This is a genomic window from Bacillus lumedeiriae (assembly GCF_044891285.1).
GTDB classification, from domain to species: domain Bacteria; phylum Bacillota; class Bacilli; order Bacillales; family Domibacillaceae; genus Pseudobacillus; species Pseudobacillus lumedeiriae.
Genome location: NZ_JAUIYO010000002.1, coordinates 114,678 through 172,348, shown reverse-complemented (window position 1 = coordinate 172,348; position 57,671 = coordinate 114,678). Strand labels below are relative to the sequence as shown.

Here is a 57,671-nt window from a genome sequence, read left to right as displayed (position 1 = left end):
AAAGAGCCAACTGATCGGATCACCAAACCCTTGTAACCCCGCCATGAAAAAGGCAGATTCTAATTGCATATCAAATTGAATAAAGTAATGAGCCCCTAATAGCATCCCGCCAGTTAAAAACGTAGAAAAATAAAAAGTCATTAAGTTAACAAAAAAGTATTTCCATCGTTTATAACCAAATGCGGCGAAGACCATGACAGTGGATATGATGATTTTAGTCAATGGATGACCTGCTGCTTGAGCAAGAGGGGTAATGATCAGCAATATACTCATAGAACCGATCAATCCTCCAATAGCAAGACGGTGCCATTTCACCGATCTTTTCAAAAAGATGGCAGTCATCCACAACAACAAGCTGTCTGCAAACAAATTCAACAGCCACAATGCATCCAAGTATAAAACCACATGGACCCTCCTTTTTCAATTTCATTAATCTAGAATAAGAGCATGTATTAAAAGTATATCGGTCAATAAAAAAGAAGTGTGTCACAATATAGAAGGGAAATGAAAGATTTTTCAAAGGAAAGTTTCGGTTTTTGTCAGATTAAGAGGAGAGTAAAATGACGTGGGGATATTCACAAACCAAGAACTTATGTTCTATAATAAAATAAGAGGCTGACTCAAAATTCGAGTCAACCTCTTATCAATGGCAAAACCAGCACCTTATCGGCGTCTATTCCTATTTCTAAGGAACGTTGGAATATCCAAGGTTTCTTCTACTGGCTGAGACGGTTGTCTTGATGGCATTTCCTGCTGCACCGGCTCTTCAGGTCGCATTTCACGCTTTGGCGGAGCAGCCTGAGGTTGATTTGGCTGTTTAATTTGCCCAAATCCAGCACGCTGCTGTTTTGGCTGCTGCAAAACAGACTCTTTAAAGCCAGTTGCAATTACCGTCACGACGATTTCATCTTTTAAGTTTTCATTGATAACAGAACCAAAGATCATGTTTACTTCCTGATCTGAAGCAGAAGCAACAATATCCGCCGCTTCTTGTACTTCATAAAGGCTTAGATTTGTTCCGCCTGTAATATTCATTAATACACCTTGTGCCCCATCAATAGAAGTTTCAAGCAATGGGCTGGAAATCGCTTTTTTTGCTGCTTCCGCCGCACGATTTTCCCCAGATGCTACACCAATTCCCATTAATGCAGAACCTTTATTGGACATAATTGTTTTTACATCAGCGAAATCCAGGTTAATCAGACCAGGTACAGCAATAAGGTCTGAAATACCTTGAACCCCTTGTCGAAGTACATTGTCTGCCTCACGGAATGCTTCAAGCATTGGTGTACTTTTGTCTACGATTTCTAACAAGCGGTCATTCGGAATGACAATCAATGTATCAACAGATGCTTTCATTGCTTCGATTCCGCCTGCTGCTTGAGTCGCCCGCTTGCGTCCTTCAAATGTAAATGGACGAGTCACAACACCTACAGTTAACGCTCCAAGGTCTTTTGCAATTTGCGCAATAACAGGAGCCGCTCCCGTTCCTGTTCCGCCGCCCATTCCAGCTGTAACGAATACCATGTCCGCCCCGCGCAGTGCTTCTTCAATTTGCTCCTTACTTTCTTCCGCTGCTTTCTTGCCTACTTCTGGGTTTGCTCCTGCCCCCAGTCCGCGGGTAAGTTTGGAACCGATTTGCATTTTCACTTCGGCTTTTGACAGATTAAGTGCTTGGGCATCTGTATTAACCGCAATAAATTCCACACCTTGTACACCATGTTCAATCATGCGGTTCACAGCATTGTTTCCGCCGCCGCCTACGCCAATAACTTTTATCGTGGCTAATGAATCTAAATTAGTATCAAACTCCAACATGACAAATCCTCCTAATTCGTCGTTATTTCTCTACGGTGACTTATTCTTCGAAAAAGTATCCGAAAAATCTCTTTACCTTCGAGGTCAATTTTTGTTCCGGATGCTTCTCAGGTTTTACCTTCTTTGGCGGCAGTACTTCCTGCTGCCGCGGCTCGGGCACCATAATTGGTTCTGGTACAGAGCTTACTTTTCTGCCTTGCAATTTAGCGTTCTTATACGCATATTTGATTAAACCAACCGAGGCTGTATATTGCGGTTCTCTTACTCCGATATAATCCGGAATAGCTACGCGAACGCGATTTTGAAATACGTCCTGAGCTAAATCAAGTATGCCGGGCAGAGCTGACGTCCCCCCTGTTAAAACAAAGCCTCCAGGTACATCCTGAATCCCCTGGTGTCTCAGTTCGTCAATAATCATCTCAAATACTTCTTCTAATCTAGCTTCAATAATATCAGAAACTTCCAATTGGTTAAATTGCTGATGTTGATCGCTTCCGATAATAGGCACGCTAAAAACTTCTTCTTCAGAGGCCATGTCATAAAAGGCATGACCATGTTTCAGCTTGATCTGTTCTGCATCTTCTGTAGCCGTCCGCAAACCAATAGATAAATCCTTTGTAATATGGTCACCGCCGATAGGAAAGACGAAAGTGGCTCTTATGTTCCCTTGGCTGAAGGCAGCCACCGTTGTGGACCCTCCTCCAATATCAATAAGAACTGTACCCAAATTCTGTTCATCTTTGGATAAAGCGATTTCTCCCGCTGCCAGCGGTTGAAATACGATATCCATTATTTCAAGCCCAGCCCGCTCTACACAACGTAATGTATTATGTAAAAATGTCTTAGAGCCCGTAACGATAATTCCTTCCATTTCTAAACGGACACCGATCATACCGCGTGGATCGGTAATTTCATCCAAACCATCAACAATAAATTGTTTTGGAATCACATTGATTATTTCTCGGTCGGGGGGAATGGACATCACTTGTGAAGCATCAATTACTCTCGCTACGTCTACATCAGTGATTTCTCGATTCTCGCTGGAAACAGCTACCACTCCGCTGCATGGCTGTAACATAGCTTGAGTACCGGCAATACCAACAACTACCTGTTTAATTTCTATGCCCACCATTCTCTCTGCCTGCTCAATTGCCTTTTTTATTGAATGAACGGTTTCATCAATATCCACAACGGAACCTTTTCGAATCCCTTTTGACTTTACATTCCCAACACCGATAATATTTAACGTTTCATTTACCATCTCACCAATTATTACCTTTATAGCGGACGTACCGATGTCAAGACTCACTAATACTTCATTGCTGTTCATTCTTTGGCACCTCCCTTAACTTCAAAAAAACTCATTGCTCGAACAACAATTTTCTTCTTATTCGAATTATTTATACAGAAAACATTCGTCATTTTCAGCATAATTCCCTTTTAAATTTTCATATTTTTTCTTATTTTGCTTTTTTAATAGATTACACAAATAAAATCCAAAGGTTGAAAGCACCGAAAAAAAACCGAGGAACAGCTATTTACAAGTCTACACCAAGTTGTCACCCTAGAAAAGCCAATTTTATCTGAAAGAATATCCCGTTGTATTTCAATCTCGGGAACCACAAGTAATACGATTGTTTTTTTGTAAAACATTGACGTATAAAGCAGGAATTGATACTTACGGCTCGATGATCGGCTCCTCGCTCATTTCTTTTTTTTCAGGGTGATAAGCTTTAAAGTAGGAACCTACCTCTAAGTCAATAATCCCTTTGACATTCGGGTCAAGCTGACTCACAATAGCGGGGTAATACACCATTTTCTCAGAAAATGTTTTAAGCGTAGCAGAAACTTCAAATCCGTCGTTCATAAACAACTGAATATGGAGGGAATCTGTTTTTTTAGGAGCATAGTAAATCTCTGAAATAGAATTCATGATTTCACCCGGAAGACTTTCCAGCGCTTCCATCATGTGATCGAGCTGATCGCCTGCTTTAAAGTGATACAATATCGGCAATTGTTCAGGTGTTTCATCGATTGCTTCTTTCAGTACAGTTCCGTTGTTTAATACCGGATAAAATTTCTTTCCTTTCGCCAGGTAGGCAAGCTTCTGTCGTTCTTCAATTGAAATTTTCAGTTTGTTGGGAAAGACGAGCGACACATGAGCTCTATGAATTTTCGGATCACGTTCCAGTTTTTTTTCTGCTTGTTTTGCACTTATCTTCCAAAAGCTGTCTCCTTTTCCAATGCCGCTTTGTGCAATAATTCCGGCTTTTGAAGTTAACTTATTTCCTTCAACTTCAATAGATTTAACTTTGCTTAATGGAGATTGAAAATAAACAACAGCTAATACAATTAGGAAAAACAAGGAAATGATGAAAATAAGCCGCTGGTTCGTTTTTCTTTTCCTTAACTTTTTCAGCTTTGGAATTCTCTCTTCAATCGAGACAATTTTTCCTTTTTCCATATCCTTATCCTCCAGGTTCAACGATCTTTCCAAGAAAATAAACGGAAGAACGGCACGAACATTCATGCCGTACACTCTTTTACCCATTATATCTATTGTAATGCAGAGAGTAAGAGGATAAAAGAAAAAAACACTTTTATTTACTTCCTATTTATTCCCACCGTTATGAACCTCTCCACACTTGTATCTGACAAATAAGCCTGCCTGCTCATTTGCCGTCACTTATTCGCTAGTTCGAGCATGACCGCAAACAAACGCTCCGATGCATCTTTCACACCCAAATTTGCGGATGACGCTTTCATGCGCTGCCATTCTTTTTCATTTAATAATACATGGTCAAGGTTTTTCAGCAGGGATGCGGCTGTAAGATCTTTTTCAGCAAGCATGACCGCCGCTCCATGATCAGTCAGCGAACGCGCGTTTTTCTCCTGATGATTATTCGTTACATATGGACTCGGTATAAGTATGCTGGGAACACCGAGGGCTGTTAATTCAGCTAAAGTAGTTGCCCCCGCCCTCGAAACAACGAGATGGCATTCAACAAGAACTTCCGGCATATTATGAATGAAAGGTGCAACAGCTACATTTTCGGGCTTTCCTGCAGCTGCTATTTCTTTTTGCACTTGATCAAAATGTACATCTCCCGTTACATAAAGTACTTGATATGGCCGGCCGGCAAGCTCTGAAAGCGATTGTACAACCGCTTCATTAATTGGACGGGCTCCTCTGCTTCCTCCGAAAACTAACACCGTTTTCTTTTCATCAGACAGGCCAAAGTGTTTCAAAGCATTTGCCGGCTTGGCACTCACTACTTCTGATGCCCGCGGATTTCCAGTGAAGACCACTTTGTTTTCAGGGAAAAAACCGCCTGCTTCTTCAAAGCAAATGGCTACTTTATCGACATATTTGCTTAAGAATTTATTCGTTAATCCTGGTACACTGTTTTGCTCATGAATAATCGTTGGTATGCCAAGCTTTGCAGCAGCATAGACGACGGGGCCGCATACATATCCTCCTGTGCCGATCACTGCATCCGGCTGGAACTTCCTTAATATTTTTTTACATTCCTTTACACCTTTTAGAAAACGCATAACGGTTTTCACGTTTTCCATAGAAAGGCTCCGCTTAAAGCCCGTTATTTCAATCGAATGAAACGGGATGTCTTCTCTTGTAACTAACTTAGATTCTAGTCCCCGTTCAGTCCCTATATATAAAAATGAAGTTTCTGGGTATTTTTCTTTTATTGTTCGTATAAGAGCTAAAGCTGGGTAAATATGACCACCCGTTCCTCCGCCGCTGACAACTATTTTCATTTATTTTTCACCTCAAAATTAATCATTGCACGTCTTCTTTGTTATAAGTGTATGTACGGTTAGATAAAAGGTTTCTCTCCCTCACATCTTCCAAAACAGGAATGTGTTGTTGCCTTTTTATCATACTATAATTGCCTATTATATGAATATAGCTTTGTCCATTTGAAAAGAAAACAAAAAAAATGTAGCAATTTTCACCTAATTGTTACATTCCTCTCTTAAAGAGCTGCTATCTTCATGATAACTATTTAATGCAATCCCATATTAAATCAATAAGTGCCGGGAATCAAACAATATATCCATAAACAAGAATTTTTTTGATGAAAGGACAAAAAATGTAAGGAGCTCATTCAAGTATAAAAATGCAAAACCAGTCAGCTGCTAAACATCTCTTTATGAAACGAAGAAAAGGCTGACTCAAAATGAAATTGTCAAACCTGCAATCATAATACATTGTACATCTAAATATACAATACATTAGGAATGAGGCCAGACCTTTTCGAGTCAACCTTCTTATTGTTTGGAGTAGCGGCTGATATTCAGTAAAATACCAAATGCAGCCAACATCAGCGTTAATGACGAGCCCCCGTAGCTTAAAAAAGGAAGTGTAATCCCAGTCACAGGCATTAAACCAGTCACCACACCAATGTTAATGACGACTTGTATCGCCAGCATCGATATGATTCCGACTGCAAGAAAGCTGCCAAATAAATCAGGGGCTTTCAGAGCAATTCGAATGCCACGCCAAAGCATTAATGAAAAGAGAATGAGAATAAATACACCGCCGATAAATCCAAGCTCTTCTGCTAATATCGCAAAAATAAAATCGGTCTGCGGTTCAGGCAAATAATAATACTTCTGCCGGCTCTCTCCAATTCCAAGACCAAACAATCCGCCTGGTCCAACCGCATAAAGTGATTGAATAATTTGAAATCCGCTTCCTAACGGATCAGACCACGGATCCAAAAAAGAAGTGATTCGCTTAATTCGATACGGCGCCGAAAGAACCAATCCAGCAAAGCCTGCAACACCGACTAAACCCATGAGAACAAAGTGAAAAATACGAGCGCCAGATATAAAAATCATCACAAGGCACGTACCTATCATAACTGTTCCTGTTCCAAGATCGGGCTGTAGCATAATTAAACCAAAAGCAGCAAATGCCAGCCCCAGCGCCGGCAGCAGCCCTCTCTTAAAGTAAATCATATGTTTCTGATTTTCTGATAAGTAGCCTGCTAGAAAAATAATCATAGCCAGTTTCATAAATTCTGAAGGCTGAATAGAAAAGGCTCCTGCGCCGATCCAGCTTTGAGATCCATTTCTCACCATACCAACACCAGGAATCAATACGAGAACGAGCAAAATAAAGCAGCCGATCAATGCCGCTTTAGAAAAGCGGCGCCATGTCCAATATTCCACATTCATGAGCATGATCATTGCGATAAATCCAACAACAGCAAACAATAGCTGTCTTTTCGCAAAAAATAATGCATCGTTAAATTTGTATTCTGCCCATACTTCACTTGCACTGTACACCATCGTCACGCCGACAGTGAGCAAAATGACGATTAAAATCAGCAGGAAATAATCAGGAGCGAACTTTTTTACCGGCAATGGCATACACCTCTAATTCAAAGAATCCAGAGCGTGTCCCAATTGTTTGTGCTTCAGAAGACAAGCCCTTACTTCAATGTATGCACGGCTTCAATAAATATATCTCCACGCTGCTCAAAAGTTTTATACTGATCCCAGCTTGCACATGCCGGTGATAATAAGATAATGTCACCTTCTGACGAGGAGTCGTAAGCTGACTGAACAGCCTGCTGCATATTCTCTGTTTTTACAACGATCCCCACGCCGGCTCTGCCGGCTGTCTCGGCAAGCTTTTCTGCTGTTTCGCCGAATGTGACTAATGCCTTTACGTTTTTCATATATGGAATTAAATCATCAAATCCGTTCCCTCTGTCCAATCCGCCAGCCAGCAGGATCGTAGGCCCATTAAATGCGGCAAGTGCGCTTTTTGTTGCTAACGTATTCGTTGCTTTTGAATCGTTATAAAATTTTCTTCCGTTGTATTCACGCACAAACTGTGTACGGTGCTTTACTCCTGAAAAAGCAGTTAACACTTCTTTAATCGCTTGATTCGTAATGCCTGCCAGCTTCACTGCACATACCGCCGCCAATATATTTTCTAAATTATGTGCACCAGGCAGCGCGACTTCAGCAAGAGACATAATTTTTTCGCCACGGAAAACGATGTCGCCATTTTGTACACATGCACCCGTTTCTTTCGTCTCTTTTGTGGAAAAAGGAACGATCACTGCCTTTGTTGTTTCTGTCATCTTCATCAAGTGATCTTGATCTGCATTAACGATGAGAAAATCCTCTTCCGTTTGGTTTTTCGTAATATTTAATTTTGCTTTCGCATATTCCTCTTTCGTTCCATGATAATCGAGGTGGGCATCATACAAGTTCGTAATAATCGCAATATGAGGGCGAAATTTATCAATACCAAGCAATTGAAAAGAAGACAGCTCAATGACTACATGGTCTTCTGCCCCAGCCGTCTGAACAACATCTGAAGCCACCTCACCGATATTTCCAGCCAGTACGGCCTTTTTCTCATCCGCTTTAAACATTTCATGAATTAACGTAGTTGTTGTTGTTTTTCCATTCGTTCCAGTAATGCCGATAAAAGGAGCTTCCGAAATTAAATAAGCAAGCTCTACTTCCGTTATGACAGGGAGCCCGTTAGTGATCGCCCCAGCAATAAGCGGATTATGATAAGGAATGCCGGGGTTTTTGACGATAACTTCAAATCCCTCGTCAAGCAATTCAATTGGATGACTTCCGCAAATCACTTTGATCCCCTGTTCCAGTAAATGCTGAGCCTCAGGATTTTCACTTAAAGGCTTACGGTCATTGACTGTGACAAAAGCGCCCAGTTTATGCAAAAGCAGCGCTGCACTGACTCCGCTTTTTGCAAGCCCTAGGACAAGAATTTTTTTATGCTGAAAATCTGTTATTGTTTTCAATTAAATCCACGCTCCGATATAAATTCCGATCATAGCGCAAAGCACACCGACCGTCCAAAATGTAACAACAACCCGCCATTCCGACCATCCGCCTAATTCAAAGTGATGATGAAGCGGACTCATGCGGAATACGCGCTTGCCTGTTGTTTTAAAAGACACGACTTGAATCATAACCGAAAGTGTTTCTGCGACAAACACGGCACCAATGATAAGTAAAAGAAATTCAAATTTCGTTAAAATAGAAATGGCTGCGATAGCTCCGCCAAGAGCTAAAGAACCCGTATCTCCCATAAATACTTTTGCCGGATTAGCATTAAACACCAAAAAGCCAAGCACAGCCCCCACGACAGCAAAGGAAAAAATAGCTGTTTCGTTTAATCCCTGATTCCATGCCAGCACCGCAAAAGCACCGAAAGCGATGGCAGATGTACCTGAAACGAGACCGTCAAGCCCATCTGTTAAATTCACTGCATTTGAAAAGCCGACAAGCCAGAAAATCACAAATAATACATATAAAACCCCGGCATCGAAAGACCAGCCTACTAAAGGAATAGTCAGTTCCGTAGACAAGCTGCTTTTTGTATAAATAATATAAAAAAGAATAGAAATAATGATTTGCCCAACGAGCTTCTGCTTTGATGTTAATCCAAGATTACGTTTCATGACTACTTTAATAAAATCATCTAGAAAACCGAGCAAGCCGAACCCAATCGTTACAATAAGCAGCAGCGCCGTTTCGGATCCAATATCATCATAAATCTGTGTCATAAATAATGTAGTAATGATAATGGCAAGCAAAAAAACGAGACCGCCCATCGTCGGTGTCCCTGACTTTTTCTGATGTGATTCCGGCCCTTCCTCACGAATACTTTGCCCAAATTTTAATCTCCGCAAAAACGGAATAAACATAGGCGCTATAAGCACTGTGATGAAAAAAGCCATAAACATCGTTAAAAACACATCTCTCTCAAGCATATCATTTCTCCTCTTTCTTCCGGCTGCTAAGTGCCTCTCTGGCAACCGTACGATCATCAAAGTCCAGTACCTCATTACCGACGATCTGATACGTTTCATGACCTTTTCCAGCTATCACAACCGCATCTCCATTTTGCGCACATTGAATAGCATAAAAAATCGCTTCTCTTCTATCAGGAATCACTTTGTATGATTCACCCGCCACTCCTGCTTCCATGTCACATAAAATAGCATGAGGGTCTTCACTGCGCGGGTTATCCGATGTAAAAATGGCATTCGTTGCGTATTCACATGCTGCTTTAGCCATGAGCGGCCGTTTCGTGCGATCACGGTCGCCTCCGCAGCCGACAACTGTAAACACTTTCCCCTCGGTTAGCGGCTGAACCGTTTTTAATACATTCACAAGGCTGTCAGGTGTATGTGCATAATCAACGATAACAGCAAGCCCCTGATCGTTTGGCACAAGTTCAAACCGCCCTGCCACGCCTTTCACCTGTTCGATGGCATGAATGGCTGTTTCAACAGCTGTCCCCGCAGTATAAGCCGCCGCAAGAGCTGCCAGCACATTATAAATGTTAAATTTCCCTGCAAGTTGTGTTTTTACCTTTTTACTGCCTTCTGGATAGGTAAGCGTAAATTCTGTGCCTTCTGATGTCAGCCTTACATCCGTTGCACGAAACATAGCTTCTTTATCAATCCCATACGTGACAACATGAGCAGCTGTCTCTTTTTTATAAAGCGCGGATGTTTCTTCATCTTCATTTAGTACAGCAAATTTCGGCTGACCGGCAGCGTATGAGTTGCCTAATTGAGCAAATAACAAGCCTTTAGCCCGGCTATATTCTTCCATCGTATGATGATAATCAAGGTGATCCTGTGTTAAGTTTGTAAACACAGCGATGTCGTAATCGCATCCCCATACTCTGCCTTCTACTAATGCATGAGAGGATACTTCCATTACAGCTGTGGACACACCCTTATCCTTCATATCTTTAAATGTTTTTTGCAGCGTTAAGCTTTCTGGAGTCGTGTTTTTTGTTTCAATAATCTCTTCACCAATCTTCATATACATCGTTCCGATCAGTCCGGTTTTTTCACCGGTTTCCTTATAAATGGCATCTAAAAGATGGCTCGTCGTTGTTTTTCCATTCGTACCCGTAATGCCGATGAGCCGCATATGAGCCGTTGGTGATCCATAATAACAATCGGCTAAAACAGCCATCGCTTTTTTTGTATCCGCTACTGTAATGACTGGTGCTCCTTCTACTTCAACAGGCTGCTCTGCCAATACAGCTCTTGCCCCTCTATTCACAGCTTCCTGTGCAACCGTATGACCATCAAATGTATATCCTTTAATACAAATAAATAATGCGCCCTCTTTTACTTGACGATGGTCATTTTCCAAAGATAAGATTTCTGGATTTGATGAATACGATAATTTATAAAATGGGAGGGACTTTAATAAGTCTGATAGATTCACTTTGTTCAATCCTTTCTGTGCGCGACTCGTTATGTATAGTTTATTTAAGCAAAGTTCTTTACTATTTTAACTAAAAAAAAGGATAGATGCGACTTCTTTTCAGAAAAAACCACAACGACCATCTTATCATAGTTTCTGTTTTTTGCATGATTTTTTAGTCGTGATTTTTTTATTTCCTGCACGCTGAACAAAAGAAATGAAAGACCCGCCGACAAAAGCGGCGGGAGACAGCTGGTTACCTTTTAAATGAGATTTGCTGAACTTGCCTGTTGATTTCCGCTGTGGGCGCTCACTTTCTTCTTTAATCAACAAAGGAACAGCATCAACAATGGTCTTTAAATAAACTATACTGCAGATGATGATGGGTGTTCATTCCATTTTTCACTTCTCCTCACAGACTCAAGAGCAAAATTAAGACAAAATAACCATGTTGCATTTTATTAATATAATTTTTATCCTTTACGTACCATCGATCAATGCCCATTAATTCAAATATAAACGAACGGCCGATCCTGCTTCCACTTTTGCACCGGCCATCGGCGATTGCTGAACGACTTTACTGCCGCTCCCTTCAATCTCAAGCTGAAAGTTATATAGCTGCGTGGAAAGCTCTTTTTTCGTCATTCCTTTAAAGTCAGGTACTTCCACAATTTGCGGGTCATTCCATTGTAATTCTTTTTCCAGTTGTTTTTTGCGCGGCTTCACATCGAGTACTTGCAGACTGTCCTCCATAATTTTCCCAACAATTGGAGCTGCTACCGTTCCGCCAAACTGAACCGTCCCTTTCGGATTGTCGATCGCTGTATAAACAACGATTTGCGGATCATCCGCTGGTGCTACACCAATAAAGGAAACAATATGGTTATTTTCGAGATAACGGCCATCTTTGGCTTTTTGGGCTGTTCCTGTTTTCCCCCCTACGCGATAGCCGTCCACAAACGCATTTCTTCCCGTCCCTTTTGCCACAACACTTTCAAGGGCGTAACGAATTTGTCGAGAAGTTTCTGGGGAAATGACACGCTTTTTAGCAACAGGAGACTTTCTTTTGACTACTTCTCCCGTGATCGGATCAATCAGCTCTTTCGCCACGTATGGCTGATAAAGAATACCGCCATTGACCGCCGCCGAAACAGCGACAGCCTGCTGGATTGGAGTAACAGCTACACCTTGTCCAAAAGCTGTTGTAGCCTGCTCAACTGGACCTACTCTGTCTATATTAAATAAAATACCTTTTCCCTCTCCTTGAAGATCGATTCCTGTTTTCTGACCAAATCCAAAATCCCGGACATATTGAAATAACTTTTCTTTTCCAAGTCGTTCTCCAAGCTCTACGAACCCTGGGTTACAGGAGTTTTCAACGACTTCTAAAAAAGACTGGTGACCGTGGCCGCCTCTTTTCCAGCAGCGCAGTCTTGCTCCCCCAACAGTTACAGATCCAGGATCATTGAAATGATCTTTGTACAAATCTACCTTTTTTTCTTCTAATGCCGCCGCCAAGGTGATAATCTTAAATGTAGATCCAGGTTCATACGTGCTCCAAATTGGCAAGTTTCGGTTGTAGATTTCAGGAGATACTTTTTGGAATTGCTCCGGGTTAAATGAAGGCCGGCTCGCCATCGCCAAGATTTCCCCATTATTCGGGTTCATCGCAATCACGATCGCCCCATCTGGCTCATACTTTGCTTCAGCAATATCGAGTTCCCTCTCAACAATCGTTTGAATATTTGAATCAATAGTCAGCCTCAAGTCCAGCCCATCCACCGGAGCCGCATAGCCGTCCGGCATTTGCGGCATTCGCTTTCCTTTCGCATCTGAAAAAAATCTCATTGCTCCTTTTTCACCGCTTAATTCTTTATCATAATATGCTTCAAGGCCCATAAGCCCTTGATTATCAATCCCAGCAAAGCCAAGGACATGTGCCAAGCTTTTTTCAAATGGATAATGTCTTTTAGAGTCTTCGGCAATGTATACACCTTTAATACCAAGCCTGCGTACTTCTTCGGCTTTTTCAAATGAGATTTTCCGTCCTTCCGGATGTATTCTTTCGATGGATGCTCTTTTCGTTAAATGAGCATATGCTTTTTTCTCTGTAATATTTAAGACGGATGCCAGCTTTTTGGCTGCCTCAGCCGGATCTTCGATTTGGCGCGGGACGACATAGACGGTAGGTGCGCTTTTATTTTCGGCAAGCGCTACTCCATTTCGATCTGTTATTTTTCCCCTTTCTGGTTCAAAAGGAATATTGCGGCTCCATAAATCCTGCGCCTTATCCGTTAAATCATCTCCTAATGCAAATTGAACGTAACCGAGCCGCACCCCAATAATGGCAAACATCGCGATGCCGGCAAGCAATACAAAAACTAGCCGCTTTCTAACCGTGACAGCCGAAACCCTTTTCAAGCCTGTCCCCCTCCTTTCCCTTCAATATATGTGAAAGGGTCAGGATTATGATTGAAAGAACAGGGGATGAATAGGGAGTTTATTTTATCCACCAGACGGCCTTATCTTCATAAAAAAAGAAAGCTGTCGTGGACAGCTTTCATTCTTGATTTTCATCTGTTTGTTGTTTTTCTTCGTTTGCTTCTTTTATTTCTTGCTCAGCAGCTTTTTTTTGCTGTTCTTTCTCTTGTTGATCGAGCAGCGATTTTTCTTTTTGTGTGATCAATTTTAAAATGAGCTTTTGTCCTTTTTTGATTGGAGTGCCTGGTTTAATATTTTGACTGGCAACATATCCCTCACCTGCATAACTAACCTTTAAGCCAATCAGATTAGCTGCCTTCATAACGTCACGTAATGACCAGTTTTCCATGTCAGGCATCGTTGCTTTGCCGTCCGTTTGTAAAATCACTTTTTCTCCTTGCAGGAGGAAGGATTGAGCTTCTGGAGACTGACCAGTCACTTTGCTTCCTGTCCCTACTATGACCGGCTTAATTTTCTTCGCTTTTAACTCTTTCTCCACTTCAGCTATACGTTCATTCGTAAAGTCTTTCAATTCAATCGTTTTCATTGCAGGTGTTTGCTGAGGCTTAATATTTAAGTATTGCAGACTGTTGCGCATGACCGGGTTAAATATTTTCGATACAGGAACGGACCCTGATTCTCCATCAAGCTTCGGCTGTGCAACAGCGACGTAAACAATAAGCTGCGGATCTTTAGCAGGGGCCATCCCTAAAAAGGAAAAGATGTGATTACTTGATCCACGTAAATAACCGCCGTTCGGGTTCGGCATTTGGGCGGTTCCTGTTTTCCCGGCTACTTCATACCCTTGAATTTGATAAATCTGTCCTGTACCATGTTCAGACGTCGTTACACTTTTCAACACGTCCCGGGTTTTTTCAGCTGTTTTTTTGGAAATCGGTTCTCCTACTTTTTTGGGGTTATTTTCCATAACGGCTTTATTTGTTTTATCATCTATGATTCTATCAATAATGTAAGGGCGCATCATTTCACCATCGTTGGCGACAGCCGTTGCCGCCTGAATTAACTGCATGGCGGTCACAGTCGTCCCCTGTCCGAATGAGGCCGTTACTTGTTCGATCGGCCAATTATATAAAATTGTGCCTTTCCCTTCATTTGGCAGCTCAATTCCTGTTCTCTGACCGAAATGAAAATCATCTAAATACTGTCTAAATACATCTGGTCCCATCTTTTCAAGAAGATTAGCCATTGCCACATTTGATGAGCGTTGAACACCTTCTAAATATGTAATATCGCCCCAGCCTTCTCCACCGTTATGGTCGCGAATAGATACGGTACCCACTTTGTATCTGCCAGATTTATATAGTTCATTCGGATGGAACACGCCTTCTTCTATAGCGGCAGCTACTGTGAATATTTTCATCGTTGAACCCGGCTCAAACGAATACTCGACAAGATCGTTACTCCAGTTTTCCCCAAGACCCACACGCGTATCCGGATGAAAGGAAGGACGCTGGCCCATCGCAAGAATTTTTCCTGTTTTTGCATCTGCTACAATCGCAAATGCTTTTCCGGGTTTATATTGCTTTTCTACTTCATTTAATGCATCTTCCATAAACGTCTGAATTTTTGTGTCAATCGTTAAATAAATCTTGTCGCCATCATCGGGTTCTTGAATCATTTGTTTTTTATCTGAAAGTAAGTATCCCCAAAGGTCACTTTTATATTGAATCTTTCCGTTTTTTCCTTCCAAATATTTCTCGTATGCTTTCTCGATCCCCATTTGTCCAACAGTACGCTGAATAACTTGATTTCCCTTTTTCTCTTCCACTTTTTGCGTGAATCCGATTAAATGGGACGCAAACTTACCATTTGGATAAAAGCGCTTCGAATCCCTCAAGAAAATAATACCAGGAAGTTTTTCCTCTTCGATTTTCTTTTTTACCCTATTCGGTAAATCGCGGCCATACTTTCCGAACTCAACTTGAAATGCCTGTTTGTTCCTTAAGCGTTTTTCAATTTCATCCGGCTCCATATCAATATATTTAGCCAGCACCTTAGCCGTTCTCTCAGGATCCGTCACGTGCTTGGGCTTTTTAGGATTGGTCGTCATGGATGAATCTAAAATAGCAGCAAGCGTAAAAGAAGTCGTATCTTCCGCAATGACTGTTCCCCGATGATCATAGATCGTTCCTCTTGTCGCTTCTAATACATCTGTTCTTAAATACTTTTGCAACGCTTCATTTTTTAGGGAGTGGCCGTCTGCTTTACCCGTTATTTGAATAACAAGAAAGCGGGCAAATAAGACAAAAAAGAGCAGGGCGAATATTATAAATAATATCGCTGCTCCTTTTCTCCCGTTCGTTCGATTTTCATTCATTGCGGCTGCACAACCTTAATGTTTTGTTCACTTAAATCCAATCCTAACTCTTTGGCGCGTTTCCATATTTTCTCATACGTACTCTCTTCGCTGACTTGCACCTCAAGGTCATGATTTATTTTCTTCTGTTCTTTAATTTGTGCTTCGACGTCTTGAATGTCTTTATTGATCTCGTACAGAGCAGCTTGCGTTGACACTACTTTTGCTCCTAAAAAACAAATCATCAGGGCAAATAACAAAAATAATACTTTTTCACCTGGTGTAAACAGGCGCTTCCCAACCTGCCGCTCTTTTTGTTTGGGCATAGACGGCACGGGCTGCGTTTCATGCTTAAACAGCTGCTTTCTAGCTAAGTTACTCATTTTTTCACCCCTATTTGATTTTATTGTTTTTCTGCAATGCGCAGCTTAGCTGAACGGGCTCGATTGTTATCCTTAAGTTCTTCTTCTGATGGTAAAATCGGTTTGCGTGTCACAAGCTTTAATTCTGGTTGGTATTCCTTTGGAACTACCGGCAGTCCAGGCGGCAGATCTGGTCCCTGGCTTGCCTCTTTAAAGATTGTTTTACAAATGCGGTCTTCTAAAGAATGGAAGGTAATGACACTAATTCTTCCTTTTGGGTTTAATAAACTAATCGAGGTTTTTAGTGACTCTTCAAATACACGGAGTTCATCGTTAACAGCGATACGAATCGCCTGAAAAATGCGCTTCGCCGGATGCCCCCCTTTTCTGCGGGCTGGTGCTGGAATCCCTTCTTTAATTAATTCCACAAGCTCTCCAGTTGTTTCGATCGGCTTTATTTCCCGGGCTGCTTCAATTTTACGGGCAATTTGCTTAGAGAATTTCTCTTCTCCATATTGGAAGAAGATTCTCACTAAATCTTCGTATGCCCAATGGTTTACTACATCATAAGCGCTAGTTTCTCCAGTTAAATCCATTCTCATATCAAGCGGAGCATCATGATGATAGCTAAACCCCCGCTCCGGTGTATCGAGCTGTGGTGAAGAAACACCGAGATCGTATAAAATACCATCGACTTTCCCTACTTGTAAGCGGGCTAATTCCTCTTTTATATATTTAAAATTACTTTTAATAAATGTGACCTTATCTCCAAACCGGCTCAGTCTGTCCGCCGCATGACGGATAGCGGTTTCATCCTGGTCAAAAGCGTAAAGTTTCCCTCCTTCTCCGAGAAGCGACAACAAATATTCGCTATGACCCGCACCGCCCAGCGTACAATCTACATATATTCCATCTCGCCGGATGTTCAATCCTTCTACTGTTTCTTTTAACAGTACTGTTGTATGTTCGAAATTCATGATTCACCATTCCATTCAAATTACTAAGTATCAAAATCGATCACATTCTCTACTCTTCCGCGAGAAGGATTCTTCTGATAAACACGCTCATTCCTTCACTTCCATTCCTAACTGTACCACATCCTCCCACTTATCTCCACTATTTTTGAATTCTCCGAAACCGCTTGATTCCCTCCTTATGTACCACCTTTTTCGTTCGATGCTTTCCGCTTTGAACAGCTTTATTTCTACATGGACGTTTAGTAATAGAAGTAACAAAGGATAAATTTCCCCATCACTAAACATTCATTCACAAAAACGACACATTTCTCATGAAAATTGAAGGATTTTTTACCAAGAAAAGCGGAAGGCGCTTGGGAAGCCCCGACAAGCAAATGTTCTTTTTCCAAAGAAGTCTGCTCTTTGACTTCTTTGGAAAAAGGTTATTTGACCTCGAGGGGCTAGCGCCTGCAGCTGGACAAAGAAAAGCGGAGCCGACTGCTTTGGAGCGACAAGCATATGACAGGCTGATAAAATGGCGCCTTTCAGCCATGCAGTAAGACTGGCATATGACCTCGAGCTCCAAGAAGGCGGAGCTGGACAATAGAAAAGCGGAAGGTGCTCAGGAAGCCCCCGACAAGCAAATGTTCTTTCTACAAAGAAGCCTGCTCTTTGACTTCATTGGCAAAAGGTTATTTGACCTCGAGGGACCAGCATCTGGAACGGAAATCAACGGACACGCTTAAAGCACTATATCAAAAAGAGGATGCCCTAAAAAGTTATACTTTTCAGACACCCTCTTCAATTATATTTTCACTATATAATGATCTCCAGTAAAAGGAAAATCAAACACCATTAATTCATGTATAAAATCTGGCCCATATTTATTTAAATAGCTATACACATTCCAGATACGCTCTTGAGGAGCTTGTTCGGGTCTAAGCGCATTTTGCAGCTTGTCGTATTTATTTAATACAGCAGCATGACGGACTTGAATCATCTCATCTGTTTTACGCGCAAGAAAAGCAAGCTGACTCAAGTGAAAATCACGGTTTTTTAGGATGATAGGAACCGTTTCTTTATGCATGTCTTTCGCACGTGTTTCGATTTCCTCATATTGATCCATTAAAGACTGCTGCACGCCTGCAATCATTTCATGGAAATGATCATCCTTGATAGAATCCCAAAACCGCTCTTTCTCACCCGCCACTCCCTGCTTAATAGCGGAAGCAAGCGAGATATGGAGTTCCTCCAAATCACGGACGATGTTTCTTTCCACAATGGTCATATTCAAACGAGCTTCAATTGGCGGCATTTTCATATCAAGACGCTCAAATGCGGATTTAAGCTCTGCCCAATAGGCAATTTCTCCGGGGCCGGCGATAAAGGCAAGCGTTGGGAACAACCATTCTTGCATAAGTGGACGAGTCACAACATTGTTGCTGAATTTTTCCGGTTCGTTTTCAAGTAAAACTAACAGTTCAGCTTTGCTATACCGAAGCTCTGCCTGTTTGCTTGAAAATATGCCGGTTTTCCGATCGTACTCTAAAAGCACCCGGTTTCCATTGTTATAAAGGAACAAATTCGCAGCGGAATCTGATAACTCAATCATTCGATTAAATTCTAAATGAGCCATCGTTTGTTGTTCGCGATGTACTGTATCTGTAATCTCTGCAGCTTGTTCAATAAGCTGCCTAAAAAAAGGCTTTTCAAGCGCGCGCAATGGCGGATAAGCAGAATCAATTAATAGTAAACCATAACGGCTAAATAACGAATGAATGAGCCGACTAAAAAAGTCCGTAATGGTCTCTCCTTTTTCTGCTTCTTCACAGACATGCTCTAATAGACTTTTTGTATAACAGGTTTCCCCAAATTTCGAAAAAATGGACTTAATCCAATTTTTCATTTGATCCTTATCATAATGAATATCAGAAACCATATTCTTTTCGATCACCCGCGCTGGATAAGTTACCTTCTCCATAACGGATTCATTTTCCACATATAGATGATTGACTTCAAGAAAATCATGGTCTTCTCCAGCAATCCAGAAAATCGGCACGACAGGAATATTCAACTCTTTTTCTTTTTCCTGTGCCAATTTAATAATAGAAATGATTTTATAAATCGTATAAAGAGGACCCGTCAACAAACCTGCCTGTTGCCCGCCAATCACGACGGCAGAGCGCTCATCTTTCAATTTCTCTAAAGAAGCCGCCACTTTCTCTGAGGGAATAAAGGGTTTCATATACGCCTCAATGCATGCAGCAAGAGGCTCTCTCATATAAGATCGCTCCTGCAGGTCAGCGGCTCTTTTCTCATAAACGTTTACATCTGACAAATTATAATGAAAAAAGTCCGTCACCGGTGCCTCCTGCTTCAAGTATAAAGAAGCAAACCGGTTAATCGCAGGAACGGAAAGTGATTCCAATTGCATGTATGTACTTCCTTTCTTCGCGCATTTTACTCGTTTGAGTATACCATTTCTCCCAAGCAAGGAACAATATTGCGCTTTACCCTGCTTACTCGTGTTCAAGACCTTTAATCATTTCATATAAAGCTTCTAGTACAGGCACACGAATATTTTTTTCAGATGCCTGCAAAAGAACATAGCCTACGATAGCATCAACTTCTGTCGGACGTCCTGATTCAATGTCTCTCAGCATAGACGAACGATTCGCAGCAGTTGTTCGGCAAATATGCACAATTTCGCTCCATGTTTCTGCGTGTACTTGATTCGCAAATACAGAAGAAAACTCTTTATAAATCATTTTCGCTATGCGTAAATAATGGGGATTAGCTATAAGTTCACCATTCCGGATGTTTAACATAGCGGTTAACGGGTTAATCACCGTATTGGCTGCCATTTTCCTAAGAAGCATCGATTCATAGTTTCGCCGCCATTCAAAAGGGAATACTTCTGCCGTTTGTTCAGTCACTGTCTTGATCACTTGACAGCTGCCGCGGTATACCGCCACGTTTGTTTTCCCCCGTCCTCGGATATCGACACGCGCAGACCCCGATTTAAGTATTCCATGTTCAACAGCTGCTACAAATATGTGCGGATGAATTAACTGCTTCATTTGCGTTAAATGTCCCATGCCATTTTGTAAAAACACGAGTGCTGGGTGCGAATCCATTTTATTTAAGATTGGAAGGAGAGAGGCCAAGTTGTATTGTTTGACAGCTATAAACAAACATTCAGGGGAATGCAAAGTCAATTGATCAATCGGCCTCGCCTGAACAAAAAAAGCCGTCTCTTCGTCACCTTCTCTTAGAACGATTCCCCGTTCATTAATGACCGCTGATTGTTCTTCTGTGCGCGTAAAGATCGTGACCGGAAACCATTCCGCTAAACTCGCTGCAAAATAAAGACCGACAGCCCCACCGCCGACGATTCCGATTTTCATCTTTTTCCCTCCTCCGCAAATCATTTTTATCTCAGTGTTTTCATCCGTCCAATTGAAAGCGTTCCCAGCATAAGTATTCATTTCTGCCTGTTTCTATTATATAATGAATATTGGATTAATAAAATAATACGGATTGCCGGCAATGTCTATTTTAGACACCTTCAGGCTGATTGGAAACATGTATCTTTGCAGCTGCAGAGAATGAAGCCGTCAGACAGCAAAGAATACAGCTGATTGTCAACAACTTGCATACTTTTTATACGAATAGAGGAGGACTTACAGAATGGCAATAACAGTTGAAAACCTGAAAATGAACTTTAAAACAATGGATGAATTTAAAAGCTTTAAAGAATATGGGCTAGAAGAACTCTCCATGCTCGAAGAATTTCAAATATATATGATTGAAGATAATGCATCTTCCCCCTTCTATGGTATTTATTATGGCGATAAGCTCGCTGCCCGCATGTGCCTTTACGTGAAAAAAAACGGGGCTGACCTGCTAGAAGATGGATCAGAGAAATACTTAGAAATTTGGAAACTTGAAGTACTGCCGCAATACCAGCATAAAGGACTAGGCTTGAAGCTTGTAGATTTCGCCAAATCATTCAATTTACCTATTTTAACAAGACCTAAAGTGAAATCACACACGTTTTGGGAAAAAGCAGGCTTCACTTCCCTTTCAGAAAGCAGTTCACGATTAATTTGGGATCCTTCAGCAGCAACAGGACAAAAAATCAGCTGATCAATCCTTAGAGGAAAAGCGAAGGGTGTTCATTCAGTCCCTTAGTAACAAGAAAACAGCAACCTTTCGGGCAGCACCTTAAGCTGGATGCAAAGCAACATGCCTTTTTCTTATTCCCAACCTAAAAAGCCGATCCCCATAGAAAAATGATGGTCGGCTTTTAGTTTGAAAGCAGTGAATCATTCAATCTTTCTCTATATAAAAAACGCAAAGAGCCATGGTCTCTTTGCGTTTTTTATCAATAGGATCATCCGATAGACAAGCAATTATTTGCTTACTACTTCTTTTCCTTTATATGTTCCGCACTCTTTACATACACGGTGAGCTAGTTTCATTTCACCACAGTTCGGGCATGCTGTCATACCAGGTACTTGTAATTTAAAATGTGTACGGCGTTTGTTCTTTTTAGTCGTAGAAGTTCTTCTAAAAGGTACTGCCATTATTTCCACCTCCTTAAAAAGAGAATGTAAGTATATGAAGCCAGAATTAGCTGGTACTTCTCAATTTTTATCCGATTTAAAAAAATCAGCCAGTCCTGCTAATCGCGGGTCCACCTTGTCTTCTTTTGGTGCGGCCTGCTCTTCGCTGTGAAGCTCCCATCCTTTTCCTGAAGGGATTGTATGTTCATCAGCCTCTTCACTAATAACCTGCATCGGCACTTCGAGCAAAATTTCCTCTTCAAGAACCGGACCTAAATCAACAACGTCACCTTCAACTAAATGAACATCCTCATTATCCTGATATTCACTAAATGAAGAAGCTTTCACAATAAACGTTTCCATCAAAGAAAACTCAAATGGATACTCCACATCGACAAGTGTCCGCGAACAAGGTAAAGTCATCGTACCTTTCACATCTAAGTGAAAAGTTACCTTATCTGAACCAATATCCGCTCTTCCTGTCACATGAACTGGGGACAAATTTCTAATCTCCGCATTACGGGCTTTCATTTGGCTCATATCTGCCATTTCATCAATTGCTAAGCCCTTATCACGAAATTTTTGTAATTGAATAATTGACCATTTCATCGTTATCACCTCAAGGCAACAAAAGTAATTATAGCTTTCACAAAAACGTTTGTCAATATATTTTCTTGACATTAAAGAAAAGCGGAAGGCGCTTGGGAAGCTCCGATAAGCAAATGCTCTTTCTCCAAAGAAGTCTGCTCTTTGGCTTCATCGGAGAAAGGTTATTTGACCTCGAGGGGCTAGCGCCTGCAGCTAGACAAAAAAGCAGAGCCGACTGTCCTGGAACGACAGTATAAGATGAGCTGGCAAAATGGCGATATCTTCAGCCATACAGCCAGAACAGCTTATGGTTCGGACTCTAAGGAGGCGGAGCTAGACAATAGAAAAGCGGAAGTGTCGTATCAACTTCGAAAAATAGCATATACATTGACATTCACCGCGCACTCATTGACAATAATACTAGCATTATTCACTAATAATAACAAAGGAAAATCTCAATGAAAACAGTTGGCATTGTTGTAGAATATAATCCTTTTCATAACGGGCATTTATATCATGTCCATAAAGCACGCGAATCAGCCAAAGCGGAAGTAGTGATTGCTGTGATGAGCGGACACTTCCTGCAGCGAGGTGAGCCGGCTCTCGTCAATAAATGGGCCCGCACACGGATGGCGCTTCAAAGCGGTGTAGACATCGTTGTTGAATTGCCCTACGTGTTCTCTGTTCAAAAAGCAGAGTTCTTTTCCAAAGGAGCCATTTCTATCTTACAGGGACTATTTTGTGAGTCCTTTTGCTTTGGCAGTGAAAGCGGACATACTGCTCCTTTTTTAGAAACGCTTCAACAGATGGAAACATCTGCTCATTCATTAGAACCACTCATCCGCCAATATATGAACCAAGGCTTTAGCTTTCCTAAAGCACAGACACTGGCTAGAGAATCGCTTTTTGAACAGCGGCTTCCACTGGATCTCTCCAAACCTAACAATATCTTGGGCTTCCACTACATGAAGGCAAATAAAGCCCTTCCGCATCCAATGGAGCCTCTCACTATTAAACGTCACCAAGCCGATTTTCATGAAGAAACGTTAGGCAGCCAATCAATAGCAAGTGCCACTGGAATTCGCAAGGCCATCTATGAACAGCAAGGACAGCTTCATACGATTAGTCCCTATGTTCCCGCTGCCACACTAAATGAGCTTTCTCATTACTTGAACGAGTATGGGCAGCTTCATCACTGGGATATGTACTGGCCGCTTCTCCAGTATCGTCTGCTATCAAGTTCAACGGAAGAATTAGCACAAATTTATGACGTCTCGGAAGGCATTGAATACCGTTTAAAAGAAGCCGCCCGCTTCTCCAGTAACTTTACTGAATTTATGCAGACAGTAAAAACAAAACGGTACACGTGGACTCGGATACAACGTATGCTCGTGCATATTCTGCTGCACGTATCAAAGGAACAGATGTCAGCTTCTATAAAGTCAGTACAGTATATTCGCCTGCTTGGAATGAATGGACGTGGACGTGAATATCTTAATCAAATCAAAAAGAAGATGACACTTCCGCTAATTACTAGAGCAGCTTCTTCTAAAGAGATGCTCACTCTTGATTTAAAAGCATCTGAAGTGTATGCATTAGGCTTATCGCCCCATTCTTCCCGCGTTCTCCTTCATAGTGAATTTAACAAACAGCCGGTTATTTTGCCTTAATTGATAAAGAAGAAGGTGTCCCAAAAATATAACTTTTAGGGGCATTTCTTTTTTATATGGTTCTTTGAACTTGTCCGTTGATTTTCGTTCCAGGCGCTTGGCTTGCCGCGGGGCAAACGGTGAGTCTTCGCGCCTTCCACTACAATCAACTCAGTGAAAAATAATAGTTTGACGTAAGAAGAGGAGCCTCTCTCATGTTCACTGAAATGATCCAATAAGGTTCAAAAATTCAATCTAAAGAAAGGCTGACCCTAAAAAGTCGTTTTTAACGCCCTTTTGGGTCAGCCTCTGACCTTAATGAGATTGTAAATAATTCAGTGCTTCGTCAAACGTACGTACTGGCACAATTTTCATTTCTGTCCCAATGTCTTTTGCCGTCTTTACCGCTTCCTGATAGTTAGATACGATACCGGGCACCTTTCTTTCTAGCTCAGGTGTGATTTCATCATCTGGTGCCAGAAAGATTTTCGCTCCCGCTTTATCAGCCGCCACCACCTTTTGAGCAATGCCTCCGATTCTTCCTACTATCCCATCAGGAGCAATCGTCCCTGTTCCAGCGATTCTTCGGCCTTTTGCCACATCTTCTTCCACAAGCTGGTTGTAAATTTCAAGACTAAACATCAAACCAGCAGACGGTCCCCCAATTGAATCAGCTTTCAATTTTACTTCTGGTTTACTAATGAGCTTCTTCTGATCAACTAAACTAATGCCGATGCCTGTCTTCGCGCTATTGTCCTCAAATTGTTTCAGTGCGATTCTTTTTTCCATCTTCTCTTTGTTTCTCACGAATGTAATCATGACTTGATCATTAGGCTTTTTTGTTTGAATGTACTCTGTAAATTGTGAAGAAGATTCAAACTCCTGACCGTCTATAGCAATAATGCGGTCCCCTGCCTTTAATACACCCTCAGCCGGCATCCCGGGAAACACATTTAATACAAATACTCCTTGATAACGAAATGAATAAGGTTTTTTAGCCGCATCAAATGCGACAGTGATCGCATTTTGCTGCGAATTGTCCATTAAATATTTTTGCCGGACATTATATTCTTCATTGGTCTCATGCGGACTGCGCACTTCTTCCACGGGTACAATCTCTTCATAATCCCTCATAGAAGCAATAGCATACGAAATATAATTCGCCTCTCCCATTTTAATGGTTGTAAGCATCAACGTGCCAGCATCCTTGTCTCCTCCGGCTACTTCGACAATCGGTTTTAGTTCATGGGCATCCCCAGGTTTCATTACATAATAAGGTAAATCAATAAAGGCCGCTCCAATTAACAGGAGTAAAAAAACATAAGCAAGTGGCATCCATTTACTTTTCATGCTGCTGCTCCTTCCAGCGTTCCATCTCAGCTCTAATTTCTGGTATTCGTCGTTGCGTTTCTTCTTCACCCGCAGTAATAATTTCTTCAATATTAGTAAATGTTTTGGAATTGTACATATCGACAGGCGGGCGAATCATCACATTAGAGGCTGTTTGGCGATTGGCGATAATCTCCAGCTGCAAAATGTCTATACTTTGCATAATCACATCAAAAATCGTTTGTATTTCTGCATTTTTCTTCACTGATGACACATCGACTCCAATAATAATATCCGCTCCCATTTCTTTCACGACAGACACAGGTACCCGGTCAATCACACCGCCATCGACTAAGAGGCGGCCATTTATTTTTTCAGGAACAAAGATACCAGGAATGGCAATGCTTGCCCGCACCGCATCAGCGACTGATCCCTGTCTGAAAACAACCTTTTCCGCCTTTTTAATATCTGTCGCTACGATAGCGATGGGGATCGATAATTCTTCAATACTTTTTCCATGAGTAACGATACGAATAAAATTTTTAATTTTCCTGCCAGATACAAATCCCATCTTAGGAACGGTAAAGTCAAGAAAATACTTTCTGCGGAATGCCGCTGAATATTTATGAACCTGTTCCATGTCGTGGCCGGCTCCATATAAGCTGGCCACGAAAGACCCCATACTGCTGCCAGCGATCATATCAATCGGAATATTTGCTTCCTTTAATGCTTTTAACACGCCAATATGCGCAAACCCTCTCGCACCTCCTGATCCTAAAGCGATACCTATTTTCGGACGAGTCAACGTGTTACCCCCCGTATGCAGATTTCTCTTTTAGGCTATGGTCTATTTCTCATTTGTATGAGTATATTGATAAAAAACAGGACGAGTTTCTTCATCTTTTCCCAAATTTGTGTCGACCTGCTCATCCATGTTATTTTACCCAAAATAACCGATGAATCCTAGAACAGAGTCTGGCCTTTGAAGAACAGGAGGTATTGATCTTTGACTTCGACTCAGGCAAAAACCATTCTTTTAGCTATTAGTGTCACCGCTTTTGCCAGTTCACTCATTATTTTCCCGGATATTTCTTTTGAAGCCTCTATACGCGGATTGAATATGTGGTGGGAAATTGTGTTTCCTTCGCTTCTTCCCTTCTTTATTGTTTCCGAAATGCTGATTGGTCTTGGCGTTGTTAATTTTATCGGCATTTTATTGGAACCTTTTATGCGCCCGCTTTTTAGAGTGCCTGGAGCCGGTGGATTTGTATGGGCGATGGCGATGGCCTCTGGATTTCCTTCAGGTGCGAAGTTAACAGCTCGCCTCCGGCAAAACGGAAAATTAACCCAAATTGAAGCTGAACGTCTCGTCTGCTTTACCAATTCATCGAATCCGCTTTTTATTTTTGGGGCTGTTTCGGTCGGCTTCTTTTATAATCCCCATCTCGGTCTATTACTTGCCGCCGCTCATTATGGGGGCAATTTCCTTGTAGGACTGACGATGAGATTTTACGGATCAACAAAAGCAGAAAAGACGGCGGCACATTCTTCTTTTTCTTTCACTTCAGCTTTTGCAGCTATGCATGAGGCAAGAAATGAAGATCGACGGCCGCTCGGAAAATTAATGGGAGATGCCGTCCTTTCCTCTGTGCATACTTTGCTTATGATCGGCGGATTTATTATCCTTTTCTCTGTTCTAAATAAGATTCTTTTCCATACACATATCACGTCTTTTCTATCAGCAGCGGCTGCTAAGCTATTCTCATTCATTCATCTGCCTCCTGAGCTCAGCACCCCATTGATCGCTGGCTTATTTGAAATTACACTCGGCAGTCAAATGGTCAGTCAAGCGGAGCAGGCAGGTCTGATGTATCAGGTGATCGTTGTCAGCTTTATACTTGCTTTCAGCGGACTAAGTGTACACGCACAAGTATCTAGTATACTTGCCGATACTGATATCCGCTTTCGCCAGTTTTTATTTGCCCGCTTTCTTCATGGTTTGTATGCAGCATTGTTAACACCCCTATTATGGAAACCTATTTATGAGCAATCCTCTACTCCTGAAAATGTACAACCTTCTGTGCCCGTATTTCTTTATGAAAAAGAGATGTGGGAAAAATGGCTGCTTTATTTACAGAAAGTTGGACCGCTCTTCACTATTTGCATATTGATCGCTTACCTATTTTTTTATGCAGCCGCTAAAAAAGAATAAGACAGAAGAAACGGCTCCAAGACAAAAGGTCAGGCTTCTCCAACTATAATGTTGAAAAAGCCTGACCTTTTGAGCCAGTTTCATCATTCAATTTTTCCGTTTTTTTCTCTTAACGCTTCTTCAACAACCGGCGGCACGAGATCTGAAATGTCTGCATGATATTTTGCCACTTCTTTGACAACACTAGAACTTAAAAAGGAATACTGGCTGTTTGTCATCATAAAAAATGTTTCCAATTCATCATTCAACACTTTATTCATCGAAGTAATTCGCATCTCATATTCAAAGTCAGAAACAGCTCTCAAGCCTCTCAAGATCGCGTTTGCTTTTATTTCTCTAGCATAATCAACTAATAAACCATTGTAGCTATCTACCTCTACATTCGGCAAATGCTTCGTCACTTCACAGATCAACTCTTTCCGTTCTTCAACAGAAAAAAGCGGTGTTTTAGAAGAGTTGCTTAACACAACCACATATACTTTATCGAAAATTTTAGCGCCTCTTTGAATGATATCTAAATGACCATTCGTAATAGGATCAAAACTTCCTGGACAAACAGCAATACTTGCCATCGATATCCCCCTTTATTCATCTCTCCATTTAAAAATGGATACTCGGATGATGCCATACGTTTCTACTTTTACTTGATGTAAATTCCCTATATCCTCCGCCAACACATCATCAGAGCCATGCTCACACACAATGAAACCATTTTTTGTCAGCAATTGTTTTTCATCAATCCATTCCAATAAACGTTCTAACTGCTGTTTTTTGTATGGAGGATCTAAGAAAATACCATCGAACATCAGACCGCGCTTCGTTACTGCTTTTAGCGCCCGCTCTGCATCATTCCTGTACACTTCACTATGATCCAAAAAATGGCAAGTTGCTAAATTGGCTTTTACTGTTTGAACTGCTTTCATATCCCGATCCACAAAAATCATTTTTGAAAAGCCCCGGCTTAATGCTTCTATTCCAAGACCTCCACTTCCCGCATAAAGGTCTAGACCAAAGCCACCAGAAAAATAAGGGCCGATCATATTAAAGATTGATTCTTTTACTTTATCAGTTGTTGGACGCGTATCCTTTCCTGAAACAGCTTTTAATGGAATGCCTTTTTGCGTTCCTGATATCACTCTCATCATCTATTCACCATTCACAAAGATTTTCTTTTCCATGTTACCATAACTAATTATGTGAATCCAGAAAGTTTCTCGATGTATGCTTCCGGATAATTATCTTTCTAAATGAGGTTTAAAACTTATGTAAATTGTTCATAATACTAATAACAACATCATTCGGGATGTTGTCGATCACGGAGAAAGCTTATATTCCCCATGAGTTCTTTCTCCAGTTTCTCCTCTCCCTTTGCCTTCTGTCTAATATAGACGTAGAAGGGCCCTGCCGGATGATCCAGCAGGGCTTTTTTTAGGAATTAAATGACTAGAACCCTTAGGTCCCCTTCTTATGCTTACCGAAACGAATGAAACCATTTGAGCTTTTGTCTATTCATTAAGATCCTGCACTTGTATGTTTTTGTCATTTTGCACAGAAACTAAAAAGACTTTTTGAAGCCACTTTTCGTTTATATAAAGCTGGCCATCATACGTCTGCAAGGCCTTTTCATACAGTCCATAATGTTCTTCATTTAAAATAAAACGGTTTTGACCAGGAGAAAAACGAAAGGTGTTATATCCTCGTTTGACGAGCAGTGACTTGTCATCTGCTACTTCCTTTATTTCGTATCCAAGGGCCTGCGTTGTTTCCATAAACGGAAAGAATAACTGACCGTCCTGTACCATCGTTTGTAGGTTCGTTTCCTTTCCATTTATAATCACTGAACGTGAATCGTAAAAAAATAACGGCTGAAATCGTTTGTTTGCATTTTTATTTTTAGCAAAAAAAGAAGTATTCAGCCCCTTTACAGCCGAAAGTGTATCATCCAGCTGTTCAGCTGTGATCGGCCCTTTTGTTAAGCCGAAAAGAAGGTTCTCCCATTCCTCCCTTTCTTGATCTGTAAGCTGTTCATTTAACTGGTTGTACATGATCTTCACCTTTTCTGAACCAACCGGGCGGTCAAGCTTATAGGCAATCATTACGTAGCCAAGCCATTCTTCGCCCTCCTTAAAGTGATAATTTTGCATCACTGACTTTGTAATAAAGGCTTCCATGAGTTCGGCAAATTGCCCACTGTTCTTGACAATAATCAATCGGTCAGATGAATAAGCAGGATGCTCATTTGTCAAAATAATGACGGCTTGATCAACTAATGCTTGTTGGAAAAGGTGAAGTTGCTGCTGATCCAAGCCGCTTTTCGACTCTCCATAAACGACTAACTTTTCTTTTGCCTCCAGCTGCTTTAATGGTGTCGGCTGCCAATATAGCTCCCCAGGATTTCCTGTTCCTTGAAACAGATAATAATCAATGAGATCTAATTTTTTCACTTCAGATGCTCCTAAACTTGAAAACCACATTCCCTTTCTTATCTTTTCATCTGTGAGATGGAGAATTGTATGACCTACTTTCGCTTCCTTAGACTTAATAAACCAATCGGACAGGACAAAAGCAAAATGGAAAGCAGGCATTTTAATAAAATAAGAAATAGATAACCTTTCTCCTTTAGGAACGATGTTGACACTTTGCCCTCTAAATGCACATGTACCTTCCTTCTTTTGACATGATGCTTCTAAAGCGCTGGCGGGCATAACAACAGACAACGGCTCCTCAGCTTCCAAGCCTGTAAATGTATGTTTGATGAATAAGCCCTTATCATGATGTTCTAATTGAATTTCCTGATTCACTCGTATGTTTGGAAAAGCTTTAGATGTTTTTTCATAGCCTATCCATTGCATAAGCAATATTCCCCCGGAAATAGCTATTAAGAAAACGATAAAAAAAAGAGATTTTTTTAGCATGTAATTCTCGCCTTTTCTAGTCAATTCATCCTAATTATAGAATAGCAAATTTGGCCTGTAAACTACGATTTATAGATACTTTTATGTATACCACACGCTCACGCTTCTTTTCTTGAGCTTCCTTTTCTGTAAAGGTACAATAAGAATGGCTCTAAAAAGATTTACCTACAGAAACGGGGGACTCACTTTGATTCAGCGCTTTATAGAACTTGGAAAAGGTTATTCAGACGTATATGAATTGATTGAACTTGCTCATAACAATAAACATCGGTTAATGCATATGATCGCTTTACATTCAGCAGCAGACGGCCGGGCTATGACTTCTCTGGCCATTATCCTTTCACCAACAAATGTGGGCGATTTTCAGCCTATTTACATCTGTCGGGAAGGGATACCTTATCCACACGATACACCAAACAAACGCTTTGATTTATTCAAAGAGACGGCGGAGGCACTCGATCGATCGGTTATTCAAATGGATGTCAAACCATCTGCTTCCTTTGCAGAAACAGAGCTTTATTTTCATTATTTAATTGGCATCCTGCGGCTTAACCATTTTTTAGCCCCTATGAATTAGACAAACAAAAAAAGGCTGACTCAAAAGCAAAATGTCCGACCCCACATCCGCAATATACTGAATACTTGGGTGATCATCATCCTCCGTATACAGTATATCGCGAGTGAGGTCAGGCCCTTTGAGTCAACCTCTTCACATGCCAATTTTATAGTCGTATTCCTTTGCTTTATCCGGTTTCGAATTTTCATACTCCGTTTTTAAAAACGGCTTAAAAGACGGCTCCACATCTTTAACAAACGATAACAGCTTAAGTTTCTCTATTACCTCTTCTAGCTCACTCTGATTACAATACACAACTGCATACTTCATGCGCTTTGATACATAGTGAACATTTCCATACTTTCGCAACGATTTAGCTGGCTTTATATTATGCAGCCATACAATAACAGCTTGTCGATCAATAAACATACTCTCTCCCTCTGAATCGATATTGTAAGAAAAGCGGAGACTCGGCAGGCATAAGACGGACCGCCAAAGTGGCGTTCTTTGCCACACAGGTGTGACGGCTTATGACCTTCGAGTCTGGCCGCTGCAGCCAGGCAAAGAAAAGCGGAAGCATCTGCCCCACACTCAGGCCGAACAGCCGCAGCCTCCACCTGTTCCACAGCCCCCGCCACAGCTAGAACCCAATGAGAAAAATGGATCACCGGTTGGAACTTTAATTCCCTTCGACACAGCCTGGCCAATAAGGACACTGATTTCATCAAGCAGTGTCTGCATCTCTTTTTCAGCTATCCGAAAAGCGGCCACGTTTTCGTCTAAGTCCATTTCCCTTTTGGCTTCTCTAACTTCCTTCATCACCCTGCTGTAATCAGGATGATAGCGGCCAAACCGCTGTACTTCCTCATACTGCTCTTTCAATCGGCTAAAACGATGAATTTTCTGTTTCGTGACAGGATCTGTATATAAAAGAAAGTAGCACGACTGATACTTTTGAGCGACATCCGATTCAAGAATCATTTGTGCAAGCTGTTCAGCACGTTCTACTGTTTTAATTTTCTCCATTGTAGCTGTAAGCAAATAGCCCACCTCCATTCCCCTATTTTAACATATTATTTCTTAAAAAAAACTATTTATGGGATGGATACGGTAAACGACTTTTCATAACCGAGCGGACGATGCTTCTCATCCGTTAATTTAATATCGATCCGATGCTGTCCAGAGTTCAATCCCTTCACAATAAAAGCTGCTGTATGATAGGTATGATAATGCTTTCCATTCACATAGACAGCAATTTGGCCCTTTTCTTGAGATTTTGTCCCATGATTCGAGAAAGAAACACCAGGCACAACTAATTCTACAAATACACTGTTTCCTCTTAATAAATGTTTGACGGTCCAATTTTTTTCCGTACCTTGCGCCTCTGCCTCATGCATTGAAGCAGAGGGGGATATTATCGTTTCCGGTTTCGGAAGATCTTGCCTACACCCTATAAGAGAAATTACTGCCGCAATTATCATCAACCATTTCATTGCCCACACTCCTTTTCGAGTAGTGTGCGCACATTTCATTCATTTTATTGATTATTTTCATTCATTTCGCTCGTTTTTGCTTCAGTGTCAGTTGCTGGTTCATTCGCCGCGGACGATTGAGGAATTTGGGATTGCATCATATACATCAAGGCAGAGGCCACTTGCAGCCCATCATTCAAACGCCCTAAACGATCAGGAAATGTCTTTTTATGATATTGCAAGCTGGCCCCCTCAAAACTGCTGATTCGTTGGGGATTACGCCCTAACAGTCTATACCAAGATGGCTCCCTTCTTAAATATTCATGCCAGTCTTTATTTTTTCTTATCATTTCCATTATTTCTTGCCTCATTAGCGTTCTCCTCTTACTAAGGTAGTCATCATTTTGCCTTCGTCTTCTCTTTTTCAGCCCTCTGCCTCACTAAATCCTCTATATATATTTGTACGATTTCCAACATTCCCTGTACCTCAAAAATAATATTGCTCCACTTTTTTCCGTCTAAAGATGCTACTGTTTCCAGCAACTTACTAAACCACGCCTCGGTATTCCCCTCTTGTTGCGGTCCTTTGCTCTTTTCATCCTCTTCTGTCCATGCTTCTTCCTCTAAAAAATACCACTCTTCAAAAAGCTGCTGTAACGTCTCTTGCCGATCCTGTACCTTCTGTTTTAAATCGGGACGCCCCTCCATAAACTCCTTAAACTCCCTTACCTTTGGATGCAACGAATGATTTTTCATCCTTCATCCTCCGCCCGCCAGATTTGCTACTATTACATTATGGAACAACAGCAAAAAAGTGAAAAAATATTTTAACAACCTAAAAAATGATATGATAAAGAAAAGCGAAGCCAGCGACAAGCGTATAACAGACTGACGAAATGGCGCCTTTCAGCCATACAGTCAGACTGGCATATGACCTCGAGCTCCAAGGAAACGCAGCTGAACAAAGAAAAGCGAAGAGTGCTGAAAGGAGAAACAGATGAAGGAAAAAATTTATTCATTAATCGAACAAAGCATGCAGCAGGCAAATGAAGAGGAACTACATGTGTTAGAACAACTGCTGGAAGGTTATTTAGAGAAAATAGAAGGAAAAGGAACTTACATAGGCCGGCTTTTACAAATGGAAAGAAAGGCTGCGGATGCTTCCTGCGAGATCCTCATGCCGGTCACCGATCTGTCAAACAACTCCATTGGTATCGTCCATGGAGGCATAACAGCTACGTTACTCGATTCTGCTATGGGTTCTGCTGCCTATACCGTCACTCCTGAAAACTATGCACTCGTAACATCTAATTTAAACATTCATTATATTGCTCCCGGAAAAGGAGAGCACTTAACCGTAAAAGCCCACGTCATACATAAAGGTTCAAAAACAATCATTGTCGAAGGAGAAGTACTAAGGGATGATGGCAAAAAAGTGGCTCATGCGACAGGAACCTTTTTCCTTTTGAAAAAAAGTAAGACAAAAAGCAGCTGATCATTGAAACAGCTGCTTTTCAAATTATTTTGCGATGAAATTTTGTGTATAATATTTACGATAAACCCCTACTCCTAAAAAAGTAAAGTCTTTTTCCAGCAGGGCCTCACGATGATTTTTTGAATTTAACCATCCTTCTATAGCAGCGGGGCCATCTGTATAATTAGCTGCTATGTTTTCACCGGCAAGTTGATAAGCAATGTTAGCTGCTTTCAGCCGGTTACCTAGATCGCCCGCAGATGGAGATTCGTGTGCAAAGTATTGCTTTTCATACATCTCTTTACTATGATTTTTAGCTACTTCAGCGGTTTTCTCTTCCCATGTTACTTGTTTCAAATGATGCTTTTCCCGTATGATATTTGTCAGATCTAATATTTGCTTTTCACTGCCCTCTTCAATTGCCCGCCAGGCAGGGTCAGTCAGTTCTGGATCGACCGGCAGTTCTCCTCGATAAACCATTTCATAAGGCCGCTGTTTTATTAAATAATCCTTTGTTAAATAGCGTACACTCGACAACGTACCCGTAAATTTATCAATGTATAATTGCGCATAAATATCTCCCAGCCGAACAATCGGCCTAATATTAAAATCTTCTTCCGATAACTCGAGACGATACGTCCCCTCTTCATTTGTAATAACTACATCCATACGAAGATCATATGTTTGAAAAATATCTTTAACGGGCTGCCCGATTTTGAAAGGAGAAACATCTGCTTCACCAGCGGCATATGCAGTAACTACTTTATTATTTTCTACTCCAAACTGTACATATTGATCAACGTCTTTATAGATCCACCATTCATATCCATAAGCTGAAGGATCCTTTCTGGCAGGCTCACCCTTTGCTTTTCGTAATAAGGGGGCTTCTTTGCCAATATACATTCCAGCACCAGATGTCAGCTGTTCTACAACTGGAAGCGATTTGTTCGTTTCTGCTAACTCTTGTTCTACGTTCATATCGCTTTTTGCAGGATTTAATGCCGCGGAGTTGTGCAGCACCTCTTGTTCTTCTTTCGCCTGATTGAAATAAATTCCTGCTATTAAAATAATAGACATGACCACCAGGATTCTGATGACTGACCGCAATAGATTCCCCCCTTTCATTCCCGCCCGCTGACATTATTACCGGATATTACTCACATTATAACATTATGCACGCATTGTATCACTCACTGCAATTGATTAAAAAATATTGTCTCACTTTCTTCTTTAAATGGAGCAGTTGTGTAAAGGAAAATATTTGTATGTTTCACCTCAATTCATTGCAAGAAATGCTTTTTTCGACTATTATTAATATGGAGCAACAGGCTAAAAATACGAAGATATACTGAAACAAGCTAAGAGATTCAGGAGGGATTTTTTCATGAAGTTTGAAAACGTGGGGTTAGAAAATTTACGAATCGATTTTAACCGATTGAACTATATTTGTAATACGCACAAACTAGTTCACGCCGGTCAATGGGATTATGAGCGAGTAACGTTTGACCGCAGGTTCGATCTCAAAGAAGGTACATATTATTTACGTGTTTTCGGATATGCTGTTGAAGGTGACATTGGTGCTTCAGATGCAGTGATTCAACTAATGACGCCCCAATTAGGCAAGTATTACTATCCACATGGCGTGGAATATGGCGAAGACGAAGTATTCCCGTCATCTCTAATAGAAACATGCGAGAAAATTCTCGTAGAGATTAAAAACGAAGCAGAACAATTTACACTTTAATAACGAGGCAAAAAAGCGCATGAAATCATCACGCGCTTTTTTTATCTTGCTATATTCCAAGAATAGCCTTTATAACCGATGTCGTTTCGCCGCCTTTATAAAATACATATAGAAGCAAATAAACAGCTACGCCTGTGATCGCCGTAAAAAACCAAATAATACTTGTAACAGGACCTAACTTTCTATGCTTTTCCAAATTATTTTTTAAGCCTAAGACAATCGTAACGATCCCTAAAACGGCACCGACGGTAGCCAGAGTGATATGAAAAATCAAAAAGATGGTGTAGTAAATTTTTATACTCTCCGGCCCGCCAAAAGCAGTGTTGCCGATAAAAACAGTCCTGCTTGCATAAATAACAAAAAAGATAACAGCAAAAACAGCAGCCATGAGCATCGTTTTTTTATGCTGTTCAATTTTTCTTTGTTTAATTTGTGCCCATCCAATGGCAACTGTAATGGCACTAAGCACAATAAATGTCGTGCTAATGGTAGGTAAAATCGGTAATGACATCTTTATTCCTCTCTCCCGTACATAATCCATCTAACTAACATGAATGAAAAGGAAATGCAGCTAGTCATTTCCTTTTCATCTTCACTTTGTGTAGTCCGTCTGATGGCGCATCATAGCAGATGCCTCCATTTTCTCCGTTTCTTCCTTATCTCTTTGAACCCATTCAAAAAATACAAAGGCAAGCATACATCCGTACACGATTTCTTGAATAATTTTCATAATTACGCCGCCAAGCTGTTGATCTTCTATAATCGGCATGCTTGAGAAAAGCTCTGGTCCGCTTAAGTTCAATTGCTGCAAAGTGCCGGTTGGAACACAAAGAGCCATCGCCTGAAGCCAAGAACCTGCATCACTATATGTTGCATATACTGGGTCCGTGGCAAATATGATCAACCCACAAGCAGGAGTTAATAAAATGCCGTCCGCAAAAATATAACCAACTTTTTTAAGTCCGCTTAATCTCTTACCATCCGGCATGTCATTTACTAACGGCCACCACATAAAGAGGGCAAACATAAACAACCCAATCGTGTATAGACTGTGAAGGAACATGCTCATTTTAATATAATCAAAAACGATGGGCAAATGATAAATGGAAAACAACCCATTAAACAAAACTAAAGCGATAAGCGGCTTTGTGAAGAAGTTAAACACTGGCTTAACAGCACGGTGATTAATTACTTTCTTCCAAACCCACCATGGAACACCTCGTAAAAATAAAGGCGCTACGACTAAATAAAGAATAGCCATTTGAATCATATGATATGTAAACATAATATGACCAAGCAAATCAACCGGTGAGCCTTTAACTGCATATAACACCAATATCGATGTCACAAATAAAATCGCCTGGCGTTTCGTTAATGGTTCACTGCCTTCAAATTTATTTCTCCACTTTATTGTTACTAAAAAGTAGAAGGCGGTGACTAAAATTAACAGCAGTAAAAAATAAGGACTCCACAATGCTTGAAATCCAAAAATCCTAATCGGCATTTCATTTCACCTCGATATTATTTTCAATGCCCTATTTTCATTATACCTTTCTCGATTTCCTCTATCAATGTTATCAATTGACAAGTTGATGACATCACGGAAAGTGTATCATCAGGATTCAAAAAAAACCAGTTCTCGAAAAGAGAACTGGTTTTTTAAAAGTATAGAAGGATTCATAACCGTTAAAGCTAATATAATGATTACCACCAGATGATCGTCATAAAAGCTAACACAGTTACGAATGCTACTGTAATGCCTGACCACATAAATAGTGAAGGTGCTTCATGACCCTTTTCACTCATATGCATGAAATAATACAGTTGAAATCCAACTTGGACAACTGCTAAAAGCAGAATGAAAGGAATAACAAAAAATTTAGAGAAGCCTGCTCCTACCGCTACGAAAGAAACGACAGTAAAGAAAATCATTAAAGTAAACGTTGCTACCTGCATTCTCATATGCTCTGCATTTTTCTTACGGCGGTAATCATAATTAAGCCTTGGGTTGTTTGAATTCGATTGATTATTTACCATCAATTATCCCACCATTCCCATTAAGTATACTACCGTAAAGATAAATACCCATACAACGTCAATGAAATGCCAGTAAAGGCTTGCTAAATAAAATTTAGGCGCATTGTAAAGGCTTAATCCACGGCCAGCATTACGGACCATTAGGAGAATGAACCAAACAAGACCGAAAATAACGTGGGCACCATGGAAACCAGTTAACGTATAGAACGCAGAACCAAACGCACTACTTGTAAATGTATGATTATACTCATGGTAATAATGATTAAATTCGTAAAGTTCACATCCTAAAAAGCCAAGACCGAGAACAACAGTAATGAACAGCCAAAGCTGCATTTGCTTAAAGTTGTAGTTTTTCATGTGATACATCGCATACACACTTGTCAATGAGCTCGTTAATAAGAGCATTGTCATGACAAACACGAGCGGAAGTTCGTATAAATCTTTTGCCAGCGCATGATCTGGGCTTGGCACTTTATCTTTCAATGCAATATAAGTAGCGAAGAGAGAGGCAAATAGAACCGTCTCTCCGCCAAGGAAGAACCAAAAACCTAAAAATTTATTCTTTCCTTCAAGTGTTGCTTTTTCAGGTGATTCAGGCCATGTTTGGGGTGTATATTTTTCTTCAGCTTGCATTATGCCTTAACCCCCTTGTCATCATTTTCCTCAATTAAATCTTCTTTATGAATATGGAAGCCATGATCGTCTTTTAGTGAACGATAAGCCATAGCACCAAACGCAAGAGCCAATCCGCCGATTAACACTGGAATTGCCCATGCTTTGTCGTCTACATGATACATCGCTCCGAAAGCTGCGATGAAAAAGCCCAGCGAGATAACGAATGGTGTGAATGAACCATTTGGCATATGAATATCACCGATCGGTTCGGCTGGCGTCATTGTTTGCTTGCCTTCCATTTTCTCTAACCAGTAAGGGTCAAGTCCACGGACGAGCGGCAGTTGCTTAAAGTTATAGAATGGCGGCGGTGAAGCAATTGCCCATTCTAACGTGCGGCCGTCTCCCCATGGATCGTTGCCGACTTTTTCATTTTTAACCGAAGTGATCACTATATTCACTAATAATGAAATGACACCTACTGCCATGAATGCTGCTCCGATGGAACTGATCAAGTTTCCTGTATCAAGCCCTTGACCAGGAAGGAACGTCCAAACACGGCGCGGCATTCCCATTAAGCCTAAGAAATGCTGGATAAAGAATGTTAAATGGAAACCAATGAAGAAGAAGAAGAAAGTAAATTTACCAATTCCTTCGCTTAACATTGTTCCGAACATTTTTGGCCAGTAAAAATGAACACCCGCTAATAATGCTAGTACGACACCACCAACGATAACGTAGTGGAAGTGGGCCACAATAAAGTAGCTGTCATGGTATTGATAATCCGCTGGAGCTACCGCTTGCATGATCCCTGTTACCCCACCAGCTACGAAAGATGGAATAAAGGCAACAGCATAAATCATCGGCACCGTAAACTTAATGCTGCCTCCCCACATCGTGAGAAGCCAGTTAAAGATCTTAATACCTGTAGGTACAGCAATTGCCATCGTAGCAACTGCGAAAATAGCGTTAGCTACTGGACCAAGTCCAGTTGTAAACATGTGGTGAGCCCACACCATGAACCCAAGGAAACCAATTAATACTGTTGCGAATACCATGGATGAATATCCGAACAAACGCTTTCTTGAAAACGTTGAAAAAATTTCCGAGAAAATACCGAAAGCCGGCAAAATCAAAATGTATACTTCCGGATGTCCGAAGATCCAGAAGAAGTGTTCCCAAATAATTGTGTTACCGCCAGCTGCGACGTTAAAGAAATTAGCGCCGAACATGCGGTCAAACGTTAACATGAAGATTGAAGCAGTCAACGGCGGGAACGCGAACAAAATTAGTGCAGAAGCAACAAATGTTGTCCATGTAAACAAAGGCATTCTCATGTACGTCATACCAGGGGCACGCATGTTAATAATCGTGACAAGGAAGTTGATTCCCCCCATTAACGTACCAAAACCGGAGATCTGCAAACCTAAGGCATAGAAATCAATTCCATGGCCTTCTGAAGCAAGTGATAAGGAAGCATAAGAAGTCCAGCCTGCATCAGGTGCTCCGCCAAGGAACCATGATAAGTTTAAAAATAATCCTCCGAAGAAAAACAACCAGAAACCAAGTGCATTAACGAATGGGAATGCTACATCGCGCGCTCCGATTTGAAGCGGCATGATCGCATTCATAAAGCCAAGCAGCAAAGGCATTGCTGCTAAGAAAATCATTGTCGTACCGTGCATAGTAAGCAATTCATTAAACAAGCCCGCGCTGACAAAGTCATTGTTTGGTACAGCCAGCTGAGCGCGTATCAGCATCGCTTCTATGCCGCCCAACAGGAAGAAAATCCCACCGGCAATCAGATAAAGAATTGCAATTTTCTTATGGTCTACTGTTGTTAAATAGTCCCAAACCGTACTTGCAAATCCTCTTTTTTGTGCAATGGTACTCAACGGTTTTACCTCCTTCTTTTTCTTCTATCTCTTTATTTTCCTTCTACTTTCAAGCTCATTAAATACGCTGCTAATTGGTCAAGCTCTGTTTCGCTTAACTGCTTATAAGTACCTGTCATTTTATTGCCCGGTTTATATTTTTCAGGATCACGAATCCAGTTTTTCAACTCTTCCTCATTATGATCCAATATACCAGCAACACGTGTACGCTCACCGAATGTAGCTAAGTTCGGCGCAATTCGTGCCTGCTCAGGACGTGCATCCTGCGGGCTTACTGCATGACAGCTCAGACAGCTTTGTTCAAAAATCTTTTGTCCTTCTGCTGCAGCCGTATCAGTTGGAGCAGCTTCTTTCGCTGTTTGCATAGCATTTAGCCATTGTTTAAAGTCATCTTGAGACTTTGTCTCCACTTTAAAGTCCATTAACGCATGGGACGGACCACAAAGCTCAGCACATTTTCCGTAGAACAGATTGTTCACTTCAGCTGCTTTTTGACTGTCAAAGTGCAGCCAGAATCTGTTCACGTTATCTGTGTTTGTATCGAGCTTCCCTCCGGCAGCCGGAATCCAAAATGAATGTTTTACATCAGATGCGATCAAATTAAAATATACTTTTTGATCTGTTGGAACAACTAATTCCTGAGATGTGATGACTTTATAGTCAGGGTACTCAAACTCCCACCAGTAAAGATTTGCACGCACATTAACGACAAGCGCGTCACGTACACCATCTTTATTTGGTTTTTTATCCATTTCCTTTACATCAGCTTGGTGGAATGTGGCTGTAACTGTCGGTACAGCAAGAATCAGTAAAAGGATAATAGGAATAACTGTCCAGATGATTTCAAGTAAATGACTGCCTTCCACTTGTTTAGGAATTTTGTTTTCATCGCCTTTTTTGCGGCGGAAGCGGGTAATGGCAATAACGAAGATTATAGTAACGACAACAATAACCGCTACCATGATGACCGTACTTAGAATCATCAAGTCATATTGCTGTTTAGCCACTTCACCGGCAGGTGTCAGTGCGGAAAGGAATGGCTCACCACAGCCTGACAACACGAGTGCCAACACGGCAAAGACTGATAGAAGACGCCATTTAGTTAGCCTATCTTTCATAGCTTAATTAAACCCCTCTTTCTTATGAATTTCTGCAACGATATGAGCTTATATATGGATTTCTTTGACAAGAAAGAATTCCCGCAAATTAAATAACAGTAAAAATAACCATCGCCACAAACAGGACGGTTAAATACTGTAATGAATAAATAAACATCAGCTTTGCCCATCTCAGATCATCCTTCATTTTATATCCAGACAATCCAAGAACAAACCATCCTATATTTAAAATAGTCGCTAAAACAACGAATCCCGTACCGAGTGATGTCATAAAAAACGGAAGCGGCAAGAGAGCCAGCACCCAAATAATCATATGACGCTTCGTAACAGAAAATCCTTTCACTACTGGCAGCATAGGAATGCCGGCGGCTCTGTATTCTTCACAGCGTCGCATAGCCAGTGCATAAAAATGCGGAGGCTGCCAAATAAACATAATTAAAAACAACATCCATGCAACAATATCCAAATTGGGATCAATCGCTGCCCAGCCGATTAATGGCGGCACAGCCCCTGAAATACTCCCAACCACAGTATTACTGACGTGGCGGCGCTTAGACCATATTGAATAAAGTACGACATAACTGAATACACCGATCAAACCAATGAAGCCGGCGGTAATTGTCGTTAAAAACAAAAGTACCGTTCCTACAAAAATGAAAGCGAGTCCAATTGTCACTACTTTCAAATAACTTATATTCCCTGTAACAGTCGGGCGCCCTTTCGTTCTTTCCATCAGCGGATCAATGTCCCGATCAATGAAGTTATTTAAACTGGCAGAGCCCGCAATAATCAGAGATGACCCAAGCAATGTATAAAGAACAGTATCTAGTTGAGATAGAAAGTGCAGGCCGTTAAAAACGATTGCAAGCCACAGTCCTGTAAAAATAGTGATCAAGTTGGAATTGACAATCCCTATTTTAATTAGTGCTAGGAAATCTTTCATAGCTGTCGTTTCTGGAAGTTCGTTTTTTCCCATTGTCGTTGCGGCACGTGACACCTTTTTCCCCCCTCTCATAAAAACAAGCATTCTGTTTTTTAGGAATAAAGAGTGAATCTTTATTCTTCTTTATCAAATAGTACTTGCCTTAGAGAAACCACCGTTCATTCCATATTAAATCATATCATCTTGTTCTTTTGTGAACACATAATGAACTAATTATGTCGAATTTGTGTCCGCTGAGCAAGCACTATTCCTATCGATTTGATTTTATAGGATAATAACAACAGAGGTGTTAAAGACCCCTTCTGCCAATTCTATAAAAATAAAGAAATAAACATATGGTCTCTTCTACATATTAAGAATAACATTTCCAAATAATTTTACAAGTTGTCTTTTATTATCATCTTCTGTATTATCGAGAAGGTGAACTCTTTTATAATTCTCTGTCGCAATACATATAAGTAGGTGAAAAACATGCAACGCTCTTTAAAATGGCTGGCGGTTTTGACAACTTTCGGCATGCTTCTCGTCCTGCTGGGCGGTGCCTTAGTGACAAAAACCGACTCAGGCCTCGGATGCGGAAGAGAATGGCCGCTATGCCATGGGCAGTTAATTCCTGATAATATCACGATAGAAACCATTATTGAATTATCTCACCGGGCCGTTTCCGGCGGTGTCGGCCTGCTTGTAGCAGCCTTATCTATTCTTTCCTGGCGGTCGATCGGTCATAAGCGCGAAACGAAATTTTTAGTGATTATGTCCGTTTTCTTTTTAGTTGCCCAAGCTTTGATTGGAGCAGCCGCTGTTAAATGGGGACAGAGCGACTTTGTCCTTGCTCTTCATTTCGGCATCTCGCTTATTTCCTTTGCTGCTGTACTGCTGCTGACTCTTTTAATCTTTGAAGTCGATCAGAAATTCGATGCATCTTCGTTAGTTATTGACAATCAAATGAAATGGCATACTATCGGTGTCACACTTTATAGCTATTTAGTCGTCTATACAGGTGCTCTTGTAAGACATACAAATGCCAGCTTAACTTGTCCGGATTGGCCATTTTGTGTAAATAGCAGTCCATTCCTTTCACTTAATACATATCAAGGAATCCAAATGGGCCACCGTCTTGCTGCCGGCTTAATTTTCATCTGGATCGCCTATATAACCTTCAAGGCGGTCAAGCATCATAGAAACCAGCGCGTTATTTTTTGGGGGTGGATTGTTGCTTTTACCCTTGTGTCTCTTCAGGTAATGTCTGGCGCAATTATTATTTTTACTAGAGTAAATCTTTATGTAGCATTAGCACATGCTTTATTTATCTCTTGCCTATTTGGCTTATTGTGTTATTTCATCCTTCTTGTTTCCAGAAGTAAAATCAATGAGAAAAGCATAACTAAAACTGGATAAAAAAAGAAGCAGGCCTAAGCCGCTTCTTTTTTTTTATCTTTCCAATTCGATCAACAAATCTCCTGTTGAGATTGCTTCACCGTTTTGAACATGGATATTTTTAATTGTTCCTGAAAATGGTGCCTGCACAGTAGTTTCCATTTTCATTGCTTCTGTAATCATTAAATGATCTCCTTGAACAACTTTTTCTCCCCGCTCGACCAATACTTTGATAACCGTACCAGGCATCGTCGCAGCAAGATGGCTGTCGTTTTTAGGATCGGCTTTGAGTTTTGAAACAACGGAAGACTTCACATTTTCGTCTTTAATAATGACCTCACGCGGCTGACCATTTAGCTCAAAATAAACAACACGTGTCCCGTCTGCTTGCGGCTGTCCAATGGATACAAGCTTGACAATTAATGTTTTCCCGGTTTCAATTTCAACCTCAATCTCTTCACCTAGACGCATCCCGTATAAGAACGTTGGTGTATCTAGGGCAGATATATCACCGAACTGATCGATGGTTTTCGTATATTCCATGAACACTTTCGGATATAATGCATAGGCAATGACATCATGATCTGTTATTTGACGCCCCAGCTCTTTATAAAGCTCACCACGCAGCGCTTCAAAGTCAACTTCCTTCAAGAGTTCACCCGGACGAACAGTAAGTGGCTCTTTTCCTTTTAAAATCACTTCTTGCAGCTGTTGCGGGAATCCCCCGGACGGCTGGCCTAAATACCCTTCAAACAACTCAATGACCGAATCGGGAAAATCAATCTTCTCCCCTTTCATCAATACCTCTTCTTCTGTCAAATCGTTTTGCACCATAAACAGCGCCATGTCGCCGACGACTTTCGAAGATGGTGTCACTTTCACAATATCTCCAAACATTAAGTTAACACGGCTGTACATGTCTTTTACTTCTTCCCACCGATTGCCAAGCCCTACCGCTTTTGCTTGCTGCTGCAGGTTGCTGTATTGTCCTCCAGGCATTTCATGTTTATACACTTCTGTATGCGGTGCAATCATTCCACTTTCAAAATCTTGGTAATATTTACGAACTCCTTCCCAATATTGAGATAACTTTTCCAAAGATTCAATATCCACTAAAGGTGCTCTCTCTGTTCCTTTCAACGCATAATAAAGCGTATTGACACTCGGCTGTGACGTTAAGCCTGCCATCGCACTTAATGCTGTATCAACAATATCTACACCTGCTTCGATTGCTTTTGCATACATGTAAATACCATTTCCGCTCGTATCATGCGTATGAAGGTGAATAGGGACATCTACCGTTGCTTTCAACTCGGAAATTAATCGATAGGCAGCCTGCGGCTTTAATAAACCAGCCATGTCTTTGATGCAAAGAATGTGCGCGCCTTGATGTTCCAATTCTTTTGCCATCTCTTTATAATAACGAATATCATACTTTGTCCGGGTTGGATCCTCAATGTCACCTGTATAACAAATGGCTGCTTCAGCAATCTTTCCTGTCTGACGCACAGCATCAATGGCCGTTTCCATTCCCTTCACCCAGTTTAAACTGTCAAAAATCCGGAAGACATCAATACCAGCATCCGCAGATTGATGGACAAATTCACGAATTACATTGTCCGGGTAATTTGTATAGCCGACAGCATTAGATGCCCGAAGAAGCATTTGAAACAACACATTAGGCACTTGTTCTCTCAATGTAATGAGACGCTTCCACGGGTCCTCTTTCAAAAAGCGATATGACACGTCAAATGTGGCACCTCCCCACATTTCAAGTGAGAATAAGTTAGGCAGCAGCTTAGAAGTCGGTTCTGCAATACGGGCTAAATCGCTTGTCCGCACACGAGTCGCAAGCAGCGATTGATGAGCGTCACGAAACGTCGTATCCGTCAAAAGAACGTCAGGACGGGATTTGATCCAATCAACAAGTCCGTCCGCTCCTTTTTGATCAAGAATCTGCTTTGTACCGGAAGCAGCTTTCTCTATTGAAGAGATATTCGGAATAAATGTTTTATCAAAGATCGGCTTTTTCCTTTTTTCAACTCCTGGAAAACCATTAATTGTCACATTTCCAATATAATTTAGCATTTTTGTTCCGCGGTCTTTTCTCTTCGGGAAAATAAACAGTTCTGGTGTTGTATCAATAAAAGACGTATCGTAATGGCCTGAAATAAAGTTTTCATGACGCATTACATTTTCTAAAAATGGAATATTCGTTTTAATGCCACGAATACGAAACTCTTGTAAATTACGCACCATTTTTGAAGCCGCCTGTTCAAATGTCAACGCCCATGTGGAGACTTTTACAAGCAAAGAATCGTAATAAGGAGTAATAATAGATCCCTGGAATCCATTCCCTGCATCTAAACGGACACCAAAACCGCCTCCTGAACGATAAGCCATAATTTTTCCTGTATCAGGCATGAAGTCATTCAATGGATCTTCTGTCGTGACACGCGACTGAATCGCATATCCATGGATCACGATCTCTTCCTGTTTAGGAATGCCTACTTGTTTACTATGTAAAGCGTGGCCTTCCGCAATTAAAATCTGCGACTGAACAATATCAATCCCTGTCACCATTTCCGTAATTGTATGCTCCACTTGCACACGCGGATTTACTTCAATAAAATAAAATTCATTTCCAGCTACGAGAAACTCCACTGTACCCGCATTTAAATAATCGACATTCTTCATTAGTTCTACAGCTGCTTCACAAATAGAATTGCGCAAATTTTCAGATAAAGAAACGCATGGAGCTACCTCTACAACTTTCTGATGACGTCTCTGTACAGAGCAGTCTCTTTCAAATAAGTGGACAATATTGCCTTCATGGTCTCCAAGAATTTGTACCTCAATATGTTTTGGATTTTGAACAAACTTTTCTACGTATACTTCGCTATTGCCAAAAGCGGCTTTTGCTTCTGACTTTGCGCGCTCATAAGCTTCCCTTACATCTTCAACACTATTCACAATCCGCATACCGCGGCCGCCGCCGCCTAGTGCAGCTTTGATCATGAGAGGAAAACCATGCTCTCTTCCAAATGAAATAACTTCCTCTAAGTCAGCTACCGGCCCATCTGTGCCTGGGATGACAGGGATATTTGCATTTTGCGCTTGGATTCTCGCTTTTACTTTGTCGCCAAACATATCTAGATGCTTAGACTTGGGACCAATGAAAATAATCCCTTCTTCTTCACATCGTTTTGAAAATTCGAGATTTTCTGACAAAAAACCATACCCTGGATGGATAGCATCTACTTCTGCCTGCTTAGCAACTTTAATAATATTTTCAATATCAAGATAAGCATCGATTGGCTTTTTCCCTTTACCAACTAGGTAAGCCTCGTCCGCTTTATAACGATGGTAAGACCCTGAATCTTCTTTAGAATAAATAGCTACTGTGCGGATATTTAGTTCTGTACAAGCACGAAACACCCGAATAGCAATTTCCCCCCTGTTTGCCACTAGCACTTTACTAATTTTTCTCATGTTCATCTCTCCCCTATCATATGAGTAAATATATAAAAAAAAGTTGTCCCATAAGCATATAGCCATTTACTTTGGGACAGCTTTTTACTTACTAGAAAAAACAGCTGCTATTTTTTATAAAGGTTTTCATATTTAACAAACATCGAAATGTTAACGAGGACCCCTAGAGAAACAGACAACAAAATAAGAGAAGATCCTCCATAGCTGATGAATGGCAATGTAACACCCGTAATCGGGATCAAACCTGTCACTCCGCCTAAATTAATCAGTGATTGAATAGCAATCATGCTGGAAATACCGACTGCCATCATTGATCCGAATGGGTCGCTGCATTTGATCGACGTATAAATCCCTTTCAACACAATGAAGCTCAAGCCCCCAATAACGATGAGAACACCTAATACTCCCAGCTCTTCCGCAATAACAGCCATGATGAAATCTGTATGAGGCTCAGGTAAATAGCCGAGCTTTTGAATACCTTGACCAAGACCTCTTCCTATGACTCCGCCTGAACCAATGGCAAGATACGAATTGACAAGATGATACCCATCTCCTTCTTGATATTCAAAAGGTTCCAGATAACCGGTAATCCGGCTCATTTTTTCTTCTGTGAAAATCTGATCTTTTTTTAAAAGAATAAGCGGTGAAAGGATCAAAGCAGCCATCATGCCAAGCAGGACAAGCTTCCACATACTTTTAAACTTCATACCGGAAGAAATAATAATCGTACATCCTATGACAAAGATAATAAAGGCTGTACCAAAATCCGGTTCAGCAGCAATTAACATACATAAGAAAACTAATAAAATAATCGGCGGAATAACCCCTTTATTGAACGAATTAATATAATTTTGCTTTTTAGCATAAATCGCCGACATATAAATAATAATGACCAGCTTAGCAAATTCTGAAGGCTGCAAATTAAAGCCTCCAAGACGTATCCAGCTTCTAGCATTATTTGAGATCGTTCCAAAAAACGCAAGGATACAAAGCAATCCAACAATGCCTGCTATCATAATAAATAGAAATTTACTGTTTTTATAGGCTTTGTACGGAAACGCAGCAGCTATGAAAAAGAAAAATGAGGCAATCATTATATGAATCTTTTGTTTATTGTAGAAGTAATCACTTGCCACTTCATAGCGCTGCACAGCTGTCACAGAGCTAGCACTGTACACCATCATCAATCCGAATAAACAAAGCAGAATAAAGGCTGCTATGAGTGAATAATCGTATGATTTAATTATTTTTTTCCACATATTAATCTTCCTATCTTTTACATCTTACAGCACGGCGTGTCCATATTCAGATTGCATCCTTTTGTGTAAGGTGCGTTATAGAAGGCTATTGAGTTTTGACGCATCCCGGCTCTTTCGGCTTCATGAACAGACATGTGGAACTTCCGTTTCAGACGAAGTGAGTAGAAACTTGTTTGATCCATAGCATCGTTTAACACGGCCTTTATGTAAAAAAACTCAAACATCCATATGAATTGTTTGAGTTTTTTGATCGTTTATTCTCGAGTGGATGCTTCATGGAGAGCTGACAGTTCCCGTTCAAGTGAATCAATCAGTTCCTTTCCATCTTTCTCATCCACTAGACCTAAACGAATCGCAAAATCTATTTCACGGGATAAGCCAAACATCTGAGTATCCAGCACTTCTTCATAAAGAGGGCACTGGGGCATCGTCAAGTTGTCCATTTGAACCTTTATAAGACGCAAGATTTTCTCTGCATCTGTTTCTAATAGAGAGTAGGCTTTTTCCCTGTGAGTCACTGTTAATTCAGATGTCATATCTAACCCCCCTGTTCAGCACAATAAATTGAATGTATCTTATAAAATTTTATCGTTAATGTAACTAATTTGCAAGGAATTTCGAATTTATCTCCTGACAAGAAAAGATTGTAGCGCTATAATTTATATGTAACGTCAATTTAGACAAGGGAGCGAACCCGATGAATACAATTATACCAATTAAGGGGAAAGTCACATTTCCGCTGACTTTAGATCCAGGAGTATGGATTTTTGATGACCGACGTATAGACTTAAATACATATTTTGACACGGAGAGGAGCGGCGGCTTGTCCACAGACGAGGAGTATACAAAAAGCATCTCTAAATTCTGGGATAAAGAAATCCAGGAAGGTGCAGTGTTTCCACCAACGATTCAATCTGAAAAAAAATACGAAAAGGAAAAGATACTTACTGGTACATTCGGTATTCCCTTTGATCCATTCTTAAAGAATGCTGAGCCAGATCCGGCTGCTCAAGACATTATAATCGAAACAGCCCACGGGGAAGTGTTATGGCCTATCGAGCAGGCAGATGAAATGATTCTTGCTTTTTCCAAAGAGGGAAAGCCGCTTCGAGAAGATGGGCCAGTACACGTTCTTTGGAAAGATGGTTCCAATCGGAATAATCCTATTGTGCGGGTGAAAGCTTTCCGTATTGAATAAAATGGGTATAGTATGGAAAAGAGGTTAACCCAAACAAAAACGCCGTCCCCCGCCGACAATATACCGTATGTTGTCGGCCGGGACATCCTCTTTTGAATCGACCTCTTTTCAGTACTTATAAAATGTCTGCAGCTAACTGGGCGAGCCCCGAACGCTCCCCTTTCATTAATTTAATGTGACCTGAAACAGCTTGATCTTTAAACTTTTCAATAGCATAGGTCAATCCGTTATTATATTCATCTAAATACGGATGATCAATCTGAGCTGTATCTCCCATTAATACAATTTTACTTTCCTCTCCCACCCGCGTCAAAATGGTTTTCACTTCATGTTTCGTTAAATTTTGTGCTTCATCAATAATAATGTATTGTTCCGGGATGCTTCTGCCCCGTATATAAGTGAGTGCTTCTACTTCGACCGAATTCAGTCCCGCCAGAATATGATCAATTTCCCCTGGTTTTTTCGTATTAAATAAATATTCAAGGTTATCATAAATAGGCTGAATCCATGGCCGTAACTTTTCTTGCTTTTCACCTGGTAAATAACCGATGTCTTTTCCGACAGGAATAATGGGACGTGCCACCAGAAGCTTCTTAAACAGCTTTAAATCTTCTGTCTGTAAAAGTCCGGCAGCAAGAGCAACGAGTGTTTTTCCGGTTCCTGCTTTTCCCGCCATAGTAACAAGTGGAATGTCAGGTCTCATTAATAATTCAATCGCCATCATTTGCTGAACGTTTCGCGGTTTAATTCCCCACACGATATCTTCATCGTGCCGCAGTTTTCTGAGCGTTTTTGCGCTGGCATCCACCATGCCGACAGCCGAGGAAGAACCGCCCAGAGCGTCTTTCATTATGAGGAATTGATTCGGGTAAAATGGATGGTGAGCGATTTCAGAAAGCGGCAATTCCCCTTTTTGATAAAATAAATCCAGCACTTCTTTCGATACGTATATTTCTAAAAAACCTCTATAGATATCGCTCATTTCTATGACACGGTCACTTAAAAAGTCTTCGGCCTGCAAGCCGATCGCATCTGCTTTTACCCGAACGAGCGTATCTTTACTAACCAAAATAACTGACCGCCCGTTTTCTTTGGCTTCTTCCTCGACGGATAAGTTCTTTGCTACTGCTAAAATTCGGTTATCATTTGTTTTTTCTACGAATACGTCCTGAAACTTTTGAAAAGACCGGTGATTCAGTTCAATTCTAAGACTTCCGCCGTTCTCTAATTTGATGCTTTCGTGCAGCTTGCCCTTTTCACGCATTTTATCAATTAATTTCGATACAAGCCTAGCGTTCCTTCCAATTTCATCCATATAACGCTTCTTTGAATCCAATTCTTCAAGTACAACTGCCGGTATTACGATTTCATTATCTTCAAAAGAATACATGGCATATGGATCTTGCAACAGAACATTAGTATCTAGCACATAAATTTTACTCAACGACACGCCTCCTGCTTCGTTCATCTTTTTTTATTATATGAAAAAGAGCGATGCTGCGTTCAACGGTAAGGCAAAGGCTGATAAAAATATATGTGTGCATGAATAAGAATAGAAGAAAATCACAAAATATAAATAGTTGCAGGGATTTTATTTATCAACCGAAGAGGTGACAAACATGAAACGTATTCTCCCCATTCTCATGATCGCTCTTCTTTTCGGATGCGCTCAAAAAGAACAAATGGGGTTTAACACAGAAGCGAACAAAACGGACCAGGCACTTTATAAAGTACGAGTGGATAACAGCGATCCAGAAAATAAGCAGAGAATTTCTATGCGTGAAGCTAGCCGCCGTCTGGCAGACACCGCCCAGCAAATGCCGGGAGTGAATGATGCTGCTGCGGTTTCTTGGGGACGATATGCCATTGTTGGGATCGATGTCGATGCTGACTTGGATCGTTCAGAAGTCGGCTCAATCAAATACACAGTCGCTGAAGGGCTGAAACATCAGCCTTATGGTGCTAATGCGGTAGTCGTCGCTGATCCTGACTTATATGCGCGCGTCAAAGAAATTGGACAGGATATTGAAAATGGCCGGCCGCTGCAAGGCTTGGCCAATGAACTGGCCGATATTGCCGGCCGCGCCATGCCTGAGGTGCCTGGTGATTTAATCGAGCCTGAGACAAAAAGGCCTACAGAGAAGCCAAAAGAAAAGCTATCTCCGGCTGAACAGCAAAATTTAGAACAACAACAAGAAGAACAATCAAATCATCAAAAATAGGCAGGTACACACAGAGATCAAGAATTGTGGATGGTCATTCTCATTGAAGATCCTTCAACAAAAGGAGCTGGATATTATGAATCAGCTCCTCTTTTTAACGCTTCCAGTACTTGATCATCTAATTTTTTTGCGGCTTGTTCATCGTACGTTTTTTCATGTTTCGGTTCAATAATGATTTTCGATCCGTAAAACATGACATCTCGAATTTCCGACACATGAATTTCTATAATAGCCGTTTGAACAGGCACACCAGCCGCTTTTTCTGTAAGAATTGTCCCTGTTCCTGATATGGCATAAGCAGATTCATTCGCTAATAAATGAATGGCGGCAGCAGGATTGTGCTTAAGATTATTCACCATACGTGAACGGCCGTCTACAGCGATGCGTAACGTTTTTTCATCAAATGCACGAATCCAGGAAATAGCATGAATAGCGGGTCCCCCAGATTCCTTATCAATCGTAGCAATCGTAACCAGGCGGTCTTCCTGTAAAGCGTCAAATAAGGCAGGTACCAAATACGTTTCCACTCTATTAGCCAAATTCATCTCCTCCCTTTCTTTTATTATACATGATCACACGGCCTCTGCCGAACTTTTCCACTTCTTTTTCCATCACGTGAAGACTCCTTTTCCCAACTCGTGATATAATGAATGAAAAATATTGGAGGTAGCTGAAATGAGAGTTAAATGTATTTTATGCGAAAAAGTTGAAAAAATTGATGATCAGCTGCTCATTGCCAAAAAACTGCGAAACCGGCCAATCCATACATATATGTGTACCGATTGTAATGAACGAATAGCGAAGAAAACACAAGAACGGATTGCAACTGGCAAATTTCATGTTTACCGTTCGGGCAAAGAGCCGCAGACGTTATAAACATACCGCTCGATAATAGGTAAAAGACCACATAAAAAACTGCATCTTCAATAGAGATGCAGTTTCAATGTGGTCTTTTTAGTTTTGATTCTCTTCTTTGTGCGTTTTTAATCTAAACTTATAAATACCCAGCACTAATGCTGCTGCGATCAAGCTTTCGACAACAGGAAGCTGGTACGATAGAATCAACAGAAGCAATGATCCTACAATTAGCACTGCATATACAATAATGTTTTTTGCTACAGATAATTTCTTGGCAAAACCGAGATTGTAGACAAGAACACAAAGCACAATAATGGCCAGCCAGTAGATTCTGACCGCCCAGACAGCATCTACTCCTTGAATCAATATTCTAAGCAGCGGGCTGACGTGTTCTAACCCTTCCACTCCCCATCTCCCCCTTATAAGTTACATTTCCTCGTACTTTTTCTTTTTGGCTGCTCTCTCCCGTTCGTTTTTGTCGAGTATTTGTTTACGCAGACGAATAGATTGTGGTGTGATCTCACAGTATTCATCATCATTTAAATACTCTAATGCTTCTTCTAAAGACATAATGCGCGGCTTCTTCATCGTTGTTGTTTGTTCTTTCGTAGCAGAGCGCACGTTCGTTGCCTGCTTAACCTTTGTAATATTTACAGTTAAGTCATTTTCACGCGTATGCTCTCCAACAATCATTCCACCATAAATTTCCGTTCCCGGCTCTACAAAAATAGTTCCGCGGTCTTCTACTTGCATAATTCCATATTGAGAAGCTTTTCCAGCTTCCATAGAAACAAGCACACCTTGGCGGCGGCCGCCTACTCTTCCTGGCTGCATCGGCTGATAACTGTCAAACGTGTGGTTAATAATTCCATAACCGCGAGTCATCGTTAGGAATTCTGTTGTATATCCAATTAATCCACGGGCAGGCACCATAAAGATCAAGCGAACTTGACCGTTTCCGTTATTAATCATATCAAGCATTTCGCCTTTACGCGAGCCTAATGATTCAATAATAGAACCCGTATATTCTTCCGGCACATCAATTTGAACACGCTCAACCGGCTCACAGCGCACACCATCTATTTCTTTTACGATTACTTGGGGCTTTGATACTTGAATTTCATATCCTTCACGGCGCATATTTTCCAGCAGGATCGATAAGTGAAGCTCACCACGTCCAGATACAACCCATGCATCTGGTGAATCTGTGTTTTCCACCCGCAAGCTCACATCTGTTTCCAGCTGTGCTTCAAGCCGCTCTTGAATTTTTCTAGAAGTAACAAATTTCCCTTCACGTCCGGCGAATGGGCTGTTATTAACAAGGAAAGTCATTTGTAATGTCGGCTCATCGATATGAAGAACAGGAAGAGCCTCCTGATAATCGACCGGACATACTGTTTCACCAACGTTAATATCTTCCATACCTGATACGGCAATTAAATCTCCCGCACTCGCTTCTTGAATTTCGATCCGTTTCAATCCCATAAAACCAAATAGTTTTGTGACGCGGAATTGTTTGACTGTTCCATCAATTTTCATGAGTGCGACCTGCTCGCCTACTTTAATCGTTCCTCGGAACACCCGGCCAATCCCTATACGGCCGACATAATCATTATAATCAAGTAATGATACCTGGAATTGAAGCGGTTCATCACTGTTATCTATCGGTGAAGGAACATGTTCGATAATCGCATCGAATAATGATTCCATGTTTTCATCTTGTTTATCTGGAGTTGTGCTAGATGTTCCATTAATGCCTGAAGCATAAACAACTGGGAATTCAAGCTGTTCGTCATTTGCGTCAAGTTCAATGAAAAGCTCCAACACTTCGTCCACTACTTCTTCTGGGCGGGCAAAATCACGGTCAATCTTATTCACAACAACGATTGGACGCAAGTTTTGTTCAAGTGCTTTTTTTAGTACAAAACGCGTTTGCGGCATACAGCCTTCATAAGCATCGACAACGAGCAAGACGCCATCAACCATTTTCATAATCCGTTCAACTTCCCCGCCAAAGTCCGCGTGTCCTGGAGTATCTAAAATGTTGATTTTTGTATCTCTATATTGTATTGCTGTATTCTTTGCTAAGATTGTAATTCCGCGTTCTCTTTCAATATCGCCTGAATCCATCGCCCGCTCTTCTATATGTTCATTGCTTCTGAAGCTTCCTGATTGTTTAAGCAGCTGATCAACAAGTGTTGTTTTTCCGTGGTCAACGTGGGCAATGATCGCAATATTTTTTAAATCATTTCTTGTATTCAAATTAGTTCCTCCTGACTAATAAAAGCCTTCAATTCATGAAAGTCGCTTCCGTAACTGAATTATTATATCACAAGTGTTAATGAATTCCTAACTCTTATTAAAGGTTTCTCTGTTCCTAAAAATTTTGTACAATAAGGGAAAAGGGAGGAACAAATCGTGAAAGAAATAAAATGGATATTTTTATTATTCGCTATTGCCGCTGCATCATGCATGATTGGAATGGGGATTGCTATAGGAGAAAAAAGCCTTCTAGGCCTCATTTTCTGCATCGTAGCTCTGATCGCTATTATGGGATTCGGCTTTTCCACAAAAGCAAAAATGAGAAGGGCTGGAAAACTGTAACGATGATACATTAGCATTCTGAATGCAGGGCTTCCCCAAAGCCAAAGAGGAACACAGCTCTCTCTGATTTGATCATAACGCGCAAGCAAACAAAAAGGATGCAGGCTTTTTATTCCGCATCCTTTTTGTTTTTTATTTTTTCAATAAAAAATCAGTTAATATTTTCTTATGAAATCCGGGAGCTCCGGCAAACACGCTGTTCGTTTTCATCATGTCCAGTTCTTGTCCCCATAAATTGGTTACAACGCCGCCTACTTCTTCCACTAACACTTTTCCAGCAGCAAAATCCCATGGGGACAACCTCATTGTTAAATAGCCTTCAAGTCTGCCTGAAGCTACATAAGCAAGTTCTAAGGCAGCTGATCCATAAGAACGAGTCCCCCTTACTCTCGAAGCTAAGCTCACTAACTTCTTTTCATCAAAGTACCTGTTTTTTACAAGCCAAGTCGCATTAATGGCAATGAGGGCTTTTTCAACCGGCACTTCTGTTAACGCAGGCAGCCTTACCCCATTCATATAAGCGCCATTTCCACGCTCTGCATAATACAGCTCATCATGCGCCACATCGTAAATGTATCCTAACCGTCCGATACCGTTTTCATAAATGCCGATTGAAATAGCAAAATGGCGCTGTTGGTGTATGAAATTCATTGTTCCGTCAATTGGATCAATAATCCAAACAATCCCCTCCAGTGACGCTAATTCATCCCCTTGTCCTTCTTCTCCCAAAATAAAGTGGCCGGGATACGTTTTTCGAATATTCGAGATAAAAAACCGTTCCGTTTCTTTGTCAATATTTGTTACTAAATCGTTCGGGTTTGATTTTGTCTGAATACTTAAAGAATGCTGAAATGATTCCCGAATTGAACTCCCTGCCTCCATGATCCACATCTTCACCTGCTGGTCGATTTCCATCCAATTCACCATAACTGTTCCTCCACTGTGGAAAATTATGTAACGTACACTATATACATAAAATTATAGTATATCTCTCTGCTTTTGCAAAACAAAAACGGCCCCGCTTTCTTGATACGGCGAGCCCGTTTTTATTAATTGACTTTCACTCATCTGTCGTCTCCCTTGTTGACTGCTCCTCTTATGCTTTCATTTTCATCATTTGCTCACGAAGGACATTCAGCTTCTCCTTTGACAATTTTATTTGATGGTTGTTTCTCTCTTCCATCGCTTCAAAGAGAACAGCCAATTCATAATCCAACTCTAAACGGATAACAGCTAGTTTTTCTTTTGACTCTGTCTGTGTGTTCATTCCATTCATTACTTGTCTCATTCGTAAGCACTCCTTTTTGTTTTGCTGTCACTCAAATGATATTGAACTTCCTTTTTGAACCCCTGCTTTTGTTTGTTTTATTTGCTTCTATTGCATAGTATTTCTATTTACTCATTTTTTTATGATAAAATATCTTCAAATAAGAAAGTAAAAGAATAGTTTATGCGTGTCACTCGCTTTCATCGAGACGGCTTTCCATTCTCTTGTTCACTTAAACGCTTATATAAAAATCATGCAGAAAATATTTTTACTACTTATATGTAACTATTCATTTCCCAAAATCAACGCTGAATAAACTTGAATAAGGAGTGTTAGCAGCATGTTATTCCAAGGATTCGATTCACCTGACTTTGACACATTTAAAATAGATGGACTTGACGCTAGAATGGAGGCGATTAAAGAACGAGTTCGCCCGAAGTTTCAAATCATCGGCGAAAAATTAATAGAAGACCTTTCTGTACTTGCAGGAAACGAAATGTTCTTACATATCGCAAAGCACGCCCGTAGAACGGTCAATCCTCCAAAAGATACATGGCTTGCCATCGCAGCAAATAAGCGCGGATACAAAAAACACCCGCATTTTCAAATTGGATTATTTGACGATCATGTTTTCATTTGGCTTGCTTTCATTTATGAATTGCCTAACAAAACAGAAATCGCAAAAAACTTTCTCGAAGAGCTGGACCTCCTAAAAGAACTTATCCCTAACGAGTATGTCTTATCGATGGACCATATGAAGAAGGACGCGGAATCAATGGAAAAGCTGGGCGAAGAAGGTTTGAGAAAATCACTCCAACGATTCCGCGACGTAAAAAAATCAGAATTTCTGATCGGCCGTCATATCCAAGCAAACGATCCCGTATTGAAAGACGGGGAAAAATTCCTTTTCCTTGCAGAAGACACGTTCAAGACACTCTTTCCACTTTACCAATTATCATTTCAACAAAAATAAAGCGTCTTGGCATATGTGCCAAGACGTTTTTAGCTGTAGACAATTTCTATTTATATCCCCAAGCTAAAGCTTTTCATGTTCTTACTTCATTTTTACTTTTTCACCTTCAGAAGCTGCCTTCATTTGCTG

The 57,671-nt window shown here is 40.9% G+C and carries 57 protein-coding genes (2 of these 57 cut by a window edge); 12 read left to right on the top strand and 45 right to left on the bottom strand.

Translation table 11 applies throughout. The features are described from left to right. The 15 genes from spoIIGA to QYG89_RS04305 all read right to left on the bottom strand — a co-directional run. Positions 1 to 405: the 5' end (the start) of a sigma-E processing peptidase SpoIIGA gene (spoIIGA, locus tag QYG89_RS04375; RefSeq protein ID WP_404314963.1), read on the bottom strand. It extends 522 nt beyond the left edge of the window; the window shows 405 of its 927 coding nt (coding positions 1-405); its start codon is at positions 403 to 405; its stop codon lies beyond the left edge, outside the window. Between the two features lie 258 nt (positions 406 to 663). Beyond that, complete coding sequence (gene ftsZ / locus QYG89_RS04370; RefSeq protein ID WP_404314961.1) at positions 664 to 1,818, bottom strand: cell division protein FtsZ; 1,155 nt, start codon at positions 1,816 to 1,818, stop codon at positions 664 to 666. 40 nt (positions 1,819 to 1,858) lie between these two features. Further along, positions 1,859 to 3,148 (bottom strand): cell division protein FtsA, encoded by a 1,290-nt coding sequence (gene ftsA, locus QYG89_RS04365; protein ID WP_404314959.1) that lies wholly within the window; start codon positions 3,146 to 3,148, stop codon positions 1,859 to 1,861. Between the two features lie 348 nt (positions 3,149 to 3,496). Then, positions 3,497 to 4,282 carry a cell division protein FtsQ/DivIB gene (locus QYG89_RS04360; protein WP_404314957.1) on the bottom strand — a complete coding sequence of 262 codons (786 nt, stop codon included), beginning with the start codon at positions 4,280 to 4,282 and terminating at the stop codon, positions 3,497 to 3,499. A gap of 218 nt (positions 4,283 to 4,500) precedes the next feature. Beyond that, positions 4,501 to 5,595: an undecaprenyldiphospho-muramoylpentapeptide beta-N-acetylglucosaminyltransferase gene (gene murG / locus QYG89_RS04355; RefSeq protein WP_404314955.1), complete on the bottom strand. Its 1,095-nt coding sequence runs from the start codon at positions 5,593 to 5,595 to the stop codon at positions 4,501 to 4,503. A 513-nt stretch (positions 5,596 to 6,108) separates the two neighbouring features. Then, positions 6,109 to 7,209, bottom strand: coding sequence for a stage V sporulation protein E (spoVE, locus tag QYG89_RS04350; protein WP_404314953.1), 1,101 nt, complete (start codon positions 7,207 to 7,209; stop codon positions 6,109 to 6,111). Between the two features lie 68 nt (positions 7,210 to 7,277). After that, positions 7,278 to 8,630, bottom strand: a complete 1,353-nt coding sequence (gene murD, locus QYG89_RS04345) for a UDP-N-acetylmuramoyl-L-alanine--D-glutamate ligase (RefSeq protein WP_404314951.1) — start codon at positions 8,628 to 8,630, stop codon at positions 7,278 to 7,280. Next, the gene (gene mraY / locus QYG89_RS04340) at positions 8,631 to 9,605 is read right to left on the bottom strand and encodes a phospho-N-acetylmuramoyl-pentapeptide-transferase (RefSeq protein WP_404314949.1); all 975 of its coding nucleotides are present in this window, start codon (positions 9,603 to 9,605) and stop codon (positions 8,631 to 8,633) included. It abuts the gene before it with no gap. 1 nt (position 9,606) lies between these two features. After that, the gene (locus QYG89_RS04335; RefSeq protein ID WP_404314947.1) at positions 9,607 to 11,085 is read right to left on the bottom strand and encodes a UDP-N-acetylmuramoyl-L-alanyl-D-glutamate--2,6-diaminopimelate ligase; all 1,479 of its coding nucleotides are present in this window, start codon (positions 11,083 to 11,085) and stop codon (positions 9,607 to 9,609) included. 483 nt (positions 11,086 to 11,568) lie between these two features. Next, entirely contained in the window at positions 11,569 to 13,485 is a 1,917-nt protein-coding gene (locus QYG89_RS04330) for a stage V sporulation protein D (protein ID WP_404314945.1), read from the bottom strand. 139 nt (positions 13,486 to 13,624) lie between these two features. Continuing rightward, positions 13,625 to 15,883 carry a penicillin-binding protein gene (locus QYG89_RS04325; RefSeq protein ID WP_404314943.1) on the bottom strand — a complete coding sequence of 753 codons (2,259 nt, stop codon included), beginning with the start codon at positions 15,881 to 15,883 and terminating at the stop codon, positions 13,625 to 13,627. Continuing rightward, a complete protein-coding gene (ftsL, locus tag QYG89_RS04320) occupies positions 15,880 to 16,245 on the bottom strand; it encodes a cell division protein FtsL (protein WP_404314941.1) in 366 nt (121 codons plus the stop codon). The genes QYG89_RS04325 and ftsL overlap by 4 nt, the downstream gene beginning before the upstream one ends. Positions 16,246 to 16,265: 20 nt before the next feature. Continuing rightward, the gene (gene rsmH, locus QYG89_RS04315; RefSeq protein ID WP_404314939.1) at positions 16,266 to 17,201 is read right to left on the bottom strand and encodes a 16S rRNA (cytosine(1402)-N(4))-methyltransferase RsmH; all 936 of its coding nucleotides are present in this window, start codon (positions 17,199 to 17,201) and stop codon (positions 16,266 to 16,268) included. 784 nt (positions 17,202 to 17,985) lie between these two features. After that, positions 17,986 to 19,614, bottom strand: coding sequence for a bacillithiol biosynthesis cysteine-adding enzyme BshC (bshC, locus tag QYG89_RS04310; RefSeq protein ID WP_404314937.1), 1,629 nt, complete (start codon positions 19,612 to 19,614; stop codon positions 17,986 to 17,988). 85 nt (positions 19,615 to 19,699) lie between these two features. Then, on the bottom strand, positions 19,700 to 20,587 hold the full coding sequence (locus QYG89_RS04305) for a 2-dehydropantoate 2-reductase (protein ID WP_404314935.1): 888 nt from the start codon (positions 20,585 to 20,587) through the stop codon (positions 19,700 to 19,702). A gap of 283 nt (positions 20,588 to 20,870) precedes the next feature. On the opposite strand from QYG89_RS04305, the gene QYG89_RS04300 reads away from it, so the two are divergent. Next, positions 20,871 to 21,329 (top strand): GNAT family N-acetyltransferase, encoded by a 459-nt coding sequence (locus QYG89_RS04300; protein WP_404314933.1) that lies wholly within the window; start codon positions 20,871 to 20,873, stop codon positions 21,327 to 21,329. Between the two features lie 266 nt (positions 21,330 to 21,595). Here QYG89_RS04300 and rpmF read toward each other — a convergent pair whose 3' ends face one another. Both rpmF and QYG89_RS04290 read right to left on the bottom strand, forming a co-directional pair. After that, a complete protein-coding gene (gene rpmF, locus QYG89_RS04295) occupies positions 21,596 to 21,769 on the bottom strand; it encodes a 50S ribosomal protein L32 (RefSeq protein WP_152149946.1) in 174 nt (57 codons plus the stop codon). A gap of 60 nt (positions 21,770 to 21,829) precedes the next feature. Continuing rightward, the gene (locus tag QYG89_RS04290; RefSeq protein ID WP_404314931.1) at positions 21,830 to 22,357 is read right to left on the bottom strand and encodes a YceD family protein; all 528 of its coding nucleotides are present in this window, start codon (positions 22,355 to 22,357) and stop codon (positions 21,830 to 21,832) included. Positions 22,358 to 22,794: 437 nt separating this feature from the next. Between QYG89_RS04290 and QYG89_RS04285 the strand changes: the two genes are divergently transcribed. Next, on the top strand, positions 22,795 to 24,006 hold the full coding sequence (locus QYG89_RS04285) for a nucleotidyltransferase (protein WP_404314929.1): 1,212 nt from the start codon (positions 22,795 to 22,797) through the stop codon (positions 24,004 to 24,006). 294 nt (positions 24,007 to 24,300) lie between these two features. Here QYG89_RS04285 and QYG89_RS04280 read toward each other — a convergent pair whose 3' ends face one another. Together QYG89_RS04280 and QYG89_RS04275 are read right to left on the bottom strand one after the other, a co-directional pair. After that, entirely contained in the window at positions 24,301 to 25,335 is a 1,035-nt protein-coding gene (locus QYG89_RS04280; RefSeq protein WP_404314927.1) for a SepM family pheromone-processing serine protease, read from the bottom strand. Then, the gene (locus QYG89_RS04275) at positions 25,325 to 26,119 is read right to left on the bottom strand and encodes a patatin-like phospholipase family protein (RefSeq protein WP_404314925.1); all 795 of its coding nucleotides are present in this window, start codon (positions 26,117 to 26,119) and stop codon (positions 25,325 to 25,327) included. The genes QYG89_RS04280 and QYG89_RS04275 overlap by 11 nt, the downstream gene beginning before the upstream one ends. Positions 26,120 to 26,320: 201 nt before the next feature. Between QYG89_RS04275 and ylbJ the strand changes: the two genes are divergently transcribed. Continuing rightward, the gene (gene ylbJ / locus QYG89_RS04270; protein ID WP_404314923.1) at positions 26,321 to 27,526 is read left to right on the top strand and encodes a sporulation integral membrane protein YlbJ; all 1,206 of its coding nucleotides are present in this window, start codon (positions 26,321 to 26,323) and stop codon (positions 27,524 to 27,526) included. Positions 27,527 to 27,609: 83 nt separating this feature from the next. Here the strand turns inward: ylbJ and coaD are convergent, their stop codons facing one another. The 3 genes from coaD to QYG89_RS04255 all read right to left on the bottom strand — a co-directional run bounded on the left by coaD (position 27,610) and on the right by QYG89_RS04255 (position 30,441). Continuing rightward, entirely contained in the window at positions 27,610 to 28,098 is a 489-nt protein-coding gene (gene coaD / locus QYG89_RS04265; protein ID WP_404314921.1) for a pantetheine-phosphate adenylyltransferase, read from the bottom strand. 12 nt (positions 28,099 to 28,110) lie between these two features. Then, positions 28,111 to 28,668, bottom strand: a complete 558-nt coding sequence (rsmD, locus tag QYG89_RS04260) for a 16S rRNA (guanine(966)-N(2))-methyltransferase RsmD (protein WP_404314919.1) — start codon at positions 28,666 to 28,668, stop codon at positions 28,111 to 28,113. Between the two features lie 363 nt (positions 28,669 to 29,031). After that, positions 29,032 to 30,441, bottom strand: coding sequence for a stalk domain-containing protein (locus tag QYG89_RS04255; protein WP_404314917.1), 1,410 nt, complete (start codon positions 30,439 to 30,441; stop codon positions 29,032 to 29,034). Positions 30,442 to 30,628: 187 nt separating this feature from the next. Between QYG89_RS04255 and QYG89_RS04250 the strand changes: the two genes are divergently transcribed. Then, positions 30,629 to 31,018 (top strand): DUF7147 family protein, encoded by a 390-nt coding sequence (locus QYG89_RS04250; protein ID WP_404314915.1) that lies wholly within the window; start codon positions 30,629 to 30,631, stop codon positions 31,016 to 31,018. 132 nt (positions 31,019 to 31,150) lie between these two features. On the opposite strand, the gene QYG89_RS04245 is transcribed toward QYG89_RS04250, so the two are convergent. The 5 genes from QYG89_RS04245 to ylbD all read right to left on the bottom strand — a co-directional run bounded on the left by QYG89_RS04245 (position 31,151) and on the right by ylbD (position 33,225). Beyond that, on the bottom strand, positions 31,151 to 31,426 hold the full coding sequence (locus QYG89_RS04245; RefSeq protein WP_404314913.1) for a YlbG family protein: 276 nt from the start codon (positions 31,424 to 31,426) through the stop codon (positions 31,151 to 31,153). 162 nt (positions 31,427 to 31,588) lie between these two features. Beyond that, positions 31,589 to 32,053 (bottom strand): YlbF family regulator, encoded by a 465-nt coding sequence (locus QYG89_RS04240; RefSeq protein WP_404314910.1) that lies wholly within the window; start codon positions 32,051 to 32,053, stop codon positions 31,589 to 31,591. Between the two features lie 38 nt (positions 32,054 to 32,091). Next, positions 32,092 to 32,490: a hypothetical protein gene (locus tag QYG89_RS04235; RefSeq protein WP_404314908.1), complete on the bottom strand. Its 399-nt coding sequence runs from the start codon at positions 32,488 to 32,490 to the stop codon at positions 32,092 to 32,094. A gap of 44 nt (positions 32,491 to 32,534) precedes the next feature. Then, the gene (locus QYG89_RS04230) at positions 32,535 to 32,840 is read right to left on the bottom strand and encodes a YlbE-like family protein (RefSeq protein ID WP_404314905.1); all 306 of its coding nucleotides are present in this window, start codon (positions 32,838 to 32,840) and stop codon (positions 32,535 to 32,537) included. A gap of 28 nt (positions 32,841 to 32,868) precedes the next feature. Beyond that, positions 32,869 to 33,225 (bottom strand): spore coat protein YlbD, encoded by a 357-nt coding sequence (gene ylbD, locus QYG89_RS04225; RefSeq protein WP_404314902.1) that lies wholly within the window; start codon positions 33,223 to 33,225, stop codon positions 32,869 to 32,871. A gap of 241 nt (positions 33,226 to 33,466) precedes the next feature. Here ylbD and QYG89_RS04220 point away from each other — a divergent pair, with 241 nt between their 5' ends. After that, entirely contained in the window at positions 33,467 to 33,964 is a 498-nt protein-coding gene (locus QYG89_RS04220; protein WP_404314900.1) for a PaaI family thioesterase, read from the top strand. Positions 33,965 to 33,988: 24 nt separating this feature from the next. Here the strand turns inward: QYG89_RS04220 and QYG89_RS04215 are convergent, their stop codons facing one another. Next, positions 33,989 to 35,050 carry a CAP domain-containing protein gene (locus QYG89_RS04215; protein ID WP_404314898.1) on the bottom strand — a complete coding sequence of 354 codons (1,062 nt, stop codon included), beginning with the start codon at positions 35,048 to 35,050 and terminating at the stop codon, positions 33,989 to 33,991. Positions 35,051 to 35,327: 277 nt separating this feature from the next. Here QYG89_RS04215 and QYG89_RS04210 point away from each other — a divergent pair, with 277 nt between their 5' ends. Next, positions 35,328 to 35,687, top strand: coding sequence for a YugN family protein (locus tag QYG89_RS04210; protein ID WP_404314896.1), 360 nt, complete (start codon positions 35,328 to 35,330; stop codon positions 35,685 to 35,687). A 49-nt stretch (positions 35,688 to 35,736) separates the two neighbouring features. Here the strand turns inward: QYG89_RS04210 and QYG89_RS04205 are convergent, their stop codons facing one another. From QYG89_RS04205 to cyoE, 7 genes are all read right to left on the bottom strand, one after another. Further along, entirely contained in the window at positions 35,737 to 36,198 is a 462-nt protein-coding gene (locus QYG89_RS04205) for a DUF420 domain-containing protein (RefSeq protein ID WP_404314894.1), read from the bottom strand. Positions 36,199 to 36,279: 81 nt separating this feature from the next. Then, a complete protein-coding gene (gene ctaG, locus QYG89_RS04200) occupies positions 36,280 to 37,191 on the bottom strand; it encodes a cytochrome c oxidase assembly factor CtaG (RefSeq protein ID WP_404314892.1) in 912 nt (303 codons plus the stop codon). Between the two features lie 200 nt (positions 37,192 to 37,391). Continuing rightward, positions 37,392 to 37,724, bottom strand: coding sequence for a cytochrome c oxidase subunit IVB (ctaF, locus tag QYG89_RS04195; protein ID WP_404314890.1), 333 nt, complete (start codon positions 37,722 to 37,724; stop codon positions 37,392 to 37,394). Between the two features lie 3 nt (positions 37,725 to 37,727). Then, positions 37,728 to 38,357: a cytochrome (ubi)quinol oxidase subunit III gene (locus QYG89_RS04190; RefSeq protein ID WP_404314888.1), complete on the bottom strand. Its 630-nt coding sequence runs from the start codon at positions 38,355 to 38,357 to the stop codon at positions 37,728 to 37,730. After that, positions 38,357 to 40,231, bottom strand: a complete 1,875-nt coding sequence (ctaD, locus tag QYG89_RS04185) for a cytochrome c oxidase subunit I (RefSeq protein ID WP_404314886.1) — start codon at positions 40,229 to 40,231, stop codon at positions 38,357 to 38,359. The genes QYG89_RS04190 and ctaD overlap by 1 nt, the downstream gene beginning before the upstream one ends. Positions 40,232 to 40,263: 32 nt before the next feature. Then, on the bottom strand, positions 40,264 to 41,349 hold the full coding sequence (gene coxB, locus QYG89_RS04180) for a cytochrome c oxidase subunit II (RefSeq protein WP_404314884.1): 1,086 nt from the start codon (positions 41,347 to 41,349) through the stop codon (positions 40,264 to 40,266). Positions 41,350 to 41,437: 88 nt separating this feature from the next. Further along, on the bottom strand, positions 41,438 to 42,364 hold the full coding sequence (gene cyoE, locus QYG89_RS04175; RefSeq protein WP_404314882.1) for a heme o synthase: 927 nt from the start codon (positions 42,362 to 42,364) through the stop codon (positions 41,438 to 41,440). Positions 42,365 to 42,763: 399 nt separating this feature from the next. Here cyoE and QYG89_RS04170 point away from each other — a divergent pair, with 399 nt between their 5' ends. Beyond that, a complete protein-coding gene (locus tag QYG89_RS04170; protein WP_404314880.1) occupies positions 42,764 to 43,690 on the top strand; it encodes a COX15/CtaA family protein in 927 nt (308 codons plus the stop codon). Between the two features lie 33 nt (positions 43,691 to 43,723). Here the strand turns inward: QYG89_RS04170 and pyc are convergent, their stop codons facing one another. The 3 genes from pyc to QYG89_RS04155 form a co-directional block, all read right to left on the bottom strand. After that, positions 43,724 to 47,161 (bottom strand): pyruvate carboxylase, encoded by a 3,438-nt coding sequence (pyc, locus tag QYG89_RS04165; protein WP_404314878.1) that lies wholly within the window; start codon positions 47,159 to 47,161, stop codon positions 43,724 to 43,726. A 107-nt stretch (positions 47,162 to 47,268) separates the two neighbouring features. Then, entirely contained in the window at positions 47,269 to 48,420 is a 1,152-nt protein-coding gene (locus tag QYG89_RS04160; protein ID WP_404314876.1) for an FtsW/RodA/SpoVE family cell cycle protein, read from the bottom strand. A 254-nt stretch (positions 48,421 to 48,674) separates the two neighbouring features. Then, positions 48,675 to 48,956 (bottom strand): YlaN family protein, encoded by a 282-nt coding sequence (locus QYG89_RS04155; protein WP_404314874.1) that lies wholly within the window; start codon positions 48,954 to 48,956, stop codon positions 48,675 to 48,677. A 161-nt stretch (positions 48,957 to 49,117) separates the two neighbouring features. Between QYG89_RS04155 and QYG89_RS04150 the strand changes: the two genes are divergently transcribed. Further along, a complete protein-coding gene (locus QYG89_RS04150) occupies positions 49,118 to 49,618 on the top strand; it encodes a molybdopterin-binding protein (RefSeq protein ID WP_404314872.1) in 501 nt (166 codons plus the stop codon). Positions 49,619 to 49,733: 115 nt separating this feature from the next. On the opposite strand, the gene QYG89_RS04145 is transcribed toward QYG89_RS04150, so the two are convergent. Beyond that, positions 49,734 to 51,062 carry a PhoH family protein gene (locus tag QYG89_RS04145; protein WP_404314870.1) on the bottom strand — a complete coding sequence of 443 codons (1,329 nt, stop codon included), beginning with the start codon at positions 51,060 to 51,062 and terminating at the stop codon, positions 49,734 to 49,736. A 175-nt stretch (positions 51,063 to 51,237) separates the two neighbouring features. Between QYG89_RS04145 and QYG89_RS04140 the strand changes: the two genes are divergently transcribed. Continuing rightward, positions 51,238 to 51,840 (top strand): YhcN/YlaJ family sporulation lipoprotein, encoded by a 603-nt coding sequence (locus tag QYG89_RS04140; RefSeq protein WP_404314868.1) that lies wholly within the window; start codon positions 51,238 to 51,240, stop codon positions 51,838 to 51,840. A 74-nt stretch (positions 51,841 to 51,914) separates the two neighbouring features. On the opposite strand, the gene QYG89_RS04135 is transcribed toward QYG89_RS04140, so the two are convergent. Next, positions 51,915 to 52,385, bottom strand: coding sequence for a pyridoxamine 5'-phosphate oxidase family protein (locus tag QYG89_RS04135; RefSeq protein WP_404314866.1), 471 nt, complete (start codon positions 52,383 to 52,385; stop codon positions 51,915 to 51,917). Positions 52,386 to 52,515: 130 nt separating this feature from the next. Between QYG89_RS04135 and QYG89_RS04130 the strand changes: the two genes are divergently transcribed. Then, positions 52,516 to 52,716 carry a YlaI family protein gene (locus QYG89_RS04130; RefSeq protein ID WP_404314864.1) on the top strand — a complete coding sequence of 67 codons (201 nt, stop codon included), beginning with the start codon at positions 52,516 to 52,518 and terminating at the stop codon, positions 52,714 to 52,716. A gap of 78 nt (positions 52,717 to 52,794) precedes the next feature. Here the strand turns inward: QYG89_RS04130 and QYG89_RS04125 are convergent, their stop codons facing one another. After that, on the bottom strand, positions 52,795 to 53,103 hold the full coding sequence (locus QYG89_RS04125; protein WP_404314862.1) for a YlaH-like family protein: 309 nt from the start codon (positions 53,101 to 53,103) through the stop codon (positions 52,795 to 52,797). Positions 53,104 to 53,124: 21 nt separating this feature from the next. Next, a complete protein-coding gene (gene typA / locus QYG89_RS04120; protein ID WP_404314860.1) occupies positions 53,125 to 54,960 on the bottom strand; it encodes a translational GTPase TypA in 1,836 nt (611 codons plus the stop codon). Positions 54,961 to 55,116: 156 nt separating this feature from the next. Between typA and QYG89_RS04115 the strand changes: the two genes are divergently transcribed. Further along, the gene (locus QYG89_RS04115) at positions 55,117 to 55,302 is read left to right on the top strand and encodes a YlaF family protein (RefSeq protein WP_404314858.1); all 186 of its coding nucleotides are present in this window, start codon (positions 55,117 to 55,119) and stop codon (positions 55,300 to 55,302) included. Between the two features lie 132 nt (positions 55,303 to 55,434). Here the strand turns inward: QYG89_RS04115 and QYG89_RS04110 are convergent, their stop codons facing one another. Continuing rightward, a complete protein-coding gene (locus tag QYG89_RS04110; RefSeq protein WP_404314856.1) occupies positions 55,435 to 56,229 on the bottom strand; it encodes an inositol monophosphatase family protein in 795 nt (264 codons plus the stop codon). Between the two features lie 169 nt (positions 56,230 to 56,398). Further along, positions 56,399 to 56,590, bottom strand: a complete 192-nt coding sequence (locus tag QYG89_RS04105) for a hypothetical protein (protein ID WP_404314854.1) — start codon at positions 56,588 to 56,590, stop codon at positions 56,399 to 56,401. 319 nt (positions 56,591 to 56,909) lie between these two features. On the opposite strand from QYG89_RS04105, the gene QYG89_RS04100 reads away from it, so the two are divergent. After that, positions 56,910 to 57,542, top strand: coding sequence for a YktB family protein (locus tag QYG89_RS04100; RefSeq protein WP_404314852.1), 633 nt, complete (start codon positions 56,910 to 56,912; stop codon positions 57,540 to 57,542). Between the two features lie 81 nt (positions 57,543 to 57,623). Here the strand turns inward: QYG89_RS04100 and QYG89_RS04095 are convergent, their stop codons facing one another. Further along, positions 57,624 to 57,671, bottom strand: partial view of a UPF0223 family protein gene (locus tag QYG89_RS04095; protein WP_404314850.1) — the 3' end only. Its footprint extends 225 nt past the window's final position; only the last 48 of its 273 coding nucleotides appear in the window; the start codon falls outside the window, past its right edge; it ends in the stop codon at positions 57,624 to 57,626.

Bases quoted from the DNA above. Each gene is read 5' to 3' on its own strand.
- ftsZ (WP_404314961.1), bottom strand. From the start codon at position 1,818: ATGTTGGAGTTTGATACTAATTTAGATTCATTAGCCACGATAAAAGTT.
- ftsA (WP_404314959.1), bottom strand. From the start codon at position 3,148: ATGAACAGCAATGAAGTATTAGTGAGTCTTGACATCGGTACGTCCGCT.
- QYG89_RS04360 (WP_404314957.1), bottom strand. From the start codon at position 4,282: ATGGAAAAAGGAAAAATTGTCTCGATTGAAGAGAGAATTCCAAAGCTG.
- murG (WP_404314955.1), bottom strand. From the start codon at position 5,595: ATGAAAATAGTTGTCAGCGGCGGAGGAACGGGTGGTCATATTTACCCA.
- mraY (WP_404314949.1), bottom strand. From the start codon at position 9,605: ATGCTTGAGAGAGATGTGTTTTTAACGATGTTTATGGCTTTTTTCATC.
- QYG89_RS04325 (WP_404314943.1), bottom strand. From the start codon at position 15,883: ATGAATGAAAATCGAACGAACGGGAGAAAAGGAGCAGCGATATTATTT.
- ftsL (WP_404314941.1), bottom strand. From the start codon at position 16,245: ATGAGTAACTTAGCTAGAAAGCAGCTGTTTAAGCATGAAACGCAGCCC.
- rsmH (WP_404314939.1), bottom strand. From the start codon at position 17,201: ATGAATTTCGAACATACAACAGTACTGTTAAAAGAAACAGTAGAAGGA.
- bshC (WP_404314937.1), bottom strand. From the start codon at position 19,614: ATGCAATTGGAATCACTTTCCGTTCCTGCGATTAACCGGTTTGCTTCT.
- QYG89_RS04305 (WP_404314935.1), bottom strand. From the start codon at position 20,587: ATGAAAATCGGAATCGTCGGCGGTGGGGCTGTCGGTCTTTATTTTGCA.
- QYG89_RS04300 (WP_404314933.1), top strand. From the start codon at position 20,871: ATGGCAATAACAGTTGAAAACCTGAAAATGAACTTTAAAACAATGGAT.
- rpmF (WP_152149946.1), bottom strand. From the start codon at position 21,769: ATGGCAGTACCTTTTAGAAGAACTTCTACGACTAAAAAGAACAAACGC.
- QYG89_RS04290 (WP_404314931.1), bottom strand. From the start codon at position 22,357: ATGAAATGGTCAATTATTCAATTACAAAAATTTCGTGATAAGGGCTTA.
- QYG89_RS04285 (WP_404314929.1), top strand. From the start codon at position 22,795: ATGAAAACAGTTGGCATTGTTGTAGAATATAATCCTTTTCATAACGGG.
- QYG89_RS04280 (WP_404314927.1), bottom strand. From the start codon at position 25,335: ATGAAAAGTAAATGGATGCCACTTGCTTATGTTTTTTTACTCCTGTTA.
- coaD (WP_404314921.1), bottom strand. From the start codon at position 28,098: ATGGCAAGTATTGCTGTTTGTCCAGGAAGTTTTGATCCTATTACGAAT.
- rsmD (WP_404314919.1), bottom strand. From the start codon at position 28,668: ATGAGAGTGATATCAGGAACGCAAAAAGGCATTCCATTAAAAGCTGTT.
- QYG89_RS04255 (WP_404314917.1), bottom strand. From the start codon at position 30,441: ATGCTAAAAAAATCTCTTTTTTTTATCGTTTTCTTAATAGCTATTTCC.
- QYG89_RS04245 (WP_404314913.1), bottom strand. From the start codon at position 31,426: ATGTTTATTGATCGACAAGCTGTTATTGTATGGCTGCATAATATAAAG.
- QYG89_RS04240 (WP_404314910.1), bottom strand. From the start codon at position 32,053: ATGGAGGTGGGCTATTTGCTTACAGCTACAATGGAGAAAATTAAAACA.
- QYG89_RS04235 (WP_404314908.1), bottom strand. From the start codon at position 32,490: ATGAAATGGTTGATGATAATTGCGGCAGTAATTTCTCTTATAGGGTGT.
- QYG89_RS04230 (WP_404314905.1), bottom strand. From the start codon at position 32,840: ATGAGGCAAGAAATAATGGAAATGATAAGAAAAAATAAAGACTGGCAT.
- ylbD (WP_404314902.1), bottom strand. From the start codon at position 33,225: ATGAAAAATCATTCGTTGCATCCAAAGGTAAGGGAGTTTAAGGAGTTT.
- QYG89_RS04220 (WP_404314900.1), top strand. From the start codon at position 33,467: ATGAAGGAAAAAATTTATTCATTAATCGAACAAAGCATGCAGCAGGCA.
- QYG89_RS04210 (WP_404314896.1), top strand. From the start codon at position 35,328: ATGAAGTTTGAAAACGTGGGGTTAGAAAATTTACGAATCGATTTTAAC.
- QYG89_RS04205 (WP_404314894.1), bottom strand. From the start codon at position 36,198: ATGTCATTACCGATTTTACCTACCATTAGCACGACATTTATTGTGCTT.
- ctaG (WP_404314892.1), bottom strand. From the start codon at position 37,191: ATGCCGATTAGGATTTTTGGATTTCAAGCATTGTGGAGTCCTTATTTT.
- ctaF (WP_404314890.1), bottom strand. From the start codon at position 37,724: ATGGTAAATAATCAATCGAATTCAAACAACCCAAGGCTTAATTATGAT.
- QYG89_RS04190 (WP_404314888.1), bottom strand. From the start codon at position 38,357: ATGCAAGCTGAAGAAAAATATACACCCCAAACATGGCCTGAATCACCT.
- coxB (WP_404314884.1), bottom strand. From the start codon at position 41,349: ATGAAAGATAGGCTAACTAAATGGCGTCTTCTATCAGTCTTTGCCGTG.
- cyoE (WP_404314882.1), bottom strand. From the start codon at position 42,364: ATGAGAGGGGGGAAAAAGGTGTCACGTGCCGCAACGACAATGGGAAAA.
- QYG89_RS04170 (WP_404314880.1), top strand. From the start codon at position 42,764: ATGCAACGCTCTTTAAAATGGCTGGCGGTTTTGACAACTTTCGGCATG.
- pyc (WP_404314878.1), bottom strand. From the start codon at position 47,161: ATGAGAAAAATTAGTAAAGTGCTAGTGGCAAACAGGGGGGAAATTGCT.
- QYG89_RS04160 (WP_404314876.1), bottom strand. From the start codon at position 48,420: ATGTGGAAAAAAATAATTAAATCATACGATTATTCACTCATAGCAGCC.
- QYG89_RS04155 (WP_404314874.1), bottom strand. From the start codon at position 48,956: ATGACATCTGAATTAACAGTGACTCACAGGGAAAAAGCCTACTCTCTA.
- QYG89_RS04150 (WP_404314872.1), top strand. From the start codon at position 49,118: ATGAATACAATTATACCAATTAAGGGGAAAGTCACATTTCCGCTGACT.
- QYG89_RS04140 (WP_404314868.1), top strand. From the start codon at position 51,238: ATGAAACGTATTCTCCCCATTCTCATGATCGCTCTTCTTTTCGGATGC.
- QYG89_RS04135 (WP_404314866.1), bottom strand. From the start codon at position 52,385: ATGAATTTGGCTAATAGAGTGGAAACGTATTTGGTACCTGCCTTATTT.
- QYG89_RS04130 (WP_404314864.1), top strand. From the start codon at position 52,516: ATGAGAGTTAAATGTATTTTATGCGAAAAAGTTGAAAAAATTGATGAT.
- QYG89_RS04110 (WP_404314856.1), bottom strand. From the start codon at position 56,229: ATGGTGAATTGGATGGAAATCGACCAGCAGGTGAAGATGTGGATCATG.
- QYG89_RS04105 (WP_404314854.1), bottom strand. From the start codon at position 56,590: ATGAGACAAGTAATGAATGGAATGAACACACAGACAGAGTCAAAAGAA.
- QYG89_RS04100 (WP_404314852.1), top strand. From the start codon at position 56,910: ATGTTATTCCAAGGATTCGATTCACCTGACTTTGACACATTTAAAATA.